The following is a 56,536-nucleotide window of genomic DNA, read 5'->3' as shown; positions in this document are numbered from 1 at the left end:
GAGTACGCCGCGACGCCGCCGTCCAGGTCGGCCAGCAGGGTCTGCAGCGAGTCCCGCGTCGGGTTGCCGGAGCGGGAGTACTCGTAGCCGCCCCGCAGCCCGCCGATGCCGTCCTGCACGTAGGTCGACGTCAGGTACAGGGGCGGGATGACGGCGCCGGTGGGGCCGTCGGGCTCCTGGCCGGCGTGGATGGCGCGGGTGCTGAACTCGGTCATGTCGCGGGTGCCCCTTCCTGGAGGCTCGGTGCGGTCTGGGTGGGGCGGTGCGGGTGGGCAGCGTGGTTGCGGTGCTGCGGCCCTGCGGGCGGCTGTCGTGCGGGCTGCGGTCGTGCTTGCTGCTGTCGTGCGGGCTGCCGTCGTGCTTGCTGCCGTCACGCCGTCGCCGTCTGGGCGGCGTTCGCGGCGGCGGCCGTCACTCGGACAGGTAGGTGAGGAGGTCGTGGCGGGTGAGGACCGTGACCGGCTTGCCGTCGCCGACGACGAGCAGGGCGTCGGCCCCTTCGAGGGCGCGACGGGCTGCGGACACGGACTCGCCGATGCCGATCAGGGGCAGCGGGTCGCCGACGAACGGGGACAGAGCGTCGGCCATGGCCGCGGCTCCGGTGAAGACCTGCTCGAGCAGGGCCTTCTCCTCGATCGCGCCGACGACCTCGCCCATCACGACGGGAGGTTCGGCGCTGAGGACGGGCATCTGCGAGACGCCGTACTTCGTCATGATGTCGATCACGTCGCGGATGGTGTCTGACGGGTGCGCGTGCACGAGATCGGGCAGGCGGCCGTCCTTGCCGGCGATCAGGTCCCCCACGGAGCGCTCGTCGTCGGTCTCCGCGAAACCGTAGGACCGCATCCACCGGTCGTTGAAGATCTTGCCGAGGTAGCCGCGTCCCCCGTCGGGCAGCAGGACCACGACGACGTCGTCCTCGGACAGCGACTCGGCGGCACGGAGGGCGGCGACCACGGCCATGCCACTCGACCCGCCGACGAGCAGTCCCTCTTCACGGGCGAGGCGCCGCGTCATGGCGAACGAGTCGGCGTCCGAGACGGCGATGATCTCGTCCGGCACGCCGGCGTCGTACGCGGGCGGCCAGAAGTCCTCGCCGACGCCCTCGACGAGGTACGGACGGCCGGTGCCGCCGGAGTAGACGGAGCCCTCGGGGTCGGCGCCGACGATCCGGACGCGTCCGTCGGAGGCTTCCTTGAGGAACCGACCGGTGCCGGAGATCGTGCCACCGGTACCGACACCCGCGACGAAGTGGGTGAGCTGCCCTTCGGTGTCGCGCCAGATCTCGGGACCCGTGGTCTCGTAGTGGCTGCGGGGGCCGTTCGGGTTGGCGTACTGGTTCGGCTTGTAGGCGCCGGGGATCTCGCGCACCAGGCGATCGGACACGGAGTAGTAGGACTCCGGGTCCTCGGGAGCGACGGCGGTCGGGGTGACGACGATCTCGGCGCCGTAGGCGGTCAGGACGTTCCGCTTGTCCTCGCCGACCTTGTCGGGGAGCACGAACACGCAGCGGTACCCGCGCTGCTGGGCGACCAGGGCGAGGCCGACACCGGTGTTGCCCGAGGTCGGTTCGACGATCGTGCCGCCGGGGCGCAGGTCACCGGACGCTTCGGCAGCGTCGATGATCCGCGTCGCGATGCGGTCCTTCGCGGAGCCGCCCGGGTTGAAGTACTCGACCTTGACCAGGACGGTCGCCCGGAGCCCGGCGGTGACCCGGTTCAGCTTGACCAGCGGGGTGTCGCCGACGAGGTCGACGACGGAGTTCGCGTAACGCACCCGACGAGTCTAGGCGGGCGGTTCCGCTGTGCGTCCTCCGGCGACGGATGCTCAGCCAGGGCACACCTGGCGCCGCTCCGATCGGGCACCGGTGGTCGGCCGCGGTCTGCCGCCGGTCTGCACGCCAGGTGGGCCGCCGGTCAGCCGCCGCGTCAGCTCCGGGCGGTCACGACCGGGTCGCTCTGCTGCTCGTGCAGCGTCGAGTACGTGCCACCGAGCGCGAGGAGTTCGTCGTGCGTCCCCTGCTCGATGATCTGGCCGTGGTCGAGGACGAAGACGACGTCGGCATCACGGATGGTCGACAGCCGGTGCGCGATCGAGATGGTCGTCCGCCCGCGGGCCGCGGTGTCCAGCGCCGCCTGTACGACACGCTCCGAGATCGAGTCGAGCGCACTCGTCGCCTCGTCGAGCACGAGGACCGGCGGGTCCTTGAGCAGCACCCGGGCGATCGCGATCCGCTGCTTCTCGCCGCCGGAGAGCCGGTACCCCCGCTCCCCGACGATCGTGTCGTAGCCGTCCGGGAACGACGCGATCGTCTCGTGGATGTTCGCCGCCCGCGCCGCACGCTCCAGCTCGGCGTCCGTCGCGTCGGGCTTGGCGTACCGCAGGTTGTCGCCGATCGACGAGTGGAACAGGTAGGTCTCCTGGCTGACGATGCCGATGTGCGCCATGAGGTCCTCGTGCACGATGTCGCGGACGTCCTGCCCGGCGAACCGGACGGAGCCCGCCGTCGCCTCGTACAGCCGCGGGACCAGGTACGAGATCGTGGTCTTGCCCGCGCCCGAGGGTCCGACGAAGGCCGCGAACTGCCCCGGCTGCAACTCGAACGAGACGCCGCGCAGGGTCGGCTTGTCCGGCTCGCCGTCCGGGTAGGCGAACGAGACGTCGTCGAAGGCCACGTGCCCGACCCGACGCTCGTCGACGGGCTTCGCCGTGGGGGCGTCCGTGATCGCGGGCTCGAGGTCGAAGTACTCGAAGATGCGGGCGAACAGCGCGCCGGAGGTCTGCAGGTCGAGGACGACCCGGAGCAGGCCGACCGTCGGGAACAGCAGCCGGGACTGCACGGTCGTGAACGCCACGATCGTGCCGGCGGTGATCGGGATGCCGCCTTCGATGAGGTACGCGGCCACCAGGTAGATCACCGCGGGGATGATGGACAGGAAGATCTGCACGATCGCGAAGAACCACTGACCGGACATCTGCTGGCGGACCTGCAGCCCGATCTGGTTGCGGTTCTCGTCGCCGTAGCGGTGGATCTCGCTGCGCTGCTGGTTGAAGCTCTTCGCGAGCAGGATCCCCGACACGCTCAGGGTCTCCTGCGTGATCGTCGTCATGTCCGACAGCGACTCCTGGGTCTGCGCGGCGATGCGTGCGCGGACCTTGCCCACCTTGCGCTGCGCGATCACGAGCAGCGGGAGGAGCACAACGGCCACGAGGGTCATCTGCCAACTCAGCAGCAACATCGCGACGACGGCCGCGATGACCGTGACGGTGTTGCCGAGCACCGACGAGATCGTGTTGTTCAGCACGCTCGCGACGCCGCCGACGTCGTTCTGCAACCGGCTCTGGATCACGCCGGTCTTGGTCCGGGTGAAGAACGCCAGCTCCATGCGCTGCAGGTGCCCGAACAGCCGCATCCGCATGGCGCCCATGACCCTGTTGCCGACCGTCGCGGTCAGGTAGGTCTGCCAGACGCCGATGCCGGCGCTGAGGATCCACAGCCCGATCATGCCGCCGACCAGTTCGGCGAGGACCGGCACGTCCGGACGTCCGCCGGGCGGGAACAACCCGCGGTCGAAGGCCTGCTGGGTCAGGAGGGGCGGGATCACCGAGACCGCGGCCCCGACGAGGACGAGGACGACGGTCAGGCTGATCGAGCGACGGTGCGGGACGAAGAGCGCCGCGATGCGCCGGAGCAGGTGCGGGATCCGGGGCGCTTCCGCGTTCGCGGCACGCTGCGCGTCCGGGTCCCCACTGGAGATCCGGCTGCGGCCGTGCCCGCCGCCCGGCCCACCACCACGCATCCCGCCGCCACCGGCGACGGCGCCCATCTGACTCATCGACACCCTCTCCACGCCTCGCGGCGTCGTCCTCGCATGAATGTACGCCCGCCCACCGACCCGGCCCGACGCGTTCGCCGACGGCTGTGGACGGAGGTGATCCGGGCCTCCCGCGTGGAGGACCGGACGCGTCCGGTTTGGACCCCGTCCGGGGGCCGTGGGACGATGACCCGTCCCCCGCCAGCGCTCCCGTGAGGTCCCATGTCGTCCGCGCCGTCACTCGCCCGTCAGCTCCTCCGGCGGAAGCCCGTGGAGCAGCTCCGCGCAGAGGCGGCGGAGGGGGTCGACGGACAGCCGCTCCGCCGGACCCTGGGGGTGTGGCACCTGACCATGATCAGCGTCGGCGCGACCCTCGGCACCGGCATCCTGGTCGTCCTCGGCACCGCCGTGCCACTCGCCGGGCCCGCCGTCTGGATCTCCTTCGTCCTCGCCGGCGTCGCTGCGCTGCTCTCGGCACTGTCCTACGCGGAGATGGCCGGTGCCGTCCCCACCTCCGGGTCGAGCTACTCCTACACGTACGCGACGATGGGCGAGGGCATCGCCTGGGTCTGCGGGTGGTGCCTGGTCCTCGAGTACGCGGTGTCCGTCGCCGCCGTCGCCGTCGGTGCCAGCGAGTACGTCGACGAGACCCTGCGCGTCTTCGGACTGCACCTGCCGACCGCGCTGTCCGCGCCTCCGGGTGACGGCGGGGTGGTCAACCTGCCGGCGGCCGCGCTCGTCCTCGTCGCGATGCTGATCCTGCTGCCCGGGGCGAAGGAGAGCGCCTGGGTGAACACGCTGATGGTGCTCGTGAAGATCGCGCTGCTGGTGTTCTTCGTCATCGTGGCGTTCTCGGCGTTCCGGGTCGGGAACTTCGAACCGCTCGCCCCGATGGGCGCGGCGGGCGTCAGCGCGGCGGCCTCTCGGCTGTTCTTCTCGTACATCGGGTTCGACGCCGCATCAACCGCCGGCGAAGAGGCGAAGGACCCCCGCCGCGACCTGCCGCGCGCCATCATCGGGTCGATCGCGCTCATCACCGCGCTGTACATCCTGGTGGCCGTCGCGGCGATCGGCGCGCGGTCGTGGACGTCGTTCTCGGCCGACGAGGCCTCACTCGTCCGCATCGTCGTCGACGTCACCGGGCTGCCCGTCGTCGCGCTCGTGTTCTCGGTCGGTGCCGTCATCGCGATCGCCAGTGTCGTCCTCACCGTGCTCTACGGCCAGACCCGCATCCTGCTCACCATGGCGCGTGACGGTCTCGTGCCGAAGGTGTTCGGCCGGGTGTCCCCGCGCACCGGGACCCCGATCGCGAACACGCTCATCGTCGGCATCGTGGTCACGATCGTGTCGGCGCTCCTCCCCCTCGGGGAGCTCGCCGACGCGACCAGCATCGGCACCCTCATCGCGTTCGCCCTCGTGAACGTCTCGGTGATCGTGCTCCGTCGGACCCAGCCGGACCTGGAACGGTCGTACCGCGTGCCGTTCTTCCCCGTGGTGCCGGTGCTCGGAGTCCTGTTCTGCCTGTTCCTGGCGGTGACACTGGGCTCGGGGACGTGGATCGCGTTCGGCATCTGGATGGTCGCCGGCGCCGTGCTCTACGTGGCCTACGGCCGCCGCCACAGCACGCTCGCGTAGCGGCCCTGGCCCGCGGCCGCCCTGGCCCGAGTTTCGCGCCCAGCGACACCACTCGCGCTCAGGAGCCCGAACGGTGTCGCTGGGCGCGAAACGTACTCGTCCTCCACAGTGGCGCCACCACGGGCCGCCGTCCACAGCGCGAGCATGGCGAGACCGACGGAGCGATCCGGAACCACACGATGGGCCATGGAGCACCACCGGAAGCGACCGCACCTCCTCCGAACCGACATGGCCGATCGCAGTGCCGCGAGAGCAACGCAGCGAGCGCACCGGTCTGGCGACGTCGTCCTGATCCGGCAGGGCGTGTACATGCCCCGCGGAGAGTGGGAGGCGCTCGAGGAGACCGGACGGCACCTCGCCCGGGCTCGTGCGGTGGCTCCCGAGCTGGAGGAGGGAACGGGTTTCTCGCATGTCACGGCTGCCCTCGCTCTTGGCTGGCCGTTGATCGGGCCAGCGCCAGAACGCGTGCACGTCATCGATGACCGCCGCACCACGACCGTGCACCGAGCCGGCCTGGTGCGGCACGCGGGTCCGCTCCCCGCAGTGGACCCCGTGCGACTCGACGGCGTACCGGTGACGGCTCCGGTCCCCACGGCTGTCGCGCTCATCGTCAGTGCGCCGGTGCACGTCGCAGCAGTCGCCGTCGACGCCGCGGTCCGAGCACGGGTCATCGAGCCATCCCGTCTCGCCGAGGAGCTCCCCCTCGGTCCGGCCCGCGGCTCAGCCCGTGCTCAGCTCGTCCTGTCCGCGCTCGACGAGCGACACGAGTCACCCGGGGAGTCGTTCACGGCGATCCGTCTGGTCGAGATCGGAGCGCCGGCGACGATCCCGCAGCACGAGTTCGTCCTGCCTGACGGGCGACGTGATCGCGTCGACTTCTGGCTCCCGAGCCGGGGAGTCGTGGTCGAGTTCGACGGGAAGCAGAAGTACCGCGATCCGACGATGATCGGCACGTCGGACCCGGCGGAGGTGCTCTGGCGCGAGAAAGTCCGGGAAGACCGGATCCGGTCTCGGCCGGAGGTCCGAGCGGTCATCCGCGTGACCTGGTGGCATCTCGTCGAGCCAGACCGCCTGCGAGCACTCTTCCGGGCGCACGGTGTCCGGCTGTGAGCGGTGGGACTTTTCGCGCTCAGCGACACGGTTCGCGGGTCCGGCCGCGAACCGTGTCGCTCAGCGCGAAAAGTCGCCGCCCCCGGCCCGCCCGCGGCCCCCGCACACGACGAAGGCCGCCGCCCCGAGGGGCAGCGGCCTTCGTGACCAGAAGGTCGGACTCAGACGAGCTCGACGGTGGCGCCGACGGCCTCGAGGGCAGCCTTCGCCTTGTCGGCAGCTTCCTTGTTCGCACCTTCGAGGATCTTCGCGTCAGCGGTCTCGACGAGCGCCTTGGCCTCGCCCAGGCCGAGCGACGTGAGGCCACGGACCTCCTTGATGACCTGGATCTTCTTGTCACCGGCCGACTTGAGCACGACGTCGAATTCGGTCTTCTCCTCGACCTCCTCGGCGGGGGCAGCAGCGCCACCGGCCGCGGCGACCGCGACGGGGGCAGCAGCGGTGACCTCGAAGACCTCTTCGAACTTCTTCACGAAGTCCGAGAGCTCGATGAGCGTGAGCTCCTTGAAGGCCTCGATGAGCTCGTCCTGCGAAAGCTTCGCCATGATTTTCTCCTACTACTCAGTACGTGATGTGGTTGTGGAACGCGTGCCTGGTCAGGCCGCGGACTCCTGCTTCTCGCGGAGGGCGTCCACCGTGCGGACGGCCTGCGAGAGGGGTGCGTTGAACAGGTACGCAGCACCGAACAGCGAGGCCTTGAAGGCGCCGGCGAGCTTGCCGAGCAGCACTTCGCGGGACTCGAGGTCGGCGAGCTTGTCCACCTCGGTCGCGGAGAGCGGGTTACCGTCGAAGTAACCACCCTTCACCACGAGCTCGGGGTTCGCCTTGGCGAATGCACGCAGCGACTTCGCGACGGCGACGGTGTCACCGTGGACGAAGGCGAGAGCGGACGGACCGGCGAGCTCGTCGTCGAACGACGTGATGCCTGCCTCGTTGGCCGCGATCTTGGTCAGCGTGTTCTTCACCACGGCGTACGTGGCGTGCTCACGGATCGAGTTGCGGAGCTCCTTGAGCTGCGCGACCGTGAGACCGCGGTACTCGGTGAGCAGAACGGCGTTCGAGCTACGGAAGGACTCCGTGAGCTCGGCGACCGCAGCTTCCTTGTTCGCCATGGTTCTCCTTGGGGTTCTTGCTGGCAGCCCCGGGTCCCATGGCTGTGGTGAACACAACCCGCACACGAAAAAAGCTCCGGCGCAGAGGCTCGGAGCTGCTCCCGCACGATGTGTGGGAGTGGTTCTGAACACCTGCGCGGGCTGCCTCGTGACGAGGACCTTCGGTCACTGTCCATGCGTGAGCACGGCAGCGACGACCAGCGGTCTTTGGCTGAACAGAACGGTACCACAGCCCGGGCGCGTTCCGGAACCTCGGGTCCAGCCTGGAGGCCCGCCCCACCTCCGCCCCGCCGGTCCGGTCAGGAACGCCCCGACACCTCGGCCCACGCGTCCGACGCGCCCGATGCCGCGGAGTCCGACGCGTCCGATGCCGCGGAGTCCGACGCGTCCGATGCCGCGGAGCCGACCGCTGCACCGGCCGTACCCGCATCGGTCACACCTGCGCCAGCAGCAGCACCACCAGCACCAGCCGTCTCCGCGCCGCGCTCCGGCAGGTGCACCGTGAACACCGTGTCCCCCGGCTCGCTCGCCACGCTGACCCGCCCGCCGTGCGCCTGCACGACGGCGTCGACGATCGCGAGTCCGAGTCCCGTCGACCCCGCGGTCCGCGACCGCGAGCTGTCGGCGCGGGCGAACCGCTCGAAGAGCTTCGGCAGGAACTCGGGGTCGATCCCCTGCCCGTCGTCGCGGACGGTGAGGTCGACACCGCCGTCCGACGCCGGCGCGATGCCGACCGTGATCCGCGTGCCGTCGGGCGTGTGGGTCCGGGCGTTGGTGACGAGGTTGACGATCACCTGGTGCAGGCGTGCGGCGTCGCCGACGACCTCGACGGGTTCGGACGGCAGGTCGACCTCGATCGGGTGGTCCGGCGAGGCAGCGTGGGCGTCGTTCACGGCGTCGAGCACGAGACCGGTCAGGTCGACGTCGGCGAACTGGATCTCGCGGCCCTCGTCGAGGCGGGCGAGCAGCAGCAGGTCCTCGACCATCGAGGTCATCCGGACGGACTCCGACTCGACCCGGCTCATCGCGTAGACGACGTCCGGCGGCAGGTCGGCACCCATCCGTCGGGTGAGTTCGGCGTACCCGCGGATCGATGCCAGGGGCGTCCGGAGCTCGTGGGAGGCATCCGCGACGAACTGCCGGACCTTCTGCTCGGACCGCTCCCGGGCCTGCATGGCGTTGCCGATGTGCCCGAGCATCCGGTTGAACGCGGTGCCGACCCGGCCGACCTCGGTCGCGGGGTCGGCGTCGGGGACACGGACGCCGTCGAGGGCGTTGCTGCGGTCGAGCGGCATCCGGGCGACGGTGGAAGCGGTCTCGGCGACGCGGTCGAGTGGCCGGAGCGCTCGTCGGACCGCGGCGGCCGCGACCAGGGAAGCGGCGAGGAGGGCGAGCCCGGTGACCACGAGCACCACCCCGAACAGCTTCCACACACTCTCGTACACCGGGGCGAGGGGCAGGCCGACGACGAGGACCGCGGGCCCGACAGCGGCCGCCGTGACCCGGTAGCGCCCGACGTCGGAACCGAGGGCGATCGTGTGCGGGCGCCCGTCGACACGGAGCCCGCTCAGTGGCCGGACGACCGCGCTCGACAGCTGGTCGACCTTGCCGGAGTTGTCGAGCAGGCTCCCCGCGACCACGTTGCCGTCGACGACGTAGACCGTGAGCGTCCCGGCCGCCTGGCCCGACGGACGACCGAACTCCGACCCCGGCCCGTTCGGCCCCTGCTGCTCGACCGACCGCTGCGCTCGGTTCGTCGCGTACTGCAACTGCTCGTCGATCGCCGAGCGTTGGATGGAGAACAGCGCGACGATGCTGCCGCCCCCGATCACCGCGCTGACGGCGACGACGAGGGCGACGATGCTCAGGACGAGCCGGCGACGGAGGGTCATGAGGGCGCCCGGCGTCAGGCGGTGGGCTTGATGACGTAGCCGACGCCACGCACGGTGTGGATCATCGGCTCCTCGCCGACGTCGATCTTCTTGCGCAGGTACGAGATGTAGATCTCGACGACGGAGGACTTGCCACCGAAGTCGTACGACCACACCCGGTCGAGGATCTGCGCCTTCGACAGGACGCGGCGCGGGTTGCGCATGAGGAAGCGGAGCAGCTCGAACTCGGTGGCGGTCAACTCGACGGCGCGGCCGGCGCGGGTCACCTCGTACGACTCCTCGTCGAGCACCAGGTCCCCGACGACGATGCGGGAGTCCCCGGCCTCGCTGACGGAGATCTGCGAGCGACGGATGAGCCCTCGGAGGCGCGCGACGACCTCTTCGAGGGAGAACGGCTTGGTGACGTAGTCGTCGCCGCCGGCGGTGAGCCCGGTGACGCGGTCCTCGACGGAGTCCTTGGCGGTGAGGAACAGCACCGGGGTGTCGTCGTTGTTCTGCCGGAGTCGGCTGAGGACCTGCAGTCCGTCGAGGTCCGGCATCATCACGTCGAGCACCATCGCGTCGGGGCGGAACTCGCGGGCCTTGGTGAGGGCGTCCTGGCCACCGTTCGCGCTGCGGACGTCCCAGCCCTCGTAGCGGAGCGCCATCGAGAGCAGGTCGGTGAGGCTGGCTTCGTCGTCGACGACCAGGATGCGCAACGGGGAACCGTCGGCACGTGTGAGACGCGGGGGTGCGGAGGGCTGGGAGATGGTCACGTCTTCGAGTATCGAGAGATTCCTATGAGCCGTCTGTGGCCCGTCCCAGTGCGCCCTGTGCATCGAACTCGCAGTGAGAGGGGTCGTGATCAGCCAGGCGCACGGCGCGAGCACGAGCGGCCGGTTCCACGGCCAGACGCCCGGCGGGTACGCGGAGCACCTCCGGCGGACCCACGGTGACGCGTCCTGACCTCCATTGCGTCCTCATAGCGGACCGAAGGGGTGCCCTTGGCGGCGCTTCCTAGGTTCTCCTCGTCGGCCCCCGCCGCGCGATCCGCGCGACCGGTGCTCCCGAGCCGGCCCCCACCGAGGAGAACCATGTTCCTGACCTACCTCAGGCGCGAACTGACGAACCGCAAGAAGCAGACGGTGATCATCGCCGTCGGGATGGCACTGGCCATCGCGCTCGTCGTCATCGTGTCGTCGATCGCGAGCGGCGTGCAGTCCGCCCAGTCCAGCGTCCTGCAGTCCGTGTACGGCGTCGGCACCGACATCACGGTCACGAAGACCGAGACCCCGTCGTCGAGCAGCACCGGGCGTCCGTCGTTCGACTTCGGCGACCAGGGCTCGTCGGACAGCAGCAGCGGGTCGACGGACCTGTCCCAGTCCCGCCTCGCGGTGTCCCGCGGGTCGAGCACCCTGAGCGCGGCGAACGTGGCGACGGTCACCGGCACGGACGGGGTCGAGGCCGCGACCGGGGTCCTGACGCTCGAGAACAGCACGTTCTCGGGGCAGGTCGAGCAGAGCGACGGCAGCAGCAGCAGCAGCAGCAGTGACAGCGCAGCACAGGGCGGGCCGCCGAGCGGCACCGACCAGGGCGGCGGCGGCTTCGGCGGCGGCTCGTTCAGCGTCGACTCGTTCACCGTGACCGGCATCCCGGTGTCCGGCGACACGGTCGGCCCGCTCACCAGCACCGAGACCACGAAGGGCCGGACCTTCACCACGGCGGACGCCGGCAAGGACGTCGCCGTGCTCGACTCCGCGTACGCGAAGAGCGAGTCGAAGGCCGTCGGCGACACCGTCTCGATCGGTGGGAAGACGTTCGACGTCATCGGGATCGTCGCCTCGACCGGGTCCGCGTCCACCACCGGATCGAACACGTACATCCCGCTCGACACCGCGCAGACGCTCGCCGACCTGACCGGGAAGGTGACCTCGATCTACGTGTCCGCGGAGTCGTCCTCGGACGTCGCGACGATCAAGACCACGCTGCAGAAGGCGTTGTCGAGCGCGACCGTCTCCACCGAGTCCGACCTCGCCTCGAGCGTGTCCGGCTCCCTCGCGACGGCCTCGACGCTCGTGTCGAACCTCGGCCGGTGGCTGTCGATCGTCGTCCTGGCGGCGGCGTTCCTCATCGCGATCCTGTTCACCATCTCGGGTGTCACCCGACGGACCCGAGAGTTCGGCACGCTGAAGGCCATCGGCTGGTCGAACGGCCGCATCACCCGGCAGGTCGCGGGCGAGTCACTCGTGCAGGGCCTGATCGGCGGCGTGATCGGCGCCGCGGCCGGACTCGTCGGCATCCTCGTGGTGAACGTGATCGCCCCCACGGTCTCGGCGAGCGCCGCCACCAGCACCCGGACCGGGCCCGGCGCGGGCGGTGCCGTGCCCGGAGCGGCCGCGACGGCAGCGGCCGGCAGCGGCACGACCGGCGGCGCCCCCGCGGGCGGCTTCGGCGGCGGCGGGCAGACGACGGCGACCACGGACGTCGTCCTGCACGCCCCGGTCACCGTCGAGGTGATCCTGCTCGCGATCGGGCTCGCGGTCCTCGGCGGACTGCTCGCCGGCGCGCTCGGCGGGTGGCGGGCCTCCCGTCTCCGCCCCGCGGAAGCGCTGCGGAGCGTGGCGTGATGCGGTCGACGAACCGCGAACACCCGACAGCACCCACCATCCAGACGACCGATCCAGGAGCCATCGTGACCACCACCGAGACCGCAGCCGCCACGGGTGGCGTGCCCATCGCCTCCCGACCCGCGTACCGCTTGTCGGGCGTGACGAAGACGTACCGGCAGAAGAACCGCACCGTCACCGCGCTGGCCGGGGTGGACCTCGAGATCCCGCAGGGGCAGCTCGTCGCCGTCCAGGGGCCGACCGGCGGCGGCAAGTCGACGCTGCTGCAGATGCTCGGTGCGCTCGACCGGCCGAGCAGTGGCTCGGTGCACCTGGGCGACCGGGACGTCGCCTCCCTCGGCGACCGTGCCCTCACCGACGTCCGGGCCACCGAGATCGGCTTCGTGTTCCAGAGCTTCAACCTCATCCCGACCCTGACCGCGCTGGAGAACGTCGAGACCGCGTTCGCGGGCAGCCTGGCCAACCGGTCCCGTGCCGAGGTCCGCGGACGTGCCACGACCGCACTGCGTGAGGTCGGCCTCGAGGAACGTCTCGACCACCTGCCCGCCGAGCTCTCCGGCGGCCAGCAGCAGCGCGTCGCGATCGCCCGCGCGCTGGTGAAGGACCCGACCGTCCTGCTGGCGGACGAGCCGACCGGTGCGCTGGACGAGGGCACCCGTGACGAGATCATGGGCCTCATCGAACGGCAGTGGAAGGACCGCGGGCTGACGGTCGTCATCGTGACACACGACTCGTGGGTGGCGCGGCGGGCGGAGCGCCGGCTCCACATCAAGCAGGGACAGGTGCGCGACGTCTAGTCGGCGGCTGATCCGCCGGGCGGGAGGACCGGTCAGTGGCGGGACACCGGTGTTCGTGCGTCGCACCGCGGATCGCCGCGGCGCGGCGCACCAACACCGGTGTTCCCGAGTCAGCCCGCCGTCGTGACCGGGTAGTCGCAGTACGCGAACCACGACGAGTCCGGCGCCCACGGTGGGACGTTCACGGTCCCCTGCCCGCCGTCGAGGGTGACCAGGGTCTCGGGCACCACCGCGATCCGCGCACCCCGTGCCAGGACCCCGGGCAGCAGCCGGAGCTCCACGCGGTGGTCGGCGGGGTGCCCCTGCACGCCCGGCTCGTACGACAGGTACAGCAGGTGTGTGCCGTCCGGGGAGACGTGCGGGAACCAGTTCACCCGCTCGTCGCCGGTGATCTGCACGGGCTCGGTCGACCCGTCCCGCAGCGCGGCGAGCTGTGCGGTGCCGGGGGTGAACCGCTCGGTGTTGAACAGCAGGACGTCTCCGGCGTACGAGCAACCGTCCGTCGGGTGTTCGTCCCGGGTGAGGAAGGTCGGCTCTCCCGTCACGGGGTCGACGAGCGCGACGTCGGTCGTCCAGACGCCGTCCTCGGACAGGTCGCCGACGATGGCGGCCAGCGTCGACCCGTCCGGGGCGATGCCGTGCAGGTAGTACTTCCGCACCACGGGCAGGGCGCGTGCGGTGTCCGTGATCCGGACGCCCGCTCCCCCGGCGGGCAGCGGCACGCGGTACAGCTCGCCGTCGCGGGCGCTCACGACGACGGACTCCCCCGACGGGTCGAGCACGTGGTCGTTGTTGATCTCGGGCACGCCGTCCATCGGCACCGGCACCAGGGCGGTCTCGTCGAGGACGGTCCCGGCCTCCGGCAGCGGCAGCAGCCAGAGGTCCCCGTCGCCGTTCAGGACGAGCGTGTCGGCGTCCAGGACGTTCGGGGCCTCGACGAGCACCGTGTCCGAGGCGAACACCAGCCGCGCGGTCCGCGTCTCGACGTCGTACACGTGCACGCGGCTGGTCTGGCCGGGCAGCAGCTGCCGCCCACGGGTCTCGGTCATGTGTCCATCCTGTCGTGCGTGGTCGGTCGAGCGGCGGCTGGGGCCGCATGACGGACGGGAGGCGCGGTGCGGGACGGACCCGCGCCGCGCCTCCCGTCAGTGGGGTACGGCTACTTCACCGCACCGGCGGTCAGACCGGCGACGAACTGGCGCTGCACCACGAGGAACGCGATGACGACCGGGATCGACACGACCAGCGACGCGGCCATGATCTGGTTCCAGTACACGTTCGTCTGCGTCGAGTACTGCTGCAGACCGACCGCGAGCGTGGAGCCGAGACCGTTCGTCATGACGGAGGCGAAGAGCACCTCACCCCAGGCCGTCATGAACGAGTAGATGCCGACGGCCACGAGACCCGGGCGGGCCGACGGCAGGATGATGCGGAACAGCGCGCCCATCGGGCCGGACCCGTCGACCATCGCGGCCTCGTCGAGCTCCCGCGGGATCGTCTCGAAGTAGCCCGCGAGCATCCAGATCGAGAACGGCAGCGTGAACGTCAGGTACGTGATGATCAGGCCGAGCCAGCTGCCGACGAGCTGGATGCCGAGTGAGTTGCCGAGGTTCGTGAAGATCAGGAACAGCGGCAGCAGGAACAGCACGCCGGGGAACATCTGGGTCGAGAGCACCGTCGTGGTGAAGGCGCTCTTGCCCTTGAAGTTCCACCGCGACACCGCGTAGGCGGCGAACGTGGCGATGATCAGCGAGAACACCGTCGCGACCGTGCAGACCACGAGCGAGTTGACGAAGTACCGCGCCAGCGGGACGGTCGACCACATGTCGATGAACGGCTGGAAGGTGATGTTCGACGGGATCCACGTGAAGTCGTTCTGCACGTCACCGAGCGGCTTGATCGCCGTGGTGACCATCACGTAGAGCGGCACCACCGTGAAGACGGTGAGCAGGACGAGGACGATGACCTTGAAGGACTTTGCGCCCACTGTTTCACGCACGGACGGACCTCCGGTTGGTGACGGCCAGGTAGATGCCGGTGACGACGAGCAGGAAGAGGAGGAGCAGCACGCTCATCGCGGCCCCGGAGCCGAAGTTCCAGGTGATGAACGACGCGTTGTAGATGTGGAAGCTCAGCAGGTCGGCGGCCGGGGGCTGTGCGGTCGAACCGAACAACACGAACGGTGTGTTGAAGTCGTTGAACGTCCAGAGGAACATCACGAGCACGAGGGTGACGTTCACCGGGCGGACCATCGGCAGGGTGATGGAGCGCCACTGGCGGAAGGGCTTGGCACCGTCGACCGACGCGGCCTCGTACACGTCGGCCGGCACGGACTGCAGACCCGCCATGAGCATGAGGAACGCGAACGGCCAGGTCTTCCAGATGGCGACGACCACGACGGCCACGAAGGCGTTGTTGCCGATCAGCCAGAACGGCGGGTTGGCTCCGAACAGGTGCAACTGGTCCACGAGGATGTGGTTCAGGGCTCCGGAGTCACGCTGGAACATGAACTTCCAGGTGATCACACCGGCGTACATCGGCAGCGCGTAGGGGATCAGGAAGAGCGTGCGGAACAGGCCTCGGCCGAGGAACGGCTTCTGCAGCGCGACGGCGGCGGCCATGCCGAAGCCCCAGGAGAGCCCGACCACGAGGATCGTGAACGCGCAGGTGATGAGGAACGAGTTGAGCAGCCCACGACCGATGGCCTGATCGAAGTCAACCGCGACGGAGTAGTTGCGCAGCCCGGCGAACGGGGCGGCGCCCCAGTTCGCGATGAAGTACTTGGTGAGCTGGACGAAGCTGATCCAGATGCCGACGAGCATCGGCACGATGTGGATGAGCAGTTCGAAGAGGATCGCGGGACCGACGAGCGCGTACGGGAGCCACGGGACGCGGCGCTTCCCACGGGGCGGACCCGACAGGGTCGGCGCCTTCGTGTGCGTCAGGTCGATGGCCTCGGAGTCTGGCAGGACCGTCGTGGACATGGGCAGGCCTTCCGGCTGGGGTGGAGGTGGTTCGAGCGGTGGGGCGGGAGGCCCGGACGGCGCCCTCGCGGACGCGATCCGGGCCTCCCGTCAGATCAACCTGCGGCCTGGGAGACCTGGTCCTGGGCCGTCTGCAGCGCGTCCTTGATGTCCTTGTCGGACACCTTCGAACCCGTTGCGATCTTGGCGAACATGTCGTTCATCGCCTTGCCGACCGTGGACTCGAACTGGTCCTCGGCGGGCACCAGCGGGAGCGGCTTCGCCTTGTTGTTGTAGATGTCGAGGAACGTCTTCGTCTGCTCGTCCGTGACGGAGTCGGCCGCGGCAGCGAGCACCGGCAGCGCCGCGTACGGCTTGTCGAGCGTGGTCTGCGTGTCGGGGCTCGTCATGTACTTGACGAACTTCAGCGCGCCCTCCTTGTTCTTCGTGTTCTTGAAGATCGAGAGGTTGATGCCGGCCGGGAAGCTGGCGATCTGCTCGCCGCCACTCGGTGCCGGCAGCGGCACCACACCGAACTCGTCGGACTTCATGCCGAGCGATTCGATGGTGGTGTTCGCGTTGTTCTGGTTGAGGATCATCGCGGCCTTCTTGTTCGCGAAGTCCGCGACCGACTGGTTCGCGTTGTCGTACTGCGCGTTCGAGGGGTTCGCCGCCTTGGTGTCCTGCATCAGGTCGATGTAGCGCTTGATGCCGTCGACGTTCTCGTCCGACGCGAAGGTCGGCTTGCCGTCCTTGTCGAACCACTCGCCGCCGTTCTGCGCCGAGTTGATGAACGCGAAGTGCGCGTTCTCGGTGTACGAGCCACCGGCGAGGCTGAAGCCGTACTTGCCACCGGTGGTGAGCTTCTTCGCCGCGGCGGTCAGCTCCTCCCAGGTGGTGGGGGCTTCGACGCCGGCGTCGGCGAGCATCTGCTTGTTGTAGAACAGGCCGTAGGCGAGGCCGTAGAGCGGGACGCTCGTGACGGTCTTGCCGGGGGCACCACCGGTGGAGAGCGCGACCTTGCCGAACTTGTCGGCACCGCCGATCGCCTTCATCTCCGAGTCACCGAACTCCTGGAAGGCGCCGGTGGCCTGGAGCGAGGTCGCCCAGGTGTTGCCGATGTTCACCACGTCCGGGCCCTGGCCCGACGTGACGGCGGTCTGGATCTTCGTCTGGAGGTCGTTCCAGCCGATGACCTGGAGGTCGACCTTGATCCCGGTCTCCTTGGTGAACTTCTTCAGGACGGGGGTCAGCACCTCCTTGTCGTTCTGCAGGGAGGTGCCCTGGTTCGACGCCCAGTAGGTGAGCGTCTTCGAGTCGCCGGCGGAACCGGACGACCCGGAGGAGCAGGCTGCGAGGCCGGACACGGTGAGTGCCGCGGCCGCGGTGATGGCCAGTGCGCGGATGGCAGTGCGCATGACTCTCTACTTTCTCGTCGTTGAGATGGTGCAGGAGGGTGGTGCTCGGTGGTGGTGCTGGGTGCTGCTGTGTGGGACGGGGCAGGGTCGGGTCGGACCAGGGTCCGGCCGGCTGGACCTGGTCAGGCCAGGGTCTGCTCCGCGGGGTCCCAACCCTCGGGGAGGGTCGGGGAGGGTGCGACCGTGCTCTCGACGAGCACGGTCTCACCACGTTCGGCGGCCTCGGCGATGGAGACCATCACGTCGAGGACGTGGAAGGCGAGGGCACCGGGGACCCGGTTCTCCTCACCAGCGCGGAGGGAGCGAGCCAGGTCGACCACGCCCGTCCCCCGCGAGTAGGTGGACCCGACAGCGGGGATCGTCTCGGGCTCGTCGGCGCCGAGCGCGTACAGCTCGGTGTCGCCGTCGAAGTTGTTCGGGTCGGGGAACACGACCGTACCGGTCTCGCCCGCGATCTCGACGAAGCCGGTGCGGCCGCGGTCGGACTCGAACGAGAAGACGCTCTGGGCGCTGCCGCCGTTCTCGAACTGGATCAGTGCCGAGTGGTTCGTCGGGACGTCGACCGGGAACTCGGTGCCGGCCTTCGGGCCCGAGCCGATCGTGCGGGTCGCGCGGGACTTCGATGCGGTGGCGGTGACCTTCGCGACGGGTCCGAACGCCTGCACGAGGGTCGTGATGTAGTACGGGCCGATGTCGAACAGCGGGCCGGCGCCGTAGGCGAAGAGGAACTCGGGGCTCGGGTGCCAGGACTCCGGGCCGGGGCTCTGGAACAGGGTGAGCCCGTTCAGCGGCTTCCCGATGCGACCGTCCCGGATGGTCCGGAGCGCGGTCTGCAGTCCGGCACCGAGGAACGTGTCGGGGGCAACGCTGACCGTCTTGCCTGCGGCGAGCGCGGCGTCGCGCAGCTGCGCCGCACTCTGTCGGTCGAGCGCGTAGGGCTTCTCGCCCCACACGTGCTTGCCGGCGGCCAGGGCCTGCAGGGCGACCTCGACGTGCGCGGCCGGGATCGTGAGGTTCACGACGATCTCGATGTCGTCGATCGCCAGCAGCTCGTCGACCGTGCCGGAGCCCGCCACGCCCCACTTCTCGGCCTGCGACGCTGCGCGGGGCAGGTCGATGTCAGCGATGAAGAGGACCTCGACGTCGGGGAAGACGGTCAGGTTGGACAGGTACTGGTCCGAGATGACGCCGGCGCCGATCACGCCGACGCCGACGCGTCCCGCGGCGCTCATGCGTGTGCTCCGGCGAGGAAGGCGTACGAGTCGCGCACAGCCTGCACGACGTCGCCGTCGTGGTCGTCGAGCTCGATGACCTGCTGGGCGTCGGGTGCGGCGGCGACGATGTCGCGCACCGGCATGATCCCCTTGCCGACCGCAACCTGCTGCTTGTCGTCGTGCGAGCCGTCGCCGTCCTTGACGTGCAGGAAGCGGACCTGGTCACCGAGCCGGCCGAGGACGGCCACGGGGTCGTCACCGCCGACCTTCGCCCAGTAGGTGTCGAGCTCGAGGACGACGGCGTCGGAGAGTGCCCCGGCGAAGACCTCGAAGGCGCTCGTGCCGTCGATGCGGTTCGAGAACTCGAACGCGTGGTTGTGGTACCCGAGCGCCAGGCCGTGGTCGGCGGCGCGCGGGGCGAGGTCGTTGAACTGTCGGGCGATGGCCTCGACGTCCTCGCGGGTGGTCCAGCGGGCTTCGTCGACGTGCGGGTCGATCAGGGTGCCGAGCCCGACGGTGACACTCGCGCCGAGGATGCGCTCGAGTTCCTGCTGGTCTGCGTCCAGCAGACGTGCGTGCCCGCTGGGCGCGGTCAGACCGGCCTGCTGCAGAGCGGCCGCGTACTCGTCGGCACGCTCCACGAAGCCGAAGAGTTCGACGTTCGTGAAACCGATGTCGGCGATCGTCGCCAGGGTTCCGGGGAGGTCCGTCGTCAGTGCGTCACGCACCGTGTAGAGCTGGACCGAGAGCGGTTGGGGCACCAGGTGTTCTCCTCATCGAGATGTGGTCTTCGCTGACCGCTCGTCACACTATGGGCCCTTTTGTCGGCGGTCAAGCAAAAGTTCGGAGAAGTTCGACGACCTTCGTTGCGTGGCTCGGAGGATGTGTGGTTCACTCCGAGCATGGTCGACTTGACTCGGACGGCAACGACGCCGCCGGTCGGGGCCAGTGAGCTCTTCCAGATCCTGCGAGACGGCGTCCCGCGGACCCGTGGTGAACTCGCTGCCCTCACCGGGATGGCGCGCTCGACCATCGGCGTGCGCATCGACGCACTCGTCGACGTCGGACTCGTCGGTGCCGTCGACACCGCCGCCTCCACCGGCGGACGTCCCCCCGCACAGATCGCCCTGCGCCCCGCCGCCCGGCTCGTCGTCGCCGCGGACCTCGGCGCCTCGCACGGTCGCGTGGCCGTGACCGACCTCGTCGGCACGCAGCTCGCCAGCCGTGACGCTCGGATCGACATCGCCGCCGGTCCCGTCCCCACCCTCGAGTGGCTGGTCGGCGTCGTGGACGAGCTCCTCGACTCGGTCGGCCGCGTCCGCGACGACGTCATCGCGTTCGGCATCGGCCTGCCCGGCCCCGTCGAGTTCTCCACCGGACGTCCCGCGAACCCGCCGATCATGCCCGGCTGGGACGGCTTCGACGTCCCCGGATGGCTCCGCCAGCACGTCCGTGCCCACGTGCTCGTCGACAACGACGTGAACATCGCCGCGCTCGGGGAACGCGCGCACGGCTGGCCGGACCTCGACCACCTGCTCTTCGTCAAGGTCGCCACCGGCATCGGGTCCGGCATCGTGTCGGAGGGCCGGCTCCAGCGTGGCGCGCAGGGCACCGCAGGTGACATCGGGCACGTCCGTGTCTCCCGTGCGGGCGACGTCCCGTGCCACTGCGGCAACACCGGTTGCCTGGAGGCCGTCGCCTCCGGCCCGGCGATCGCCCGGTCGCTCCGCGCGAAGGGGCACGACGTCCACACCAGCGCGGACGTCGTCGACCTCGTCGCACGGTCCGACCTCGACGCGATCGGGGCGGTCCGCCAGGCGGGCCGCGACATCGGCGAGGTCCTCGCCACCTGCGTCTCGTTGATCAACCCGTCCGTCATCGCCCTCGGCGGCTCGATCACCCAGGCCGGGGAGCACCTGCTCGCCGGCGTCCGGGAGGTCGTCTACTCCCGCTCGATGCCGCTCGCCACCGAACACCTCGTGATCGCACAGTCCCGCGCCGGGTCGATCGCCGCGCTGCAGGGTGCCGCAGCCCTCGCCATCGCGTACGCACTCTCCCCCGCGGGCGTCGACGAGTTGGTCACCCTGGCCGAGGGGCGGCAACTGACCGAGGGCCGGCACCCCGCCGAGGGGCGGCAGCTGGTCTCCTGACCGGCACCGTCCGACCGCGTGCCGGTTTCGCCCCTGCCGGTGGTCGGGTGGACAATCGTGGGGTGACGATCGTGCAGCCCACTCTCTGGGGCGACCTGGATGACGGGTGGGAGGCCCAGCCCGGCTCCGGCACGTCGGCAGGCTCCGACACGTCGGCAGGCTCCGACACGTCGGCAGGCTCCGGCACGTCGTCCGGCGGGCGGTCCGCCGGCACTGCTCGACCCGCCCGCGCGCACGACACCTTCACGGCTCTCCGCGGACACACCGAGCGGATCGTCGCACACTCCTCGGACCGCGTCGCCTGGCTCCGCGCCCGCGCCATGGGCATCACGGCGACCGACGTCGCCCGCCTCGCCTCGCTGCGTGCCGTCGATGCGGTCGTCGCCGACAAGCGGTACGGCTCCCGGTTCGCCGGGAACGTCTACACCGAGCACGGCAAGGAACGCGAACCCGTGATCGCCTCGTGGGTCGCCGCGACGCACGGCATCCAGCCTTCCGCACACCTATTCCACGCGGCGACGAACCGGGCACACCTGGCGACGCCGGACGGCGTCGGCCTGGACCGCGACGGACGCCTGCTCCTCGCCGAGATCAAGACGACCGCGAACGGGTTCACCCGGGTCCCCCGACACTACATGCGGCAGGTCTGGTGGCAGCAGTACGTGCTCGGCGCGGACCGGACGCTGTTCGTGTGGGAGAAGCACGACGACTTCGTGCCGGTCGCCGACGAGCCCGAGTGCCGGTGGATCGACCGCGACGACGACGCGATCCGGGGTCTCATCGCCCTCGCGGACCTGGTGCTCGACCGACTGCGGGACGCTCGCTGACCGGGATCAGCCGCAGTCTGGACAGCGCGACGACGATCAGCCCCATCAGGCCGATGAACACCGCGACGCCCAGGCAGTACAGCGCGACGACGCCGTAGCCGGACTCCGGGTCGAGGAACGGGTACGGCACCCAGCCGTCGGTCGCACCGCGGCTGACGACCACGACCAGCCAGACCGCCGGGTAGACCAGGAAGCACCAGACGTCGCGGAAGGCCAGGCGGCTGCGGTCGGAGAACAGCAGCCAGTCCAGCACGACGTACAGCGGGATCCACCGGTGCAGGACGTCGTTCGACCAGGACGCCCCCACGGCCTGTCCGACCTGGGCGAGCAGGGTGTTGTAGACCAGGCCAGTCGTCGCGATGTACACCGTGGCCGCACCACGGAAGAGGTCCAGGCGGCGGCCTGCCTCGCGGCGGCGGATCACTGCCACCACGGTGAGGACCAAGACGACGGCGACCAGGATGTTCGACTGGTTCGTGAAGTACCCGAAGAAGTTCCAGAACACGAACCCGTTCTGGAGCGCCCGCTGCAGGTCGTCCACGATGGCGGCGACGATGGCGATCACGGCAGCGAGCCGCAGGGGGTTCACGAGGATCCGCACGGGCCCACGGTACTGGTCCGTCGACTCGTCCGGAAACGACGAACGGCCCGCACCGGAGTGCGGGCCGTTCGTGTGGTGCTGTGGTGCTGTTCTGCTGTTCTGCTGCGGGTCAGGACGATCCGCCGCTGACCAGGATCAGAAGACGTTGACGTCCAGCGGGATGCCCGGGCCGAAGGTCGTCGAGACGGCGCCCTTCATGATGTAGCGGCCCTTGGCGGCGCTCGGCTTGAGACGGACGATCTCGTCCAGCGCGGTGGTGATGTTCTCGTCGAGCTGCTCCGGCGTGAACGAGGCCTTGCCGACGACGAAGTGCACGTTGGAGTGCTTGTCGACGCGGAACTCGATCTTGCCGCCCTTGATGTCGTTCACGGCCTGGGCCACGTTCGGCGTCACGGTGCCGGTCTTCGGGTTCGGCATGAGGCCGCGCGGGCCGAGCACCTTGCCGAGACGACCGACCTTGCCCATCAGCTCCGGGGTGGAGACCGCGGAGTCGAACGAGGTGTAGCCCTCGGCGACCTTCGCGATGAGCTCGTCGCCACCGACCTCGTCGGCGCCGGCGGCGATGGCGGCCTCAGCGGCTGCACCCGTCGCGAAGACGATGACGCGGGCGGTCTTGCCGGTGCCGTGCGGGAGGATGACGGTGCCGCGCACCATCTGGTCCGCCTTGCGCGGGTCCACGCCGAGCTTCAGTGCGACCTCGACGGTGGAGTCGGTCTTCGCAGAGCCGGTCTCCTTCGCCAGGGCGACTGCCTCGGTCGGGGTGTAGAACTTGTCGGCCTCGATCTTCGCGGCCGCGGCGCGGTACGCCTTGGACTTCTTCGCCATGGTGGTCTCCTTGCGAGATACGTGGTTGGCGAGCCGGCGCGGCTCTCCCACGGTGAGTACTGGGGTGTGGAGGGTGAGGCTCAGGCCTCGACCGTGATGCCCATCGAACGAGCGGTACCGGCGATGATCTTCGTCGCCTGCTCGATGTCGTTGGCGTTCAGGTCTGCCTGCTTGGTCTCGGCGATCTGACGGATCTGGTCCGCCGTGATGCGTCCGGCCTTCACCGTGTGCGGCGTCGCGGAACCCTTGTTCACACCCGCGGCCTTCTTGATGAGTTCGGCGGCCGGCGGGGTCTTGAGGATGAACGTGAACGAACGGTCCTCGTAGACGGTGATCTCCACCGGGATGACGTTGCCGCGCTGCGACTCGGTCTGGGCGTTGTACGCCTTGCAGAACTCCATGATGTTCACGCCGTGCTGACCGAGCGCCGGACCGATCGGCGGTGCCGGGTTGGCGGCGCCCGCGTTGATCTGCAGCTTGATCAGGCCCGTGACCTTCTTCTTCGGTGCCATGTTTCGCTTTCCTCCTGGGATCGAACGCACGGGGATCCGTGCACTCTCCCGCGTCTCCGGCGGTTCCGGATCGCGGTGACGGACCCGCAGCGCACCAGGCGCGCGGACCCAAACTCGAACAGTCTAGTGGATGGTGTCCAGCTCTAGAGCTTGGTCACCTGGTCGAAGCTGAGCTCGACCGGCGTCTCGCGCTCGAAGAGCGAGACGAGCACGGTGAGCTTGCCGCTCTCCGGCTTGATCTCGGAGATCGACCCCGGCAGACCCGCGAACGAGCCTTCCTTGATGGTGATCGTCTCGCCGACCTCGAAGTCGACCTCAGCCTGGGGCTGCGCCTGTGCGGCACCGCCACCCTTCGCGCCACCCTTGGTCGGGGCGGTCTCGGCGACCTGGACGAGGGACTTCAGCATGCCGAAGGCCTCGTCGAAGCGGAGCGGGGTCGGGTTGTGGGCGTTGCCGACGAAGCCGGTCACACCGGGGGTGTGACGGACGACCGACCACGAGTCCTCGTCGAGGTCCATGCGGACGAGCACGTAGCCGGGGATCCGGACGCGGGTGACCAGCTTGCGCTGCCCGTTCTTGATCTCGACGACGTCCTCCATCGGGACCTCAGCCTGGTAGATGTAGTCCTCCATCGACATCGAGACCATGCGGTTCTCGATGTTCGCCTTCACGCGGCGCTCGAAGCCCGCGTAGGAGTGGATGACGTACCACTTGCCCGGCTTCATCCGCAGTTCGGCCTTGAACGCCTCGTACGGGTCGACCTCGGACTCTTCTTCGTCGTCCTCGGCCGTGATCGTGACCTCGGCGTCAGGGGCGACGTCGACCTCGGACTCCGGGGCGATCGCTCCGAGGGCGTCCGCGGACTCCTCGGCAGCGATGGTCTCGTTCGCCTCGGCGGCGGTCTCGTCCTCGAGTTCGGACTCTTCTTCGTCCTCGACGGCCTCGACGGCGGCTTCGGCCTCGTCAGCGGTGTCGATCTCGAGCGCGTCGTCGACGACCGCGTCGGCCTCGGGGTCACGCGACTCGGCGAGGGCGGCGAGCGTCTCGTCGAGCTCGGCGGCGACCGTGCCGTCGTCCGGCTCGTCACTCAGACCGAGGGACTCGTCGTCCTCGTCCTCGACCGAGATCGCGCGCTCCTCGGCGGAGTCGATCGAACGGAGTTCGCTCGTCTCGACGTCGCCTTCCTGGTTCTCCTCGACCTCGGAAGACTGCTCGGCAGCGGTCGCGAGGTCGATGTCGTCGCGGGAGTAGTCAGACACAGTCGGTTCTTTCCGTTCGATGGTGCGGATCGGGTTGGCGCTCGCGTCCCGGGCGGGGAACGGGTCGCCGTCTCCGGGAGACCGTACCCCGAGGAGGACCGGAGCGGTCGGACCTGCGGACAGGCCGGGCGCGCCAGGAGTGCAACGCGCCGGGGTTCATGCCGGCTGGGTCAGGCCGTGGGGCCGTTGCCGAACACGTAACCGACGCCGAGACCGAACACGAAGTCGAGGACCGACACGAGGATCATCATCACGACGACGAACACGAGCACGACACCCGTGTAGCTGAAGAGTTCCTTGCGGGTCGGTGTGACGACCTTGCGCAGTTCGCCGAAGACCTGGCGGATGAACAGTGCGATCGCGGCGAACGGGCCGCGGCGCTGTGCGCGGTCGACCTTTGCCTGGGCGACGACGTCGTCGGTCGTCTCCACGTCTTTGCTCGCCACTTCAACCCTTCCCGATGTGCAGGGCGGACAGGACTTGAACCTGCAACCTGCGGTTTTGGAGACCGCTGCTCTACCAATTGAGCCACCGCCCTTCGGAACGTCCACCCGTGCGGGATCCGGTCGTTCCAGGGAGAAGAAGTCCGATTTCCACAGACTTCAACCGCCGCAGAACAGTGTACGGGAGTCGCGACGGCGGTGTCCACTTGACGGATGCTCCGGCGCGGCGCGTCGGTAGGCTGAACCCGTGAGCACCGACGCCGCCAGCCCTCAGCCCACCGACAGCCCCGACACCAGCACACGGCCCCGTATCGCCTCCCGGATCGCCGCCATCGCCGAGTCCGCCACCCTCAAGGTCGATGCCAAGGCCAAGGCGCTGAAGGCCTCCGGTCGCCCGGTGATCTCCTTCGCCGCCGGCGAGCCGGACTTCGCCACTCCGGCACACGTCGTCGACGCGGCCGTCGCGGCGGCGCAGGACCCGGCGAACCACCGGTACACGCCGGCCACGGGCCTCCCGGACCTCAAGCGCGCCGTCGCCGACAAGACCGCGCGGGAGTCCGGCATCGCCGTCGACCCGTCGCAGGTCGTCGTGACGAACGGCGGCAAGCAGGCCGTCTACCAGGCGTTCCAGACCGTGGTCGACGCCGGCGACGAGGTCCTGCTGCCGGCGCCGTACTGGACCACCTACCCCGAGGCCGTGCGGCTCGCCGGCGGTGTCCCGGTCGACGTCTTCGCCGGCAGCGACCAGGGCTACCTGGTCACCGTCGAGCAGCTCGAGGCGGCGCGGACCCCGCGCACGAAGGCGCTGCTCTTCTGCTCCCCCTCGAACCCGACCGGCGCCGTCTACTCGGCTGAGCAGACCCGCGCCATCGGCGAGTGGGCGCTGGAGCACGGCATCTGGGTGATCAGCGACGAGATCTACCAGGACCTCGTCTACGACGGCATCACGTTCTCCGGGGTGCTCGAGCAGGTCCCGGCCCTCGCGGACACGACCATCCTGGTCAACGGCGTCGCCAAGACGTACGCCATGACCGGCTGGCGGGTCGGGTGGATGATCGGCCCGTCCGACGCGATCAAGGCCGCGTCGAACCTCCAGTCCCACCTGTCGTCGAACGTCTCGAACATCTCGCAGCGGGCCGCGATCGCGGCGTTGAACGGCCCGCAGGAGCCCGTCATCGCGATGCGCGAGGCCTTCGACCGCCGTCGGAAGGCGATCGTCGCGGGCCTCAACGCGATCCCGGGCTTCGTGACGCCGGAGCCGCAGGGCGCCTTCTACGTCTACCCGGACGTCACCGCGCTCCTCGGTCGCGAGTGGGCCGGCAGCACGCCGACCACGACCCTCGAACTCGCCGACCTGATCCTCGAGCACGCCGAGGTCGCGGTCGTCCCCGGTGAGGCGTTCGGTCCCTCCGGCTACCTGCGGCTGTCGTACGCACTGGGCGACGACGACATCGCCGAGGGCGTCGCGCGGCTGGCTCGCTTCTTCGGCTGACCTCAGCGCGATCACACCCCGCCCGTCGCGCCCCGCTTCGCACATCGCGCCCCGTCGAGACGGGGCGCGATGTCGTTCACGGGGCGCGATGTCGTTCACGGGGCGAGACCACCGAGCACGGGGCGCAGTGGCCGGGCACGACGGGGCGGGATCACCGGGCGCGGTGCGGCGTCGGCGCGCCGGATGTCAGGCGAACAGGTCGCCGACCACGACCGGCTCCGGGACGAGCGTCACCCCGAAGCGGTTCGCCACGGTCAGCTGCACGTACCGCGCGAGCTCGGCGACCTGGGCCGCCGTCGCTCCCCCACGGTTCGTCAGCGCCAGGGTGTGCTTCGAGGAGATCGCCGCTCGGGACCCCGGCACGCCGTACCCACGGTGGATCCCGGCGTGCTCGATGAGCCACGCTGCGCTGAGCTTCACGTCGTCGCCGGCCGGCCAGCGCGGTGCGTCGGCGGGCATCGTCTCGGCGAACCCGGCCGAAACGATCGGGTTGGTGAAGAAGGACCCGGCGCTCCAGGTGTCCGGGTCGGCGTCGTCGAGCACCATGCCCTTCGACCCGCGGAGCCGCAACACCTCGGCGCGGACGTCGGCGGGGGCGACGCGGCTGCCGAGCTCGACGCCCAGGGACCCGGCGAGCTGGGCGTACCGCACGGGCACGCCGTCGTCGGTGGCCGTGCCGAGCCGGAACTCGACCGTCAGGACGACGCCGCGGCGCCCGTGCTTCAGCGTGCTCGTGCGGTAGCCGAGCGCCAGCTCGGACGCGGGGACCCAGGACCGCTCCCCGGTCTCGGCGTCCAGGAAGTCGACCGCGGTGAGCACGTCGGACAGCTCGACCCCGTAGGCGCCGATGTTCTGCACGGGGGCGGCGCCGACCGTGCCCGGGATGCCGCTGAGGGCCTCCAGGCCGGTCCACCCGCGCTCGACGGTCGTCGCGATGAACGCGTCCCACGGCTCCCCCGCCGCGACGCGGACGGTGACCCCGTCGTCGTCGGACTCGGCGCTGACCCCGCGGGTGCGGACCACGACGACGGTGCCGGGGAAGCCCTGGTCGGCGACCAGCAGGTTGCTGCCGCCACCGAGGACCAGCCAGTCGTCCTCGTCCGACCACGCCTCGACGACGTGGGCGACGAGGTCGTCGGTCGTGTCCGCGACCAGGAGGCGGCCGGCCGGGCCGCCGACGCGGAGGGTGGTCAGCTCGGCGAGCGTCGTGTCCGTCACGGTCGGCGGAACGCCACCGTGACCTGAGCCTTGCCGAGCACGGTCTGCCCGGCGGCGGTCACGGTGAGGTCGATGCGCAGCGGTCGGCCCTGCTCGTCGAGTGTGCCGACCTTGGCGACGACACCGACGTCGGCCCCGTCGGTCGGGTCCACGACGACGGGACGGGTGAAGCGGACGCCGTACGAGGCGACCCAGCCGCGGTCGCCGAGCCACTCGGCGACCGGCTGGACAGCCGAGCCCATCGTGAGCATGCCGTGCGCCAGGACACCGGGCAGGCCGACCGACGCGGCGACGTCGTCACGGTAGTGGATCGGGTTGAAGTCGCCGGAGGCGCCGGCGTACCGGACGAGCGAGTCGCGCGTGAGGTGCACCTGTCGCTCCGCGACGACGGTGCCGACCTGCAGGTCGGAGGCGGTGTCGGTCATGCGTCATCTCCTCGGACGACGAGGGTGGACGTGGCGGTGACGACGTGCTCGCCGTCGGCGTCGACGACCGTCGACTCGGCGGTGACCATCGCGTTGCCGCCGAGGGTCTTGACGCTCGTCACGGCCAAGGTGGCGGTCAGCTCGTCACCGGCGACGATCGGGCGTGCGTAGGCGAACCGCTGCTCACCGTGCACGACGCGGGAGAAGTCGATGCCGGCGTCCGGCTCGGCGAGGAGCTGAGCGAGCGTGGCTTCCTGCACGACGACCGCGAAGGTCGCCGGTGCGACGACGTCGGCGTGCCCGGCGGCTCGGGCAGCTGCGGGGTCGGAGTGGATCGGGTTCGTCGCGAACACGGCGCGGGAGAACTCGCGCACCTTCTCGCGACCGACCAGGTACGGCGGGGCCGGCGGGAACGTCCTGCCGACGAGCTCGGGGTTCACTGACACCGCAGCAGTCTACCGAGGCCCTCGCACGCCCGGACATACATGAGTTTGCATCGGTTAAGCTGCCGAGGCGTTGGTCGGGGGACGACCGAGCGGACCCGCGGGGAGTGGCGATGGAGACGACGACCGAGTACACGGTGCTCGAACACCACCGGTGCACCGCGGTGGATCTCATCGACGCCGCCCTGCGCGCGCACGGGCACCACGTCGTCACCGAGAGCGGACGCCTCGTCGTCGTCGCCGGAGACCGGATCGCGACGGCGTTGTTCGGCGCGTTCGTCCGTCCCGCACGGCAGTACCGGCGGTACGAGGTCGCCCTGTCCGCGACGCCGGGCCACGCGGTGCTCACCCTGCGCCACGCGGGCCACGGAGCGGCCGTCGCGGGCGGCATGATCGGCGCGAAGCGGCGTCGGGAGGCCTGGCACCACGTCACGGCCCTCGTCGAGACCACCCTGCACGGCGGTGGGGTCCTGCTGCACCGGACCGACCGCGTCGACGTGTCGGGCACCTCGCTGCGCTGAGGCAGCGGCTGGCGGCGGCGCGCCCCGACGCAGACGCGAAAGCAACAAATGTGCGCGGTGAGACGGCGGAGATCTGTCCGTTTCGCGCCCCGATCCCACCAGACCGTGACGGGGCACCCCCACCGCTGGCCGGTGGCGGCGGGCCCCGACGCGGACGCCAGAGCGACAGATGCGCGGGGTCGGACGGCGCAGGTCTGTCGGTTTCGCGCCCGGTGCCGGTCGCGCCCCGGCACCGGTCCCGGCCGCGCCGCGGTTCGGCCCCGGTCCCGCCAGACAGCGGCCGGACGGGAGGCGCGGGACGGGTCCTCGGGGAGCGGCCGACCGCGCAGGACGGGGCGGGAACGACGAAGGCCCGGCGCTGCTGCGCCGGGCCTTGCCGTCTTCACGTCGTTCCCGCTGGCGACACCTGTTCGACCAGCGCGGTAGCGAGGGCGGGACTTGAACCCGCGACACCACGATTATGAGCCGTGTGCTCTAACCAACTGAGCTACCCCGCCATGGATCCGCAGTGATCACCGCGAAGTGACGACACTGCGAGTCAGAGCCCCGAGTCAGGATTGAACTGACGACCCCTTCCTTACCATGGAAGTGCTCTACCACTGAGCTATCGGGGCGAGTACCGCGAGCGGCACCACACGAGGATAGCAGACCCGCGACGGTGGTCCGGAACCGACCGTGACGCCCGGGCGTGCCGTCCCTGAGGGCTAGTTCGCGTTCGCCCGGAGCCAGGCCAGCGGGTCCACCGGGACACCGTCGATGCGGATCTCGAGGTGCAGGTGCGGCCCGGTCGAGTTGCCCGAGCTGCCGACCAGGCCGACGGTCTGGCCGACCTTCACCTGCTCGCCCTGCACGACCTGGAACGAGTTGTCGAGCATGTGCCCGTAGACGCTGACGAACTGCTTGCCGTCGACGTCGTGCTCGACCCAGACGTCGTTGCCGAAGCCGCCGTCGTTCGCCTGCACCTTGATGACGGTCCCGTCGGCCACGGCTCCGATCGCGGTGCCGGCACCGGGGGCGAAGTCGACGCCCTGGTGGAACGTCGAGCAGAACGAGCACCCGGCGACCTGCCGGCCACCGAAACCCGAGGAGATCGGCACACCGACCGGGAACGGCCACTGGATCGTGCCGTTCGCGTCGTTCGTGAACGTCGAGGAGTCGGTCGCCGTGCCGGCCGCCGGGGTGACGCTCCGCTGCGCTTCGGACACGGTGTACGCGTCACGGTCCACCGGACCTTCGACGGCGTCACCGACGGACAGCGACTGTGCGTCCTGCACTGAGGCGCGGACGGTCGCGGCGCCCGGCTGCGGGACGTAGAGGGCCTGTGCCGGCAGCGAAGTCGAGACCACGAGACCAGCGGTGAAGAGCAACGCGCCGACGACCGTCACGCGGGACGCCGTCCGACGGAAGGACACCCCGGAGGCCCGGGTCGCACGACCGGTAGCGGGAACGGTGCGGGCGATGTGCCGCGTGGCACGGTCCACCCGAGGGCCGTCGGCGATCACCGGGACGGTCGGGGCGGCGGAGCGGGCCGCCTTCGGGGTCGCGCTGCGTGTGGCCTGCTTCGTCACCGGGGCCCGACGGGCAGAGGCGCGACGAGTGGCACGCGGCACCGGAGCGCGCTCGGCGAGCGGCGCGACGACCGGCGAGGACGGCGCCGGCGGCGTCAGCGGTGCGGCGCTCGAGGCGGGGAGGACCGGCGACGAGGGGGCCGGCGGCGTCGCGGGGCCGGAGCTGACGGGCGCCGGACGAGCCGCGTCACGGGAGGTTCCGGCAGCCGAACGGTCGACGTCCGACCGACGGCGGGACGTCTTCGCGGCGGCACGTTCGGCTTCGATCCGAGCTCGTCTCGTCAGGTGCACGGACGGGACCGCCCCGGGGGCGGTGCGGTCGATGGTCGTGGGCGTCTGCGAGGAGTCGAGCATGCGTTCGGTGATGATCCTGAGTTCGAGGCACGGGCGCTCGTCGGTAACGAGCAGGTAACGGGACTCATGAACGCTAGCAAAGGACCCCGGTCCTCGCCAGTCGCCTGCACGCCTGTGCATGCCCCCCAGAGCGGGTGTCGAGCACGGGGACGTCAGCCGGTGCGTCAGCGCGTGGCCGGACTCAGGACCCCAGGACGTCGTCCTCGAGCGTGCGGACCAGGGTGGCGAGGTCCTCGACGATGCTCGGCGCGGCGAAGAGGAAGGACCGCGTGTCGCCGACCTCCCACGTCCGGACGTCCGCTCCGGCAGCGGCGGCCACGATCGAACCGGCTGCCATGTCCCACGGGTTGATGCCCCGCTCGTAGTAGGCGTCGACCGTGCCGACCGCCACGGCGCAGCAGTCCAGCGCGGCTGCTCCGGCGCGGCGGACGTCGCGCACCTCGGTGATGAGTCCGGCGAGGACGGCCGCCTGCTCCCACCGACGCTCGGCCGTGTACCCGAAGCCCGTGGCGACGAGCGTCTCGGCCAGGGACTCCGGCGTGGCGACCGCGATCGGCCGTCCGTCCAGGCTCGCCGCTCCCCCGGCGACCGCGCGGTACACCTGCCCGGTGGCCGGGGCGATGACGACACCGGCGACGGGCTCCCACATCGCCGGGTCGGGCACGCCGCGGACGACGCCGATGCTCACGGCGTAGACGGGGCTGCCGTAGAGGTAGTTGACGGTGCCGTCGATGGGGTCGACCACCCAGGTGAGGCCGGAGGTGCCGGAGGCGGCGCCGGACTCCTCGCCGAAGAAGGCGTCGTCGGGGCGTGCTTCGGCGATGCGTCGGCGGATCAGCGCCTCGACCTCGCGGTCGGCAGCGGTCACGACGTCCGCGATGCTCGACTTGCGGTCCGCGACCTCGACCCCTTCGGCGCGGCGCTGCGCGGCGAGCGCGGCGGCTTCGCGGGCGATCGCCTCCGCCAGGTCGGCGAGGGCATCAGGAGCAGCGGACACGACCGAGGGGTTCGACATACCCCGATCCTGCCCCACCGCAGCTCTGCCGCGGCCCCGGCTCCGCGAGAGCACCGGCAGCAACGCGAATGGCCCCGTCCGGAGACGGGGCCATTCCGACGAGCCGACAGAGGACTGCGGCTGACACGTGGCGAGTGAGGGATTCGAACCCCCGGAGGCATACGCCGGCTGATTTACAGTCAGATCCCTTTGGCCGCTTGGGTAACTCGCCATGTGCGCACCCGGCCCGTGTCGTCACCGACCGAAGGCGCGGTGAAGAGCATAGCCGATGTTCGGAGGTGGTCGCGACCACGGCCGGGCGGAAGACACTCGCACCGGGCCGGGTCGGGCCTCCGGCACGGGGCGGCGTGGCGCCCGATAGGCTGGACGGTATGGCAGACAGCTCCTTCGACGTGGTCAGCAAGGTCGACAAGATGGAGGCGGAGAACGCCCTCAACCAGGCGGCGAAGGAGATCGAGCAGCGGTACGACTTCAAGGGTGTCGGTGCATCCGTCGCGTTCAGCGGCGAGGACGTCCTCATCAAGGCCTCGACCGAGGAGCGCGCCCTGGCCGTCCTCGACGTGCTGCAGACGAAGGCGATCAAGCGCGGCATCAGCCTGAAGAGCCTGGACGCCGGCGAGCCGTTCCCCTCGGGCAAGGAGTTCCGCATCGAGGTGAAGTTCAAGAACGGCATCGAGCAGGACATCGCGAAGAAGATCGGTGCGGTCATCCGTGCCGAGGCGCCGAAGACCGTGAAGAGCCAGGTGCAGGGCGACGAGCTGCGGGTCTCCTCGAAGAGCCGTGACGACCTGCAACAGACCATCCAGCTGCTCAAGGGCCAGGAGTTCGACGTCCCCCTGCAGTTCATCAACTTCCGCTGACCGCGCTCCCCCGCGCAGAGACAGGCCCGACACCGTGGAGCACTGGCTCGTCGTTGCGCTGATCATCGTCCTGGTCCTGTTGGACCTGGCGATCCGCGCCTTCTCACTCGTCATCGTCCCGATCAACCGGAAGCCGCAGACGGCGACGGGCTGGTTGCTGGCGATCTTCCTCATCCCCTACATCGGGTTCGTCGTGTTCCTCCTGCTCGGGTCCTCGAAGCTCCCCCGGGCCCGCCGCGAGAAGCAGACCGAGATCAACCGCTACATCCTCGAGCAGACCGAGGGCATCGAGCGGGTGCGCCGCGACCACCCGTGGCCGACGTGGCTCGAGAGCATCACGAAGTTGAACCGGCAGCTCGGGTCCATGCCGCTGGTCGGCGGCAACCAGGCCGAGCTGTACCCGCACTACGACGACGCGTTCGCGGAGATGACGCACGCCGTCGACGCCGCGCGACGATTCGTGCACGTGGAGTTCTACATCGCGTCCCTCGACGACACCACCCGGCCGTTCTTCGAGTCGCTGGCACGTGCACAGGCACGTGGCGTGACGGTCCGGTTCCTCATGGACCACTGGGCGAGCAAGAGCTACCCGTACTTCAAGGACACCCTGGCGTTCCTCGACGCGGCGGGCATCGAGTGGCACCTGATGCTGCCGCTGCTGCCGCTGGAAGGGAAGTTCCAGCGTCCCGACCTCCGCAACCACCGGAAGATCCTGGTCGTCGACGGGTCTGTGGCGTTCACGGGGTCGCAGAACCTCATCGACCGTTCGTACGACACCAAGGCCAACATCGAGCGCGGGCTGCGGTGGCGCGACCTGTTCGCCCGGTTCGAGGGCCCCGTCGTCGCGGGCATCAACGCCCTGTTCGTCACCGACTGGTACAGCGAGACCGACGAGCTGCTGCTCCGCGAGAGCGACCCCGTGCACCGGGCGGACCGGCAGGACTCCCTGGACTGCCAGGTCGTGCCGTCCGGGCCGGGCTTCGACGGTGAGAACAACCTGCGCCTGTTCAACGCCCTGCTGTACTCGGCGCAGAAGCGGGTGTCGATCACGTCGCCGTACTTCGTCCCGGACGACTCGATGCTCTACGCGATCACGACGACCGCGCAGCGCGGGGTCGAGGTCGAGCTGTTCGTCGGTGAGATCGGCGACCACGCGATGACGTGGCACGCCCAGCGCTCCTACTACGAGGGGCTGCTCCGGGCGGGCGTGCGGATCTGGCTGTACCGTGCGCCGACCGTGCTGCACGCCAAGCACTTCACGATCGACGACGACGTCGCGGTGATCGGGTCGAGCAACATGGACATGCGCTCGTTCACCCTGAACCTCGAGATCTCGGTGATGGTGCGCGGGAAGTCCTTCGTGGACGCGCTGCGGGACGTCCAGGACGACTACCGCGCCGCCAGCCGCGAGCTGACGCTCGACGAGTGGCTCACCCGACCGCGTCGGTCGCGGGTGTTCGACAACGTGGCGCGGTTGACGGCAGCGTTGCAGTAGCGGTCGGCCGGGAGGCCCGCCCCACGCCCGCCCCGTCGCCACCGGTCAGCTGGTGGGCGCGGGCACCGCCGAGGCGATCCTCGCGGTCAGGCGTTCGAGCGGCCCCCGTCCGAGGAACCGTCGCCACACCATCGCGAACAGCACCGCGCCGACCACGAACCCCCACCAGGTCGAGGGTCCCTGCGGCATGTCGGGCCACAGGGCGATGACGACGAGGTGCAGCGCGTAGACGGTCAGCGGCATCGACCCCACCGCCGCCAGGGGGAACGCGATCCGGGTGACGAACGGCCCGTGCCCGTCGACGAGCAGCCGGCACAGGGCGATCACGGCGACGGCGACGGCAGCGGTGCCGGCCACGTCCACGATCGACGACGAATGGTCAAGTGGTGAGAGGAACACCTGCGCGAACGTCTGACCGGCGTCGGAGCCGGACGGCACGAAGGGCACGCCGGGGAAGGCGTACGTCGTGTCGGACGGGATCGGTGCAGTGGCGTTCCCGATGAGGTACGCCGCGGCCGCGACCACGATGCCGGACACGAGGAGCAGGACCTGCCGCATCGAGTCTCCCCCCACCAGCACGGCCCAGGCGCCGCTGGCGTGTCGCCCGGGAGTCGGCGGTGCGGACCCGGGTCGGGACCGCGCGACGGCGAGCCCGACCAGCACGTACGTGGCGAAGGTGACGACGGGGTAGACCAGCCCGAGCTGGACGCCGAACATGCCCGCCTCGGCGTAGAGCGGCAGGATCGCCAGCGCGACCGGTGCGGCTGCGACCGCGCAGGCCACGGCGAGCAGGAGCAGTGCCCACGGCCGCCAGCGGAGCACGGGCAGGGCCAGCAGGAACAGGGCGCCGTAGGTGGGCAGCACCACGTACACCGGCGTCTGCAGTGTCATCAGCAGCAGCCCGACGACGACCACCACGACCGCGCGGAGTGCCAGGCGTGCCCGGACCCGACCGATGTCGGGCGGCCCGGGCGGTCGGTCACGGCCGCTGACGAGTCCGATCGACACCCCGGCGAGCACCGCGAAGAGCGCGGCGGACCGGCCGTTCACCACGGCGCCGAAGCTCGTCGGGTCCGCCCAGTCGACGTTCTCGGCGACGTCACCGACGTGCGCGGCCATCATCCCGAAGAGGGCGAGGGACCGGGCCACGTCGACCCCGACGAGCCGGCCGGACGATGCAACGCCCGGCACCCCGCGTCGGGGTACCGGGCGCAGCGTGGTCATGCTCGGACCTGCGAGGCGTTCAGGCCTGCGAGTCGGCGCGGGAGCGGCGCAGCGAGACGTCGATCATCTCGTCGCGGGGCACGACCTTGACGCGCGCACGGCCCTCGGCCTCGCCGAGTGCGATCTCGTGCTGGTCGAGGGCGTGCCACCCGTCGAGGTCGGTGAATTCGACGCCGCGTTCGCGGAGCAGTGCCGGGATCGCCTCTTCCGAGGGGTCCTCCGGGCTCCACCAGGTGCCCTGGTCGGTGACGACGTGCTGCACGGTCTCCATCGCGTCGGACTTGGTGTGCCCGATCAAGCCGACGGGTCCGCGCTTGATCCACCCGGTGGCGTAGACGCCCGGGATGCGGTTGCCGTCGGTGTCGAGGACCTGACCCTCGTGGTTCGGGATGATCCCGTAGCGCTCGTCGAACGGCACGCCGGGCAGGGGTGACCCGACGTAGCCGACCGCGCGGTAGAGGGCCTGGATCGGGATCTCGCGGATCTCACCCGTGCCCTCGACGCCGCCCTGGCCGTCCGGACGGGTGCGCTCGTACCGGATGGCGCGGAGCGCACCGTCGTCGTCACCGAGCAGTTCGAGCGGCTTGGCGTAGAAGTGCAGGTGCAGGCGACGGCTGGCGGTGCCGACCTCGCGCGTGCGCCACTGCTGCAGCACGCGGTCGATGACGGTGACCTGCTTGTTCGTGGCGATCGCGAGCTTCGAGGCCTCGTCGTGGTCGAAGTCCTCGTCGTACACGACCATGTCGACGTCGCGCAGTTCGCCGAGTTCACGCAGCTCCAGCGGCGTGAACTTCACCTGCGCCGGTCCACGGCGTCCGAAGACGTGGACGTCGGTGACCGGCGAGGCCTTGAGGCCCTCGTACACGTTCGCCGGGATCTCGGTCGGCAGCAGGTCGTCGGCGTGCTTCGCCAGGATGCGGGACACGTCGAGCGCGACGTTGCCGTTGCCGATGACCGCGACGCTCTCGGCCGTGAGCGGCCAGGTGCGGGGGACGTCGGGGTGCCCGTCGAACCAGCTGACGAAGTCGGCGGCGCCGTAGGAGCCGTCGAGGTCGATGCCGGGGATGTCCAGGTCGGCGTCCTTGATCGCGCCGGTCGAGAACACGACCGCGTTGTAGTGACGCTTCAGGTCCTCGAGCGTGATGTCCTCGCCGAAGCGGACGTTGCCGAAGATCCGGATGTCACCGCGGTCCAGGACGTCGCGGAGGGCGTTGATGATCCCCTTGATGCGGGGGTGGTCGGGCGCGACGCCGTAGCGCACCAGACCGTACGGGGCCGGGAGCTGCTCGAACAGGTCGATCGAGACGTCGAAGCCGCGTGCCTCCCGCAGGAGGATGTCCGCGGCGTAGATGCCGGCCGGACCGGCGCCGACGATGGCGAGTCGGAGGGTGGGCACTGATCGGTCTCCAGTTTCGTTCGGGTCAGCGGCTGCGGTCGACGACCGTCTCCGCGAACCGGGTGAGGGCTCGTTTGACGGTGCCGTCCGGCAGGGGCGCCAGGGCGGCGACCGCTTCGTCGGCCCAGTTCGCGGCCAAGGAACGGGTCGCCAGGGTCGCGTCGTGCGCGCGGAGCTCGGCGACGGCGCTCTGGTACGCGTCCGAGTGGACAGCGTCGTCGGGTGCGTCGCGGACGTCCCGCTCGATGCGGGCGAGGAGGGCCGCAGCACCCTCGTCGGTGGCGGCACGACGACGGAGCTGCAGCAGGGGCAACGTGTCCACGCCGGCACGGAGGTCGTTCCCGGCGATCTTGCCGGTCTTGTCCTTCGCCGGTGCCAGGTCGATGACGTCGTCGACGAGCTGGAAGGCGACGCCGACCTTCTCGCCGAAGGTGCCGACGGCCTCGAGCAGGGATCGGTCGGCACCGGAGAACATCACGCCGGCACGGGCGGCGGTGGCGATGAGGGACCCCGTCTTGTCGCTGAGCACCTGGATGTAGTGCTCGACCGGGTCGTCCTCCGGCTGCGGGCCGGTCGTCTCGTGGAGCTGACCCATGCAGAGGCGCTGGAAGGTCTCCGCCTGCATCCGGATGCCCTCCGGCCCCAGGTCCGCGGTGATGAGCGAGGCGCGGGCGAAGAGCAGGTCCCCCGTGAGGATCGCGATGTTGTTGCCGTAGGTGACGTGGGCGGCCGGGACACCGCGGCGCACCGGTGCCTCGTCCATCACGTCGTCGTGGTAAAGCGAGGCCAGGTGCGTCATCTCGACGCTGACCGCGGCCTTCACCACGTGGTCGGTCACACCGTCGCCGAGTTGCGCGATGAGCAGCGTCAGGGTCGGACGGATGCGCTTGCCGCCCGCGGCGAGCAGGTACCGGCTGGTGGTGTCGGCCAGGGTGTCGGCGGAGCGCATGGCGTCCTCGAGCCCCTGCTCGACGTGTTCGAGCCCGTCGTCGACCGCGGCGATGAAACGACGGTCGGCCGGGGTGGCGAACAGACGCTCGCCGATGCCCAGGGACGCTCGGAGACTCGGTGCGCGTCGGGCGACCGGGACACTCGGGTTCAACTGCTGCTCCGTACTCGCGGGGTGGCGGTGGGGACCTGGGCCGCGGGCCTAGGCCTCGGGCTCCACGCGGGGCTGCTCACCCGTGGGCTGGTGCTCGCGACGTGCCTTCGCACGGCGGGCGGCGGACTCGCGCACGCTGCCCTCGACTGGCTTGCGGCCACGGTGCAGGGCGACGATGCCGGCGGTCAGGTTGCGGTGCGCGACCATCGTGAAGCCGACACCGCGGAGCCACTGGCTGAGGACCTGCTGGTCCGGCCAGGCCTCGATCGACTCGGCGAGGTAGCGGTAGGCGGCCGGGTTGCTGCTCGAGAGCCTGGCGATGCCCGGCAGGACGCGCTTGAGGTACGTGTTGTAGCCGAAGCGCAGTGCGGCGAACGGCGGCGTGGAGAACTCGCAGATGACGAGACGGCCGCCGGGCTTGAGGACCCGCAGCATCTCGGTCAGGGCCTGCATCGGGTCGTTCACGTTGCGCAGCCCGAACGAGATCGTGACCGCGTCGAACGACTCGTCCGAGAAGGGCAGGTGCTCGGCGTCGCCCTCGACGAAGGTGATCTCGGGGTGGCGTTCGCGGCCGACCGCGATCATGCCGGACGACAGGTCGAGGGCGGTGACCTCCGCGCCCTTCTTCGCCAGGGCCGCGGAACTGGTCCCGGTGCCGGCGGCGAGGTCGAGCACACGCTCGCCCGGCTGGGGGTCGACGGCCTTGACCGTCGCGACGCGCCACAGCGGTGCGTTGCCCGCCGACAGGATGTCGTTGGTCAGGTCGTACTTCGCTGCGACGTCGTCGAACATGGCCGCCACTTCGTCCGGCCGCTTGTGCATGTCCGCTCTGCTCACCCGGTCATCCTAGAGGCCGCGGCCCGACGCTTCCCGGTAGGCGTGCAGGAGCGGGACAGCCCGGGCGCGCCCTGACGCGTAGCATCGGTCCGTGACCCGTCCCACCACAGCGGTCCAGCCGCTCACGGTCTCGACCCGCATCCTCGACGACCCGGGAGCCGTGCTCCGCCACACCCTCGCCGGAGCGCCGTTGGCCTTCGTGCGGGGCGGTGACGGGATCGTCGGGATCGGCGAGGCCATGCGCTTCGAGTTCTCCGGCCCGACCCGGATGCGCGACGCCTCCGCCCGGTGGCGGCAGATCGTCGCCGCCGCGGTGGTCGACGACCCGGTGCGGCTCCGCGGCAGCGGACTGGTGGCGTTCGGGACGTTCGCGTTCGCTGATGACTCGAGCGCGACGAGTGTCCTCATCGTGCCGCGGGTCGTGGTCGGCCGGCGGCGGGGTCGGGCGTGGATCACCGCGGTCGACACCACCGACGCCCCGGCTCCCCTGCCGTTCACGAGCACCTCGGTCCCGGTCCCCCGCGTCGGCCCGCACGTCTCCGTCGCACTCCGGCCCGGCGCGGTCGACGAGGACGCCTACGCCGCCTCGGTCGCCGCCGCGGTCACCGCGATCACGGCCGGGCGCGCGCAGAAGGTGGTCCTGGCCCGCGACCTGGTCGGCAGCCTGCCGCCCGGCGCCGACCGCCGTGCCGTGCTGCTCGACCTGGCCGCCGCCTACCCGACTTGCGTGACCTTCGCCGTCGACGGGCTCATCGGGGCCACTCCCGAGACGCTCGCCCGGACCGAGGGGCGCACCCTCACCGCCCGGGTCCTGGCCGGCAGCGCTGCACGGGGTGTGGACGCCGAGAGCGACCGGGTCGCCGCCGAGACCCTCGCCGCGAGCACGAAGGACCTCGAGGAGCACGCGTTCGCGATCTCGAGCCTGGTCGCCTCGCTGCGGCCGATCGCAGCCGACCTCCGGGTGGACCCCGAGCCGTTCCGCCTGCAGCTGCCGAACGTGTGGCACCTCGCCAGCGACGTCGAGGCCGTCCTGCCCGCCGGTGTGACCGCACTCGACGTCGCCGACGTGCTGCACCCGACCGCGGCCGTCGCCGGGACCCCCACCGACGTCGCGGTGCGGCTCGTCGCCGAGCTGGAGGGTGTGGACCGCGGACGCTACGCCGGTCCCGTCGGCTGGCTCGGCGCCTCCGGGGACGGTGAGTGGATGCTCGCACTCCGCAGCGCACAGATCGAGGACGACGGCACCGTCCGCGCGTGGGCCGGGGCCGGGATCGTCGCGGGCTCCGAGCCGGCTCGGGAGGTCGCGGAGACGCGGCTGAAGTTCCGACCGATCGTCGACGCCCTGGCCTGACAGCGGCACCGGCACCGGCACCGGCCGGAGCCCTCGCCGGTCAGTCGGCCAGCGGCACCTCGATGACCACGCGCTCGGCGGGGTCGGTGAGGACCCGTTCCAGGTCGCCCCAGGTCTCGGCGCGGCGGTACTCCCAGCCGAGGCCCGTCACGACGCGTTCGACGTCGACGTGCTGCGGCGTCGTCATCATCCGCCGCATGTCCTCGGGTGCGGTCGTCGCCGCCACCTCGAGTCCGCGGAAGATCGCACCACCGCCGTCGTTGCCGACGACGACCTGCAGCCGCGGGCGCGCCTCCTCGGTCCCGGTGACGAGTCCGCCGAGGTCGTGCAGGAACGTGAGGTCCCCCACCACGACCCGGGTGGTGCCGACGGCGCCGGACTCGGCCTCGAGCGCCGTCGCGATGCCGAGTGCCGTCGAGATCGTGCCGTCGATGCCCGCCAGCCCGCGGTTGGCGTGCACGCGGATCTTCTTGCCCGCGACGGTCGTGTCTGCGACCCGGATGATCTGCGAGGCACCGAACACCAGACGGTCGTGCGGCCAGGTGGCGCCCCACACCGCCTCGGCGAGCATCGCACGGTCGACGGGCCGACGGCGGAGCGCGACCTCGTCCTTCAGGAACCGGTTCCGCTCGGCGCGGTCCTCGGACCGCTTCGCGTCGAGGTCCGGTCCGGCGTCGCCCTCGCCGAGCAGCGAGCGGCTCGCCGCGACCCAGCGGCCGACCCACGCACGGTGCGCCGGCCCGGTCCGCCCGGTGACGCGGACGTCCGAGACGACCTGCGTGGCGGCGTCCGGCCGGGAGGCCCGTGCCGGGTCGTACACGTCGGCTCCGGCACCGCGGACCACGACCGTCTCGACGTCGGCGCGCTGCAGGAGCGCCGGGACCTCCCGACTGAGGGTCGGGTGGCCGAGGACGACCGCACGCCGCACCCGGCCGCCGAAGGCGTCGTCCCGGAGCAACTCGCGGTAGGCGGCTGCCAGGTTCCGGCCGAACCGGGCGCCGCTCGACACCTCGGCCAGGAGCGGCGCACCGAGTTCCCACGCGATCCGCTCGGCGTCTGCGCCGGCGTCGTGTCCGGCGATCACCACGGTCGCGGGGTCGTCGTCGGGGGCGAGCTCCGCGACCGGCAGCGGGGTGGTCGTCCGCCGGGTCGCGTACGCGCGGTCCACCTGGTCGTCGGGCACGCCGTCGACCCGGTCGAGACCGGCGCTGAGCGGTTCGCGGAAGGCGAGGTCGAGCTGCACCGGACCGGGTTGCCCGGTGTGCCCCGCAGCGGCAGCGACGGCTTCGCGCACCAGACCGCGGACGGTGGCGCGGACGTCGTCGTCGACACCGTGCGCGCTCGGTGCCTGGACGTCGCGGACGAACGACACGGCCGGCCCGAAGACCCCGGGCTGCACGGTGGTCTGGTTGCTGCCGATGCCGCGCAGTTCGGCCGGGCGGTCGGCGGAGACGACGATCATCGGCACACCCGAGTGGTGCGCCTCGAGCACGGCGGGGTGGAGGTTCACGACCGCTGTCCCCGAGGTCGTGACGACCGCGGCGGGCCGCCCGGACTCGACGGCCAGGCCGAGTGCGAAGAACCCGGCGGTCCGCTCGTCGAGGCGGACGTGCACCGTGATGCCACCGGCGCGTTCGAGGGCGGCCGCAGCGAGGGCCAGGGCCTGCGACCGCGACCCCGGACTGACCACGACGTCGGTCACACCGGCGCGGGCCAGTTCCTGCAGGAAGGCGAGGGCGAAGTCCGTCGCGGGACTGCCGGAACTGCCGGAGCCCGGCCGCCCATCAGCGACTGCGCCGTCAGCGGCCGCGCCGTCAGCGATCGCGCCGTCAGCGATCGGGGCGGCCGTCGTCGTCGCCGTCGTGGAACTGTTCTTCGAGGGATCGGAGGGTCGCGTCGTCCTGGTCCTTGTCATCGCTCTTCCGCCCGGGAGGCTTCGTGCCACCGAGGAAGTCGGGGTCGTCTTCGGGACCACGGTACCCGGCACCACCGCCGCCGTTGCCTCGCTGAGCCACGGCCGGGGTCCGGCCGAGCAGGAACCACAGCACGCCGCCGAGGACGGGCAGCACGACGACCAACAGGACCCAGATGCCCTTGCGCAGGGACCGGACGCGGGTCCGCGGCATGGTGGCGCAGTCGATCAGGGCGAACACCGTGAACGCCACGGCGGCGACGACGATGACGAGCCACAACCTGACCATCTTCGAAGTCTAGGTCGGGAGGCTGTGACCGTCCTGGCCTTCGTCCGGCCGCCGTGGAGACCGGCGTCCGTACACTTGCAGGGTGAAAGCGTGGCTCGTCTACTCCGTGGCTCGGCTCGGCATCTTCGTCGTGGCACTCGTCGTGCTGCTCGTGATCGGGCTGCCCTGGTACTGGGCGGCGATCGGGGGGGCGCTCATCGGCCTGCTCGTCTCGTACATCGCGCTCCCGGGGTTGCGCGGGGACGTGACGACCACCATCGCCGAGCGCCGTGCCCGTCCCGAGCGCGATGCGGACAGCGACTTCGAGGACGACTTCGTCGACACCGCCGACGCGACCGACACCGACGTCACGCTCCGGAAGCACCCCGACGAGGCCTGACCGACAGCGCCCGGCCGACGGTGGCCGGCCGACAGCGCTCGCGCGCAGCTACGGCTGGACGGCGAGCGTGATGCCGAGCACCACGCCGTACGCCAGCGCCGAGAACGACGACAGCTGCAGGGCCGTGATGAGTTCGCGCGGCTTCCGCGACGTCACCCCGATCACCAGCGCCGGTAACGCGAGCAGCAGCGAGAAGTACGTGAAGCCGGACCGGAAGTACAGCAGCACGAACCAGACCAGCACGACGTAGGGCAGCAGCAGGAAGAGCGCGAAGAGCACCCGCGCCACCGGCCCGCCGACCACGACGGCGAGCGTGCGCTTGCCGGCCGCGGTGTCCTCGTCGATGTCGCGGATGTTGTTCACCATGAGCACCGCGCACGCGAACAGGCCGGCAGCCACGGCCGCTGCCCAGCCGCTGAGGGTCGCCTGCCCGATCAACACGTACTGGGTGCCGAGGACCGCGACGAGTCCGAAGAACACGAAGACGAAGACCTCGCCCAGGGCGTTGTACCCGTAGGGCTTCTTGCCGCCGGTGTAGAACCAGGCGGCGACGATCGCGGCCGCGCCCACGAGCAGGAGCCACCAGAGCTGGGTGAGCGCCACGATGACGATGCCGGCGACCGCGGCGAGCCCGAAGAACGCCAGCGCGACGGCGAGCACGGTGTGGGGCTTCGCCAGGCCCGCTCCGGTCAGCCGGGCGGGGCCGACGCGGAACTCGTCCGTGCCGCGCACCCCGTCGGAGTAGTCGTTGCTGTAGTTCACGCCGATCTGCAGGAACAGCGCGACGGCGAGCGCGAGCAGGGCGATCGCCAGGTGTGCGTCCGTACCGAGGAAGGCGCCGAAGTCACCGGTCGCCTTGCTGTCGACGTAGGCCACTGCGGTGCCGAGCACCACGGGCACGACGCCGAGGGTCAGGGTCCGCAGACGCGCCCCGCCGATCCAGTCGCGCGCCGTCGCCCGCCGGGCAGTGCGCTGCGGGGCAGCGGCCTTCGCCGGGTTGCCGGACCGGCCCTTCGGACGTGTCGTGTTCTTCGCTCGTGCCACGACCGCCAATCGTACCGGCGTGTGACGTGCCGCCCGCGCGGGCCGGCCGCCGGGTGGGTGTCAGGGCCGGGAGTCCCGTTTCACCCCTGCGGGTCGGCCAGCGTCCGCACCGCGCGCCGGTCGGGTTTGCCGGACGCCAGCATCGGCATCCGGTCCACGACGATCACCTCGCCCGGTCGGGCCGCCCGTCCGAGGGCGTCCCCGACGCGGGAGCGGACGAGCTGGAGGTCGACGGGCTGCTCGGTCACGACGACCGGCACCTCGCCCCACTCCCCCGACGTCCGCCGGGTGACGACGGCACCGTGCTGTCCGGGGAGCTCCCGCACGATGCGCTCGACCGCGCCGAGCGGCACCTTCTCACCCCCGGAGATGACGACGTCGTCGAGACGACCGGTGACCCGTATCCGACCGTCGACGATCGTCGCGGCGTCACCGGTGCGGTACCAGCGGTGCCCGTCGCGTTCGGTGAAGGTCGCTGCCGTCCGCGCCGGGTCGTCGAGGTACCCCTCGGCGAGCATCGGCCCGGTCAGCTGCAGTTCCCCGTCGACGAGCTCGGCGTGGACCGTGCCCAGCGGCGCGCCGTCGTACACGCAGCCGCCGCTGGTCTCGCTCGCGCCGTAGGTCGTCACCACGCGGATGCCGGCGGCACGGGCACGCTCCCGCAGGGCCGTCGGCGTCGCCTGACCGCCCACCAGGACCGCGTCGAACCGGCCGAGCGCCGCCGTCGCCCGCGGGTCGTCGAGGACCCGGGCGAGCTGCACCGGCACCAGCGACGTGTACCGCCGAGGTGCCGCGGGTCCGACGACGAGCCGGTCGGCCGCGTCGGCGAACACCCCCGCGTCGAAGTGCCCGGACGGCAGCACGACGGGGGTCGTCCCCGCGGCGATCGACCGCGTCAGGACGTTGAGCCCGGCGATGTAGTGCGTCGGCAGCGCGAGGACCCAGACGCCCGGGCCGCCGAGGGCGGCGTCCGCGGCAGCAGCGCCCGCGAGCAGCGCGTCCGAGGAGAGGGCGACGCGCTTGCCGGTCCCGGTGGAGCCGCTCGTCTCGACGACCAGGGCGACCCGCTGCGGGACGGCGGCCGGTGGCGGTGTCGGCGGCGCCGGAGCCCCCTCGGCGACCGGGAGCAGTGCGGGGCCGCCGGCGAGTGCCGCCTCCAGTCCGCGCAGCACCGCCGTCGGGTCGGACGCACCCAGCGCGACGAGCGGACGGGCCATCAGTAGTGCCAGGGGAACGCGGTCCAGTCGGGCGAGCGCTTCTCGAGGAACGAGTCGCGGCCCTCGACGGCCTCGTCGGTGCCGTAGGCGAGGCGCGTGGCCTCACCGGCGAACACCTGCTGACCGACCATGCCGTCGTCGACGGCGTTGAAGGCGTACTTGAGCATCCGGATCGCCGTCGGGGACTTGCCGAGGATCGTCTCGCCCCAGCGGATCGCCTCGCGCTCCAGGTCCTCGTGCGGCACCACCCGGTTGACGGCACCCATCTCGTAGGCGCGCTGGGCGGAGTACTCCTCGGCGAGGAAGAAGACCTCGCGCGCGAGCTTCTGGCCGATCTGCTTCGCGTAGTAGGCGCTGCCGTAGCCGCCGTCGAACGACCCGACGTCGGCGTCCGTCTGCTTGAACCTGCCGTGCTCGGCGCTGGCGATCGTCAGGTCGCAGATCGCGTGGAGGGAGTGACCACCGCCCGCGGCCCAGCCGGGCACGACCGCGATGACGACCTTCGGCATCATCCGGATCAGCCGCTGGACCTCGAGGATGTGCAGCCGTCCCATCGAGGCCTGCGCGGCAGCGGGATCGACGCCCTCGGGCGGAGCACCCTCGTCGCCGACGTACTGGTAGCCGCTCCGGCCCCGGATCCGCTGGTCGCCGCCGGAGCAGAACGCCCAACCGCCGTCCTTCGGGCTGGGGCCGTTGCCGGTCAGCAGCACGACCCCGACGCGCGGGTCCTGGCGGGCGTCGTCGAGGGCGCGGTACAGCTCGTCGACGGTCCGCGGACGGAAGGCGTTGCGCACCTCGGGGCGGTCGAAGGCGACGCGCACCATGCCGCCGGAGACGTGCTTGTGGTACGTGATGTCGGTGAACCGCTCGGCGATCGGAGCGGTGGTCCAGACGTCGGGGTCGAACAGGTCGGAGACGGCAGAGGGCATGCTCCGAACCTACCGCTGGGCTCCTGCCCGGGCCGTCGCGTGCGGGCTGTCTAGTCGCCGCCCATCCCGGAGAGCATCTCGGGAGCGACGATGACGAGCAGGACGATGAGGATCACCGGGTTGGCGAAGAACGCCAGGACCACGCCGATGACGCCGTACCAGCGGCCGAACGAGCCGACCGCGGCGATGAAGCCCAGGACCGCGGCGACCAGGGTGAGGAACACCACGACGAAGCAGATGCCGAACGCGAAGGTCGTGTCACCGCCCACGAACACCGCGAAGGCGCTCGCGTCCACCGCGGCGCCGACCACCGCGAGGCCGAGGGCGATCTTGCCGGTGATCGGGTTCTTCCGACCCCGAGCTGCGGGCTGCCGGGTGACGTCGACGGTGCCCTGACGCATCAGCCGCGCGAACTCGTCCGTCGCCACCGAGCCTCCTCGTCCGTCCCGACCGGCGATCCTGATCGGCGCCGGCACCGCCGACCGGTGGTCGACCGCAGCGATGCTAGTGCGCTGCCCTGGCGGTCCCCTCGGAGGAACCGTGAGGCGCCCTGGACGCTCCTGCGAAGATGGCCGGGTGCCCGATGTGACCCCGCCGCACCCGTCCGTCCCCGCCGACGTGCCCGAGCTCCGCGACCTGCTCGCCACAGCCCGGGTCGTCGCCCTGCCGATGCGGGTCCGGTTCCGCGGCATCACCGTCCGCGAGGCGCTCGTGTTCCGCGGACCCGCGGGCTGGACCGAGTTCTCCCCCTTCGTCGAGTACGACGACACCGAGTCGGCCGCCTGGCTCCGCGCCGCGGTCGACTTCGGCTGGACCCGGCACGAACCCGGCGCCGACAGCGTCCCCGTCAACGCCACGGTGCCCGCGATCGCCGCAGCGGACGTCGCGGACCTGCTCCGTCGCTACCCCGGCTGCACCACCGCGAAGGTGAAGGTCGCCGAACCCGGCACGACCATCGAGGACGACGTCGCCCGGGTCGCCGCGGTCCGCCGCGTGATGGGCGATGACGCCGACGTCCGGGTCGACGCGAACGGCCTGTGGTCGCTCGACCAGGCGACCACCGCCCTCGAGCAGCTGGCACCGTTCCGACTGCAGTACGCCGAGCAGCCCGTCGCCACCGTCGCGGACCTCGCCGCGCTGCGCACCCGGGTCGCCGGTCTCGGAGTCCGGATCGCCGCGGACGAGAGCGTCCGGAAGGCGTCCGACCCGCTCGCCGTCGCCCGTGCCGGCGCCGCGGACGTACTGATCGTCAAGGCGCAGCCCCTCGGCGGGATCACCGCGGCCCAGGCCGTGATGGCCGAGGCCGGACTGCCCTGCGTGGTCTCCAGCGCGATCGACACCTCGATCGGCCTGGGCATGGGGGCGTTCCTGGCGTCGCGGGCGATGGCACCCGGCTACGCGGCCGGACTGGGCACCGCGGCGATGTTCACCGGAGACCTCACCGCCGAGCCGCTGCTGCCGGTCGGGGGCCGCATCGCCGTGCACCGGATCGAGCCGGACCCCGACCTCCTCGACCGGTGGGCGGCCTCCCCCGAGCGGACCGGGTGGTGGCTGGCGCGGCTCCGGCGGGTGCACGCGCTGCTCGTGGGTCGGCCGTAGGTCCGCGGCACAGACGGACGGGAGGCCCGACACCAGCTGGTGTCGAGCCTCCCGTCCGTCTGCGGCCCGTCTGCCGAGCCGGGCCGTCCGGTCACAGACCGGAGTAGCTGTGCAGCCCCTTGAAGAAGACGTTGACCACCGAGAAGTTGAACATCACAGCGGCGAAGCCGATGAGCGCGAGCCACGACGACCGGGCGCCACGCCAGCCGCGGGTCGCCCGGGCGTGGATGTAGCCGGCGTAGAGGACCCAGATGATGAACGTCCAGACCTCCTTCGTGTCCCACCCCCAGTAGCGACCCCAGGCCCGCTCGGCCCAGATGGCACCGGCGATGAGCGTGAAGGTCCAGAGCACGAAGCCGACGAGGATCACCCGGTAGCTGAGCACCTCGAGCCGGTCGGCGTCGGGCAGCGTCTCCATGAAGCGGAGACCGCGCGAGACCGGACGGCCCTGGCGGTACGTCTGGACCAGCTGGGACACCGCGAGGCCCGCGCCGAGGGCGAAGAACCCGGTGCCGGCGATGGCGACGAAGACGTGGATGACGAGCCAGTAGGACTCGAGCGCGGGCACCAGCGGGCGCACCGGAACGTAGTAGTTCACGGTCGCGATGCCGAGCAGGATGATCACCAGACCGGTGATGAACACCCCGAGGAACTTGAGGTCCTGCCAGAACTGCACGAGCAGGAACACGGCGATGATCAGGCCCGTGCCCGTCAGCGAGAACTCGAACATGTTGCCCCACGGCACACGGTCGGCCGCGATGCCACGGAGCACGATCGCGCCGATGTGCACGACGAGGGCCAGGATCGTCATGGCCATGCCGACACGCTCGAACTTCGAGCCACGCTGGCCACGGCCCCCGCCGACGTCGTCACGCCTCTGCTGGACACGTTCGAGGACGACGGTGCCGCCCTGGACGGTCGCGACCGTGGTGGCCGTCGCGTCGTCGCGGTCCGAGGACGAACCGCCGCGCGTGGTCTCGAGCCCGACGTCGCCGGCACGCCTCGCCATGTCGAGCGCAAAGGAGATGAACGCGATGACGTAGACCGCCATCGCGGAGTACGTCAGCACGACCGAGTAGGTCGCAAGGGTCGTCGTGTTCACTTGCTGATCCTAACGCCGAGGTCCGACATGTGCTTCTGGGCGATGTCCGCGACCGCGCGTTCGAGGTTGGGGTCCTCGCCGCGGGCGAGCCCGGCGTACTCGAGGTCGAACCCGCCGTCCTCGGCCCCGGTCCGGCGCACCGCCTTGACCCACACGCGACGGCGCGGGACGAACAGCGAGGTGAGCAGGCCGAGGACCGACAGGATCGCGAAGAACGCGACCCAGAGCTGCGACGGGTCGTGGTGTACGTCGAGGGACACGTACCGCTTGACCCCGTCGAACGTGATCGAACCGGCGCCGTCCGGCAGTTGCTTCGTCTGCCCGGGCTTCATCGCGATGCTCGCCGTGTCGGACTGCCGGCCCGCGATCTGCTGCAGGCCCTTCGTCGAGAGCTGGTAGACGCTCTGCGGCACGCCGTCGTCGAGGCCGAGGTCGCCGGTGTACACCTGCAACGACAGCATCGGGTTCTTGACGTCCGGGTAGTTCGAGGTGAAGGCGCCGGCGTTGGTGCCGCTGGTCTGCTGCACGGCGGTCGGGTAGAAGAACCCGATCATGCCGAGCTGGTCCGGCGACGCGTCCGGCACCTTGATGACACCGGTGGAGGTGTAGTTCCCGTCCTCGGGCAGGAACGGCACGACGTCCTGGAACGCCACGTTGCCCTTGCCGTCGCGGACGGTGACCTGCATCGCGTACCCGTTGCCGAGCAGGTAGACGTTCGTCCCGCCGATCGCCAGCGGCTCGTTCACGCCGAGGCGGCTCGTCTTCGCGGTGCCGTCCTTCGTGCGCGCCGTGACGGTCGCCGAGTAGTCGGTCGCCTGGCCGAGGGCGTCGAGGTTCGTCTCCTCGTACTTCGTCGTGAACCGGTCGAGGGTCAGGTTGTAGCCCTTGAGGTCCGACTGCGAGAACCACCGTCCGGGGTTGAACGAGTCGTACGAGCCGAGGACGTTGGTGAACGTCTGTCCCTCGACCAGGAGCCGCTGCCCGGTGTAGCTGAACCCGCCGCCCAGGCCGACCGCGAGCAGCACGCCGACGAGCGCCGCGTGGAACACCAGGTTGCCGGTCTCGCGGAGGTACCCGCGTTCGGCGCTGACCGAGTCACCGAACCGCTCGACGCGGTAACCCGACTTCCGCAGCTGCGTCATGGCCGTCGTGACCGCGTGGTCGACGGACGGGAGGCCCGTGGTCGCGCCCGCAGCGCCGCCGACGGTCTCGGGACTGATCGTCACGGACCGGTAGCCGGCCAGGCGGCCGAGTCGCGCCGGGGTCCTCGGCGGCCGGGTGCGGAGCGCCTGCCAGTGGTGCCGGGTGCGCGGCACGATGCAGCCGATGAGCGAGATGAAGAGGAGCAGGTAGATCGCCGAGAACCACACCGAGGTGTAGGTGTCGAAGACCTGCAGTTTCTCGAGCACCGGGGACAGCTGCGGGTGGCTGTTCTTGTACTGCACGACGCCGTTGGGGTCCGCCTGGGTCTGCGGCACGAGGGAACCCGGGATCGCCGCGAGGGCGAGGAGCATGAGCAGGAAGAGCGCCGTCCGCATGCTCGTCAGCTGCCGCCAGGCGAACCGGAGGGAACCGACCAGACCGAGCTTCGGCTGCGTGATGCCGTCGGCGTCGCCGGCCACGACGGGCGTGCCGTCGACGTGGTCGGACGGGCGCTGCGGGTCGGACGACCTGTCGGCACCGGTGGTGCCGGCGTCCGTCCGGCCGTCTTCGCCGAGGTCAGACCGCGGGGACATAGCTCTGGATCACCGCCCCGACGCTCGACATGACGGCCGACCAGATGCCGGTGACCATGAGCAGACCGATGACGATCAGGATCGCTCCTCCGATGATGTTGACGGTGCGCATGTGCCGCTTGACGACACCGATCGCGCCCGAGGCCCAGCCGGCACCGAGGGCGACGAGCAGGAACGGGACGCCGAGTCCGATGCAGTACGCGATGCCGAGCACGACGCCCTGCCAGGCGCTGCCGGACTGGAAGCTGATGAGGTTGATGGCCGCCAGGGTCGGGCCGATGCAGGGCGTCCACCCGAGTGCGAAGACGATGCCGAGCAGCGGTGCGCCGAGCAGGCCGGTGCGGGGGGTGAAGTTCGTCTTGACGGTGCGCTGCAGGAACGTGAACCGGCCGATGAACACCAGGCCCATCGCGATCACGACGATGCCCATGAGCTGGACGATGAGGTCACGCCAGCGCACCAGCCAGAAGCCGACGGCGCCGGCGGCCGCGGACCCGAGGACGAAGACGACCGTGAACCCGAGCACGAAGAGGAGCACGCCGAGCAGCACCCGTCCCCGGGAGTGGCGGGTGCCGTCCGCGATGCCGCTGACGTAGCCGAGGTAGCCCGGCACGAGCGGCAGGACGCACGGCGACAGGAAGGACACCAGCCCGGCGAGCGCCGCCACCGGCAGGCCGATGAGGAGTTGCCCGCTGAAGATGGCGTCGGCGAAGGGGTTCCCGCTGGACACGGGTCAGGACGCCTTGCCGGTGAGCTCGTCGTCCACCAGGGTCTTCAGGATGCTCGGCCCGTCGACGGCTCCGAGCACGCGGGCCGCGACCCGTCCCTGCTTGTCGAGGACGATCGTGGTCGGCACGGCGTTCGGGGCGATCTCACCGGAGAGCGCGAGCTGCATGGTGCCGGTGCGGGCGTCGAGCACGGTCGGGTAGTGGACGCCGAACTTCCGCTCGAACGCCTTCGCGGTGCCGGCCTCGTCGCGGACGTTGACGCCGATGAAGTGGACGTCGTCGTCGGCGAACTCGTCCTGGACCGCGTTGAGGTGCCCGGCTTCGGCGCGGCAGGGCGGGCAGCCGGCGTACCAGAAGTTGATGACCACGACGTCGCCGCGCATGGCCTTCGCCGAGAGTTCGTCACCGTCCATCGACTTCGCGGTGAAGTCGATCGGGTCGGTCCGCTTGTCGACCGCGACCTCGGTGACCGCTCCGGTGCCGGAGATGTAGTTCTGGGTGCTGCCCTTGCCGTACTGCTGGGCGAGTGAACCGTCGGCCGAGGTGCACCCGACCAGCACGAGTGCGGCGGCGAGGGCGATCGCGGCGGCCCCGGTGGTCCGGAGACGTGCGGTGCGGACACGGCTCGATCGGGTTGTGCGGGTCACACTGCTCCTTCGTCGACGGCTGACCCGCGGAGGTCGGCCGCCGGGTCCGCGTACCCGACCTCGGTGAAACGACCGGCGGCGGTGTCGGGTACCCGCTGGAGGCTCGTGATGCTGGACAGGTCGCAGCGGCGCTTGCGCGGGTCGTGCCAGAGCGGTTCCCCCGCCAGGCGTCGGTGCACCATCCAGATCGGCAGTTGGTGGCTGACGAGGACGACGTCCCCGCTGTCGACGCTCTCCCACGCGGTGGCGACGGCGGCGAGCATGCGGTTCGCGATCGACTCGTACGCCTCCCCCCAGCTCGGTCGCCAGGGGTTCGCGATCCACGGCCACTCCGCCGGGCGGCGGACGGAGCGCTTGGTGAACCCGGGGGGCTGACCCTCGTACCGGTTCGTCGGCTCGATCAGGCGTTCGTCGAGACGGACGTCCAGGCCGTACGCGGCTGCCCATGGAGCGGCGGACTCCTGCGTGCGCTGCAGCGGCGAGGCGACGATCGCGCGGACGTCGACCCCGGCGTCCTTCCAGGCGGCGGCGGACGCCCCGGCCATCCGGGTGCCGAGCTCGCTCAGACCGAAGCCCGGGAGCCGCCCGTAGAGCACACGGTCGGGGTTGTGGACCTCGCCGTGGCGCACGAGGTGGATCGTGTTCGCGGGCATGGGTTCCAGTGTAGGTCGGTCCGGCTCACCCACCCGCCGCACAGCAGATCCACGGCTGCACGACCGTTCAGCGGGCCGTCACCCGAGGTGGCCGGAGAGCCGTCCGTGCAGGGCGATCGACGCGGTGTCCAGGTTGACGACCTCGACGCTCGAACCGTGCTTGGCGAACCGCTGCTCGACCCCGTCGAGGGCGGCCACGGTGCTGGCGTCGAAGACGTGCGCGTCGGTCATGTCGATGACCACGTGTTCGGGGTCCTCGGCGTACGAGAACCGGGTGACCAGGTCGTTCGACGACGCGAAGAACAGGGCACCGCGGACCCGGTAGCGGACCGTGTTCTCGTCGACGGGCTCGCGGACGACCTCGACCACGTGCGCGACCCGGCGGGCGAAGACGAGCGCGGCGACGACGACACCGGCCAGGACCCCGGTCGCCAGGTTGTTCGTCGCCAGGACCACCAGCACGGTGATGACCATCACGGCGGTCTCCCCCAGGGGCATCCGGCGGAGCGTGCGGGGCCGGATGCTGTGCCAGTCGAAGGTCGCGACGCAGACCATGAGCATGACGGCGGTCAGCGCGGCCATCGGGATCTCGGCGACCACGTCGTGCAGCACGATCGTGAGCACCAGGATCGCGGCCCCCGCGGTGAAGGTCGACACGCGCGTCCGGGCACCGGCGGTCTTCACGTTGACGACGGTCTGGCCGATCATCGCGCACCCGCCGGTGCCGCCGAAGAAGGCCGAGGCGATGTTCGCGATGCCCTGGCCCCACGACTCCCGCCAGGCGCTCGACCGGGTCTCGGTGACGGCGTCGACCAGCTGGGCGGTGAGCAGGGTCTCGATGAGCCCGACGATCGCGACACCGAACGCGTACGGCGCGATGAGCCGCAGGGTGTCGAGCGTGAACGGCACCGTCACACCGTTGAACCCGGGCAGCGCGGTCGGCAGCGCGCCCTCGTCACCGACGGTCGGGACCGCGACACCGAACAGGATCGTGATGCCGGTGATCACGACCACGGCGATGAGCGGTGCCGGGACAGCCCTGGTGAGGAACGGGACACCGATGATGAGCCCGATGCCGAGCGCGGTCAGCGGCCAGACGACGAACGGGACGTCGTCACCGAACAGGTTGGGCAGCTGCGCGGTGAAGATCAGGATCGCGAGCGCGTTCACGAAGGCGACGTTCACGCTCCGCGGGATGAAGCGCATCAGCCGGGCGACCCCGAGGAACCCGAGCACGAGCTGGAAGACGCCGCCGAGCACGATCGTCGGGACCAGGTAGGCGACGCCGTGGTCGCGCACGAGCGGGGCGATGACGAGCGCGACGGACCCCGCGGCGGCGGAGATCATCGCCGGACGCCCACCCACGATCGAGATGACGATCGCGAAGACCACGCTCGAGAAGAGCCCGACGGCCGGATCGACACCCGCGACGACCGAGAACGAGATCGCCTCGGGGATGAGGGCGAGCGCGGTGACGATCCCGGCCAGGACCTCGCGGGTCAGGAGGCGCGGCGAACGCAGGGCGGACAGGACGCTCGTCGCGCCGGGGACGGTGCTGGTCATCGACATCGGCGGCGACTCTACCGCCACGTGAGGGTTGCCGCGACCCGGGCACGCTCTCCACCGGCTCTGCCACGATGTCGACATGACCGCCCCCGACGCCCCCGCCACCATGCACATCGGCGAACTCGCCGAACGCACCGGGATGTCGCTCCGGTCGATCCGGCACTACGACGAGGTCGGGCTCCTGGTGCCGAGCGGTCGGACGTCCGGCGGGTTCCGGGTGTACACCGCCGGGGACCTCGAGCGCCTGCTCGTCATCCGCCGCATGAAGCCCCTCGGGTTCACGCTCGACGAGATGGCCGGACTGCTCAGGGTGGTCGACGGACTGGCCACGGCGGACCCCACCGAGGCACCGGCACTGGCAGCACGGCTCGACGAGTTCCTGGCCGACGCCCGAGCCCGGCACGCCAGGTTGCTGGAGCGGGCCGCGATGGCCGAGGAGTTCATCGGCACCCTCGGACGACTGCGCTCCTCGGTCTGAACCGCGCTCCTCGGTCTGAACTGCGCTCCTCGGTCTGATCCGTCCCGTCGGCTACTGCTGCCGGTGCGAGGTGGCCAGGCCGCAGCACCCGGGACCCTCCGTCATGGGTCCCTCCCCGTGTCGTTCCGCGACCTGGCCACGACGACGACGGTAGGAGCCTGGCGGAGCCGGGACGCGCCTCCCGTCCGTCCTTGTGGATGAGTGCTGCGACCCGTCCCGCTGTGCAGGAGAGGGCACCGACGAACCGCAGCACTCCCCGTCACCGCACGGGCGCGCCCGGCCGGTAGACTCGACGACCGTGATCGAACGCACCCGCATCGCCGACCTCGCAAGCCTCCCCGACGGCCCCGTCTCCGTGGCCGGATGGGTCGAGACCGTCCGCGATCAGAAGAAGGTGCAGTTCGTCGTCCTCCGCGACGAGAGCAGCGCCGTCCAGCTGGTCAACCCCGCCACCCGTGAAGCCGTCGAGGGGGACGACACCTCCGCCGCGGCCCTCGCCACGACCGAGTCCGTCTCGGGCCTGGCGCACGGGTCGTTCATCCACGTGACGGGCACCCTCAAGCACGACGAGCGCGTCAAGCTCGGCGGGCTCGAGGTCAAGGTCGGCACCCTGACCGTGGTGAGCGCCGCGATCCCGGAGACGCCTATCGCCGACGACTCCTCGCTCGACAAGCGCCTCGACTGGCGCTTCCTCGACCTGCGCAACCGCAAGCAGAACCTGATCTTCCGCATCCAGACCACGCTGGAGCACGCGTTCCGCACGTACTGGGTCGAGCGCGACTACATCGAGATCCACACGCCGAAGCTGATGGCGTCGGCGTCGGAGTCCCGCGCCGAGCTCTTCCAGCTCGAGTACTTCGAGACCACCGCGTACCTGGCGCAGTCGCCGCAGAACTTCAAGCAGATGGCGCAGCCCGCCGGCTTCGGTGCCGTGTTCGAGATCGCGGACGCCTTCCGCGCGGACCCGTCCTTCACCTCCCGGCACGCGACCGAGTTCACCAGCGTCGACGCCGAGTTCTCGTGGATCGAGTCCCACGAGGACGTCATGGCGATGCACGAAGAGGTCCTGGTGGCCGGCATCACCGCCGTCAAGGAGAAGTACGGCGACGCCATCCAGGAGGTCTTCGGCTTCGAGCTGCAGGTCCCGTCCACGCCGTTCCCCCGCGTGACCCTGGCCGAGGCCCGGAAGATCGTCGCCGACAGCGGCTACGAGGTCGTCCGCGCCGACGGCGACCTGGACCCCGAGGGCGAGCGTCGCGTGTCGGCCTGGGCGAAGGAGCACCACGGCTCGGAGTTCGTCTTCGTCACCGACTACGACGCCTCGATCCGCCCGTACTACCACATGCGTCACGCCGACGACCCGACGCTCACGAACAGCTACGACCTGCTGTTCAACGGCGCCGAGATCTCGACGGGCGCCCAGCGTGAGCACCGGGTCGACGTCCTCACCGCCCAGGCGGAGGAGAAGGGCCTGGACCCCGCCGAGCTCGGCTGGTACCTCGACTTCTTCCGCTACGGCGTCCCGCCGCACGGTGGCTTCGGCATGGGTCTGGCCCGTGTGCTGATGCTCATGCTCGGCGAGCCGTCCATCCGCGAGGTCACCTACCTGTTCCGCGGCCCGACCCGTCTCACGCCCTAGGCACTCCGGCGGCGCGAACCGCCTTCGCACAACAGGAACCGGCTCGAACCACGGACATCCGTGGTTCGAGCCGGTTTCCGTTGTGCGGTGCCACGGCGCACCGCGCGGGGGCGTCGGCGCGGTGCGCCGTGGCACCGC

The 56,536-nt window shown here is 70.7% G+C and carries 54 protein-coding genes and 4 tRNA genes (1 of these 58 cut by a window edge); 15 read left to right on the top strand and 43 right to left on the bottom strand.

Annotated features, from left to right (window positions below):
- From DEJ31_RS10115 to DEJ31_RS10105, 3 genes are all read right to left on the bottom strand, one after another.
- On the bottom strand, positions 1-215 hold the 5' end (the start) of the coding sequence (locus DEJ31_RS10115) for a cystathionine gamma-synthase (RefSeq protein WP_111121784.1). It extends 931 nt beyond the left edge of the window; 215 of the gene's 1,146 nt are visible here — the first part of the coding sequence; the start codon lies at positions 213-215; the stop codon falls past the left edge of the window.
- A 196-nt stretch (positions 216-411) separates the two neighbouring features.
- Positions 412-1,776, bottom strand: a complete 1,365-nt coding sequence (locus DEJ31_RS10110) for a cystathionine beta-synthase (protein WP_110902655.1) — start codon at positions 1,774-1,776, stop codon at positions 412-414.
- A gap of 152 nt (positions 1,777-1,928) precedes the next feature.
- Positions 1,929-3,827 (bottom strand): ABC transporter ATP-binding protein, encoded by a 1,899-nt coding sequence (locus DEJ31_RS10105; RefSeq protein ID WP_110902654.1) that lies wholly within the window; start codon positions 3,825-3,827, stop codon positions 1,929-1,931.
- Positions 3,828-4,037: 210 nt separating this feature from the next.
- On the opposite strand from DEJ31_RS10105, the gene DEJ31_RS10100 reads away from it, so the two are divergent.
- Positions 4,038-5,450, top strand: coding sequence for an APC family permease (locus tag DEJ31_RS10100; RefSeq protein WP_110902653.1), 1,413 nt, complete (start codon positions 4,038-4,040; stop codon positions 5,448-5,450).
- A 465-nt stretch (positions 5,451-5,915) separates the two neighbouring features.
- A complete protein-coding gene (locus tag DEJ31_RS10095) occupies positions 5,916-6,560 on the top strand; it encodes a hypothetical protein (protein ID WP_146243134.1) in 645 nt (214 codons plus the stop codon).
- A 161-nt stretch (positions 6,561-6,721) separates the two neighbouring features.
- Here the strand turns inward: DEJ31_RS10095 and rplL are convergent, their stop codons facing one another.
- The 4 genes from rplL to DEJ31_RS10075 all read right to left on the bottom strand — a co-directional run bounded on the left by rplL (position 6,722) and on the right by DEJ31_RS10075 (position 10,319).
- Positions 6,722-7,105, bottom strand: a complete 384-nt coding sequence (gene rplL, locus DEJ31_RS10090; protein WP_110902651.1) for a 50S ribosomal protein L7/L12 — start codon at positions 7,103-7,105, stop codon at positions 6,722-6,724.
- Positions 7,106-7,156: 51 nt separating this feature from the next.
- The gene (rplJ, locus tag DEJ31_RS10085; RefSeq protein ID WP_110902650.1) at positions 7,157-7,672 is read right to left on the bottom strand and encodes a 50S ribosomal protein L10; all 516 of its coding nucleotides are present in this window, start codon (positions 7,670-7,672) and stop codon (positions 7,157-7,159) included.
- 299 nt (positions 7,673-7,971) lie between these two features.
- Positions 7,972-9,564 (bottom strand): cell wall metabolism sensor histidine kinase WalK, encoded by a 1,593-nt coding sequence (locus DEJ31_RS10080; protein ID WP_111121783.1) that lies wholly within the window; start codon positions 9,562-9,564, stop codon positions 7,972-7,974.
- Positions 9,565-9,578: 14 nt separating this feature from the next.
- On the bottom strand, positions 9,579-10,319 hold the full coding sequence (locus DEJ31_RS10075; RefSeq protein ID WP_181421472.1) for a response regulator transcription factor: 741 nt from the start codon (positions 10,317-10,319) through the stop codon (positions 9,579-9,581).
- A 318-nt stretch (positions 10,320-10,637) separates the two neighbouring features.
- Here DEJ31_RS10075 and DEJ31_RS10070 point away from each other — a divergent pair, with 318 nt between their 5' ends.
- The gene (locus DEJ31_RS10070) at positions 10,638-12,170 is read left to right on the top strand and encodes an ABC transporter permease (RefSeq protein ID WP_111121782.1); all 1,533 of its coding nucleotides are present in this window, start codon (positions 10,638-10,640) and stop codon (positions 12,168-12,170) included.
- A gap of 65 nt (positions 12,171-12,235) precedes the next feature.
- Entirely contained in the window at positions 12,236-12,967 is a 732-nt protein-coding gene (locus DEJ31_RS10065; RefSeq protein ID WP_258366257.1) for an ABC transporter ATP-binding protein, read from the top strand.
- A 110-nt stretch (positions 12,968-13,077) separates the two neighbouring features.
- On the opposite strand, the gene DEJ31_RS10060 is transcribed toward DEJ31_RS10065, so the two are convergent.
- The 6 genes from DEJ31_RS10060 to DEJ31_RS10035 all read right to left on the bottom strand — a co-directional run bounded on the left by DEJ31_RS10060 (position 13,078) and on the right by DEJ31_RS10035 (position 19,323).
- Positions 13,078-14,016: a hypothetical protein gene (locus tag DEJ31_RS10060; protein WP_110902646.1), complete on the bottom strand. Its 939-nt coding sequence runs from the start codon at positions 14,014-14,016 to the stop codon at positions 13,078-13,080.
- Between the two features lie 110 nt (positions 14,017-14,126).
- A complete protein-coding gene (locus DEJ31_RS10055) occupies positions 14,127-14,966 on the bottom strand; it encodes a carbohydrate ABC transporter permease (RefSeq protein ID WP_110902645.1) in 840 nt (279 codons plus the stop codon).
- On the bottom strand, positions 14,959-15,951 hold the full coding sequence (locus tag DEJ31_RS10050) for a carbohydrate ABC transporter permease (RefSeq protein WP_181421471.1): 993 nt from the start codon (positions 15,949-15,951) through the stop codon (positions 14,959-14,961). The genes DEJ31_RS10055 and DEJ31_RS10050 overlap by 8 nt, the downstream gene beginning before the upstream one ends.
- Positions 15,952-16,046: 95 nt before the next feature.
- The gene (locus DEJ31_RS10045; RefSeq protein ID WP_111044379.1) at positions 16,047-17,348 is read right to left on the bottom strand and encodes an ABC transporter substrate-binding protein; all 1,302 of its coding nucleotides are present in this window, start codon (positions 17,346-17,348) and stop codon (positions 16,047-16,049) included.
- Between the two features lie 122 nt (positions 17,349-17,470).
- Entirely contained in the window at positions 17,471-18,580 is a 1,110-nt protein-coding gene (locus DEJ31_RS10040) for a Gfo/Idh/MocA family protein (protein ID WP_111121780.1), read from the bottom strand.
- Positions 18,577-19,323 carry a sugar phosphate isomerase/epimerase gene (locus DEJ31_RS10035; RefSeq protein WP_111121779.1) on the bottom strand — a complete coding sequence of 249 codons (747 nt, stop codon included), beginning with the start codon at positions 19,321-19,323 and terminating at the stop codon, positions 18,577-18,579. The genes DEJ31_RS10040 and DEJ31_RS10035 overlap by 4 nt, the downstream gene beginning before the upstream one ends.
- Positions 19,324-19,464: 141 nt before the next feature.
- Between DEJ31_RS10035 and DEJ31_RS10030 the strand changes: the two genes are divergently transcribed.
- A complete protein-coding gene (locus tag DEJ31_RS10030; protein WP_111121778.1) occupies positions 19,465-20,712 on the top strand; it encodes an ROK family transcriptional regulator in 1,248 nt (415 codons plus the stop codon).
- Between the two features lie 272 nt (positions 20,713-20,984).
- Positions 20,985-21,539: a YqaJ viral recombinase family protein gene (locus tag DEJ31_RS10025; protein ID WP_110902760.1), complete on the top strand. Its 555-nt coding sequence runs from the start codon at positions 20,985-20,987 to the stop codon at positions 21,537-21,539.
- On the opposite strand, the gene DEJ31_RS10020 is transcribed toward DEJ31_RS10025, so the two are convergent.
- The 6 genes from DEJ31_RS10020 to DEJ31_RS09995 form a co-directional block, all read right to left on the bottom strand.
- Entirely contained in the window at positions 21,490-22,140 is a 651-nt protein-coding gene (locus DEJ31_RS10020; RefSeq protein ID WP_110902640.1) for a Pr6Pr family membrane protein, read from the bottom strand. The genes DEJ31_RS10025 and DEJ31_RS10020 overlap by 50 nt on opposite strands.
- Positions 22,141-22,275: 135 nt before the next feature.
- On the bottom strand, positions 22,276-22,965 hold the full coding sequence (rplA, locus tag DEJ31_RS10015; protein ID WP_110902639.1) for a 50S ribosomal protein L1: 690 nt from the start codon (positions 22,963-22,965) through the stop codon (positions 22,276-22,278).
- Positions 22,966-23,045: 80 nt separating this feature from the next.
- Positions 23,046-23,477 (bottom strand): 50S ribosomal protein L11, encoded by a 432-nt coding sequence (rplK, locus tag DEJ31_RS10010; protein WP_110824626.1) that lies wholly within the window; start codon positions 23,475-23,477, stop codon positions 23,046-23,048.
- 143 nt (positions 23,478-23,620) lie between these two features.
- On the bottom strand, positions 23,621-24,736 hold the full coding sequence (gene nusG / locus DEJ31_RS10005) for a transcription termination/antitermination protein NusG (protein WP_110902638.1): 1,116 nt from the start codon (positions 24,734-24,736) through the stop codon (positions 23,621-23,623).
- Between the two features lie 170 nt (positions 24,737-24,906).
- Positions 24,907-25,182 (bottom strand): preprotein translocase subunit SecE, encoded by a 276-nt coding sequence (secE, locus tag DEJ31_RS10000; protein WP_111044383.1) that lies wholly within the window; start codon positions 25,180-25,182, stop codon positions 24,907-24,909.
- 19 nt (positions 25,183-25,201) lie between these two features.
- Positions 25,202-25,274, bottom strand: a tRNA-Trp gene (locus tag DEJ31_RS09995).
- Between the two features lie 152 nt (positions 25,275-25,426).
- On the opposite strand from DEJ31_RS09995, the gene DEJ31_RS09990 reads away from it, so the two are divergent.
- Positions 25,427-26,671 carry a pyridoxal phosphate-dependent aminotransferase gene (locus DEJ31_RS09990; protein WP_110902636.1) on the top strand — a complete coding sequence of 415 codons (1,245 nt, stop codon included), beginning with the start codon at positions 25,427-25,429 and terminating at the stop codon, positions 26,669-26,671.
- Between the two features lie 186 nt (positions 26,672-26,857).
- Here the strand turns inward: DEJ31_RS09990 and DEJ31_RS09985 are convergent, their stop codons facing one another.
- The 3 genes from DEJ31_RS09985 to DEJ31_RS09975 are packed head-to-tail and all read right to left on the bottom strand — an operon-like array spanning position 26,858 to position 28,760.
- Positions 26,858-27,889 carry a UDP-N-acetylmuramate dehydrogenase gene (locus DEJ31_RS09985; protein ID WP_110902635.1) on the bottom strand — a complete coding sequence of 344 codons (1,032 nt, stop codon included), beginning with the start codon at positions 27,887-27,889 and terminating at the stop codon, positions 26,858-26,860.
- Positions 27,886-28,314, bottom strand: coding sequence for a MaoC/PaaZ C-terminal domain-containing protein (locus DEJ31_RS09980; protein WP_110902634.1), 429 nt, complete (start codon positions 28,312-28,314; stop codon positions 27,886-27,888). The genes DEJ31_RS09985 and DEJ31_RS09980 overlap by 4 nt, the downstream gene beginning before the upstream one ends.
- Positions 28,311-28,760, bottom strand: coding sequence for a MaoC family dehydratase N-terminal domain-containing protein (locus tag DEJ31_RS09975; protein WP_110902633.1), 450 nt, complete (start codon positions 28,758-28,760; stop codon positions 28,311-28,313). Before DEJ31_RS09975 ends, DEJ31_RS09980 begins: the two co-directional genes overlap by 4 nt.
- Positions 28,761-28,870: 110 nt before the next feature.
- Here DEJ31_RS09975 and DEJ31_RS09970 point away from each other — a divergent pair, with 110 nt between their 5' ends.
- On the top strand, positions 28,871-29,278 hold the full coding sequence (locus tag DEJ31_RS09970) for a hypothetical protein (RefSeq protein WP_111121777.1): 408 nt from the start codon (positions 28,871-28,873) through the stop codon (positions 29,276-29,278).
- Positions 29,279-29,701: 423 nt separating this feature from the next.
- Here the strand turns inward: DEJ31_RS09970 and DEJ31_RS09965 are convergent.
- The 5 genes from DEJ31_RS09965 to DEJ31_RS09945 all read right to left on the bottom strand — a co-directional run bounded on the left by DEJ31_RS09965 (position 29,702) and on the right by DEJ31_RS09945 (position 32,426).
- Positions 29,702-29,775 (bottom strand) — tRNA-Met (locus tag DEJ31_RS09965).
- Between the two features lie 45 nt (positions 29,776-29,820).
- Positions 29,821-29,892 (bottom strand) — tRNA-Thr (locus DEJ31_RS09960).
- Positions 29,893-29,982: 90 nt separating this feature from the next.
- Positions 29,983-31,200 (bottom strand): M23 family metallopeptidase, encoded by a 1,218-nt coding sequence (locus DEJ31_RS09955; protein WP_111044386.1) that lies wholly within the window; start codon positions 31,198-31,200, stop codon positions 29,983-29,985.
- A gap of 181 nt (positions 31,201-31,381) precedes the next feature.
- Positions 31,382-32,215 carry an inositol monophosphatase family protein gene (locus tag DEJ31_RS09950; protein WP_110902630.1) on the bottom strand — a complete coding sequence of 278 codons (834 nt, stop codon included), beginning with the start codon at positions 32,213-32,215 and terminating at the stop codon, positions 31,382-31,384.
- A gap of 128 nt (positions 32,216-32,343) precedes the next feature.
- Positions 32,344-32,426 (bottom strand) — tRNA-Tyr (locus DEJ31_RS09945).
- Between the two features lie 160 nt (positions 32,427-32,586).
- Between DEJ31_RS09945 and DEJ31_RS09940 the strand changes: the two genes are divergently transcribed.
- Both DEJ31_RS09940 and cls read left to right on the top strand, forming a co-directional pair.
- The gene (locus DEJ31_RS09940; RefSeq protein WP_110902629.1) at positions 32,587-33,075 is read left to right on the top strand and encodes a YajQ family cyclic di-GMP-binding protein; all 489 of its coding nucleotides are present in this window, start codon (positions 32,587-32,589) and stop codon (positions 33,073-33,075) included.
- Positions 33,076-33,109: 34 nt separating this feature from the next.
- Positions 33,110-34,570, top strand: coding sequence for a cardiolipin synthase (cls, locus tag DEJ31_RS09935; protein ID WP_110902628.1), 1,461 nt, complete (start codon positions 33,110-33,112; stop codon positions 34,568-34,570).
- Between the two features lie 45 nt (positions 34,571-34,615).
- Here the strand turns inward: cls and DEJ31_RS09930 are convergent, their stop codons facing one another.
- Genes DEJ31_RS09930 through DEJ31_RS09915 form a run of 4 tightly spaced genes read right to left on the bottom strand, consistent with a single transcriptional unit; the run spans position 34,616 to position 39,129 of the window.
- A complete protein-coding gene (locus DEJ31_RS09930; protein WP_111121776.1) occupies positions 34,616-35,794 on the bottom strand; it encodes a heparan-alpha-glucosaminide N-acetyltransferase domain-containing protein in 1,179 nt (392 codons plus the stop codon).
- A 19-nt stretch (positions 35,795-35,813) separates the two neighbouring features.
- Positions 35,814-37,190: an FAD-dependent oxidoreductase gene (locus DEJ31_RS09925; protein WP_110902626.1), complete on the bottom strand. Its 1,377-nt coding sequence runs from the start codon at positions 37,188-37,190 to the stop codon at positions 35,814-35,816.
- A gap of 25 nt (positions 37,191-37,215) precedes the next feature.
- A complete protein-coding gene (locus DEJ31_RS09920) occupies positions 37,216-38,292 on the bottom strand; it encodes a polyprenyl synthetase family protein (RefSeq protein WP_111044389.1) in 1,077 nt (358 codons plus the stop codon).
- 48 nt (positions 38,293-38,340) lie between these two features.
- The gene (locus tag DEJ31_RS09915) at positions 38,341-39,129 is read right to left on the bottom strand and encodes a demethylmenaquinone methyltransferase (protein WP_110902624.1); all 789 of its coding nucleotides are present in this window, start codon (positions 39,127-39,129) and stop codon (positions 38,341-38,343) included.
- Between the two features lie 91 nt (positions 39,130-39,220).
- On the opposite strand from DEJ31_RS09915, the gene DEJ31_RS09910 reads away from it, so the two are divergent.
- Entirely contained in the window at positions 39,221-40,480 is a 1,260-nt protein-coding gene (locus tag DEJ31_RS09910) for an isochorismate synthase MenF (RefSeq protein ID WP_110902623.1), read from the top strand.
- Between the two features lie 40 nt (positions 40,481-40,520).
- Here DEJ31_RS09910 and menD read toward each other — a convergent pair whose 3' ends face one another.
- Together menD and DEJ31_RS09900 are read right to left on the bottom strand one after the other, a co-directional pair.
- A complete protein-coding gene (menD, locus tag DEJ31_RS09905; RefSeq protein ID WP_111121775.1) occupies positions 40,521-42,395 on the bottom strand; it encodes a 2-succinyl-5-enolpyruvyl-6-hydroxy-3-cyclohexene-1-carboxylic-acid synthase in 1,875 nt (624 codons plus the stop codon).
- Positions 42,310-42,681 carry a PLDc N-terminal domain-containing protein gene (locus tag DEJ31_RS09900; protein ID WP_110902621.1) on the bottom strand — a complete coding sequence of 124 codons (372 nt, stop codon included), beginning with the start codon at positions 42,679-42,681 and terminating at the stop codon, positions 42,310-42,312. Before DEJ31_RS09900 ends, menD begins: the two co-directional genes overlap by 86 nt.
- A gap of 82 nt (positions 42,682-42,763) precedes the next feature.
- Here DEJ31_RS09900 and DEJ31_RS09895 point away from each other — a divergent pair, with 82 nt between their 5' ends.
- Positions 42,764-43,060 (top strand): DUF4229 domain-containing protein, encoded by a 297-nt coding sequence (locus tag DEJ31_RS09895; protein WP_111121774.1) that lies wholly within the window; start codon positions 42,764-42,766, stop codon positions 43,058-43,060.
- 48 nt (positions 43,061-43,108) lie between these two features.
- Here DEJ31_RS09895 and DEJ31_RS09890 read toward each other — a convergent pair whose 3' ends face one another.
- The 4 genes from DEJ31_RS09890 to DEJ31_RS09875 all read right to left on the bottom strand — a co-directional run bounded on the left by DEJ31_RS09890 (position 43,109) and on the right by DEJ31_RS09875 (position 46,678).
- Positions 43,109-44,113: a 1,4-dihydroxy-2-naphthoate polyprenyltransferase gene (locus DEJ31_RS09890; protein WP_110902619.1), complete on the bottom strand. Its 1,005-nt coding sequence runs from the start codon at positions 44,111-44,113 to the stop codon at positions 43,109-43,111.
- A 71-nt stretch (positions 44,114-44,184) separates the two neighbouring features.
- Positions 44,185-45,321: an AMP-binding protein gene (locus DEJ31_RS09885; RefSeq protein WP_110902618.1), complete on the bottom strand. Its 1,137-nt coding sequence runs from the start codon at positions 45,319-45,321 to the stop codon at positions 44,185-44,187.
- Positions 45,321-46,250, bottom strand: a complete 930-nt coding sequence (locus DEJ31_RS09880) for a 1,4-dihydroxy-2-naphthoyl-CoA synthase (protein WP_110902617.1) — start codon at positions 46,248-46,250, stop codon at positions 45,321-45,323. The genes DEJ31_RS09885 and DEJ31_RS09880 overlap by 1 nt, the downstream gene beginning before the upstream one ends.
- Before the next feature lie 50 nt (positions 46,251-46,300).
- Positions 46,301-46,678, bottom strand: coding sequence for a hypothetical protein (locus DEJ31_RS09875; RefSeq protein ID WP_110902616.1), 378 nt, complete (start codon positions 46,676-46,678; stop codon positions 46,301-46,303).
- Between the two features lie 148 nt (positions 46,679-46,826).
- On the opposite strand from DEJ31_RS09875, the gene DEJ31_RS09870 reads away from it, so the two are divergent.
- Entirely contained in the window at positions 46,827-47,849 is a 1,023-nt protein-coding gene (locus DEJ31_RS09870; RefSeq protein ID WP_258366255.1) for an o-succinylbenzoate synthase, read from the top strand.
- Between the two features lie 91 nt (positions 47,850-47,940).
- Here the strand turns inward: DEJ31_RS09870 and ccsB are convergent, their stop codons facing one another.
- The 6 genes from ccsB to DEJ31_RS09840 all read right to left on the bottom strand — a co-directional run bounded on the left by ccsB (position 47,941) and on the right by DEJ31_RS09840 (position 54,278).
- A complete protein-coding gene (gene ccsB, locus DEJ31_RS09865; protein WP_375537619.1) occupies positions 47,941-48,951 on the bottom strand; it encodes a c-type cytochrome biogenesis protein CcsB in 1,011 nt (336 codons plus the stop codon).
- Positions 48,948-50,687, bottom strand: coding sequence for a cytochrome c biogenesis protein ResB (locus tag DEJ31_RS09860; protein WP_111044396.1), 1,740 nt, complete (start codon positions 50,685-50,687; stop codon positions 48,948-48,950). Before DEJ31_RS09860 ends, ccsB begins: the two co-directional genes overlap by 4 nt.
- Positions 50,671-51,417: a cytochrome c biogenesis CcdA family protein gene (locus tag DEJ31_RS09855; protein WP_110902613.1), complete on the bottom strand. Its 747-nt coding sequence runs from the start codon at positions 51,415-51,417 to the stop codon at positions 50,671-50,673. The genes DEJ31_RS09860 and DEJ31_RS09855 overlap by 17 nt, the downstream gene beginning before the upstream one ends.
- Before the next feature lie 3 nt (positions 51,418-51,420).
- Positions 51,421-52,062, bottom strand: a complete 642-nt coding sequence (locus DEJ31_RS09850) for a TlpA disulfide reductase family protein (protein WP_111121773.1) — start codon at positions 52,060-52,062, stop codon at positions 51,421-51,423.
- A complete protein-coding gene (locus DEJ31_RS09845) occupies positions 52,059-52,715 on the bottom strand; it encodes a histidine phosphatase family protein (RefSeq protein ID WP_110902611.1) in 657 nt (218 codons plus the stop codon). Before DEJ31_RS09845 ends, DEJ31_RS09850 begins: the two co-directional genes overlap by 4 nt.
- Positions 52,716-52,793: 78 nt before the next feature.
- Positions 52,794-54,278, bottom strand: a complete 1,485-nt coding sequence (locus DEJ31_RS09840) for a SulP family inorganic anion transporter (RefSeq protein WP_375334552.1) — start codon at positions 54,276-54,278, stop codon at positions 52,794-52,796.
- An 82-nt stretch (positions 54,279-54,360) separates the two neighbouring features.
- On the opposite strand from DEJ31_RS09840, the gene DEJ31_RS09835 reads away from it, so the two are divergent.
- Positions 54,361-54,759 (top strand): MerR family transcriptional regulator, encoded by a 399-nt coding sequence (locus DEJ31_RS09835; RefSeq protein WP_110902609.1) that lies wholly within the window; start codon positions 54,361-54,363, stop codon positions 54,757-54,759.
- Positions 54,760-55,057: 298 nt separating this feature from the next.
- On the top strand, positions 55,058-56,398 hold the full coding sequence (aspS, locus tag DEJ31_RS09830; RefSeq protein ID WP_111121772.1) for an aspartate--tRNA(Asn) ligase: 1,341 nt from the start codon (positions 55,058-55,060) through the stop codon (positions 56,396-56,398).
- The last annotated feature ends 138 nt before the right edge of the window (positions 56,399-56,536 follow it).

Source organism: Curtobacterium sp. MCPF17_031 (genome assembly GCF_003234035.1).
Lineage (GTDB): Bacteria > Actinomycetota > Actinomycetes > Actinomycetales > Microbacteriaceae > Curtobacterium.
This window is presented reverse-complemented; position numbering and strand designations above follow the sequence as displayed.

Coding starts and splice junctions, on each gene's coding strand:
- menD (WP_111121775.1), bottom strand. CDS start 42,395: ATGACAAGGACCAGGACGACGCGACCCTCCGATCCCTCGAAGAACAGT.
- DEJ31_RS10070 (WP_111121782.1), top strand. CDS start 10,638: ATGTTCCTGACCTACCTCAGGCGCGAACTGACGAACCGCAAGAAGCAG.
- DEJ31_RS09880 (WP_110902617.1), bottom strand. CDS start 46,250: ATGCCCTCTGCCGTCTCCGACCTGTTCGACCCCGACGTCTGGACCACC.
- DEJ31_RS09885 (WP_110902618.1), bottom strand. CDS start 45,321: ATGGCCCGTCCGCTCGTCGCGCTGGGTGCGTCCGACCCGACGGCGGTG.
- rplL (WP_110902651.1), bottom strand. CDS start 7,105: ATGGCGAAGCTTTCGCAGGACGAGCTCATCGAGGCCTTCAAGGAGCTC.
- DEJ31_RS10060 (WP_110902646.1), bottom strand. CDS start 14,016: ATGACCGAGACCCGTGGGCGGCAGCTGCTGCCCGGCCAGACCAGCCGC.
- DEJ31_RS10030 (WP_111121778.1), top strand. CDS start 19,465: ATGGTCGACTTGACTCGGACGGCAACGACGCCGCCGGTCGGGGCCAGT.
- DEJ31_RS09955 (WP_111044386.1), bottom strand. CDS start 31,200: ATGCTCGACTCCTCGCAGACGCCCACGACCATCGACCGCACCGCCCCC.
- DEJ31_RS10040 (WP_111121780.1), bottom strand. CDS start 18,580: ATGAGCGCCGCGGGACGCGTCGGCGTCGGCGTGATCGGCGCCGGCGTC.
- DEJ31_RS10045 (WP_111044379.1), bottom strand. CDS start 17,348: ATGCGCACTGCCATCCGCGCACTGGCCATCACCGCGGCCGCGGCACTC.
- DEJ31_RS10105 (WP_110902654.1), bottom strand. CDS start 3,827: ATGGGCGCCGTCGCCGGTGGCGGCGGGATGCGTGGTGGTGGGCCGGGC.
- DEJ31_RS09970 (WP_111121777.1), top strand. CDS start 28,871: ATGGAGACGACGACCGAGTACACGGTGCTCGAACACCACCGGTGCACC.
- DEJ31_RS10080 (WP_111121783.1), bottom strand. CDS start 9,564: ATGACCCTCCGTCGCCGGCTCGTCCTGAGCATCGTCGCCCTCGTCGTC.
- rplA (WP_110902639.1), bottom strand. CDS start 22,965: ATGGCGAAGAAGTCCAAGGCGTACCGCGCCGCGGCCGCGAAGATCGAG.
- DEJ31_RS09930 (WP_111121776.1), bottom strand. CDS start 35,794: ATGACCACGCTGCGCCCGGTACCCCGACGCGGGGTGCCGGGCGTTGCA.
- DEJ31_RS09940 (WP_110902629.1), top strand. CDS start 32,587: ATGGCAGACAGCTCCTTCGACGTGGTCAGCAAGGTCGACAAGATGGAG.
- DEJ31_RS09835 (WP_110902609.1), top strand. CDS start 54,361: ATGACCGCCCCCGACGCCCCCGCCACCATGCACATCGGCGAACTCGCC.
- DEJ31_RS09860 (WP_111044396.1), bottom strand. CDS start 50,687: ATGTCCCCGCGGTCTGACCTCGGCGAAGACGGCCGGACGGACGCCGGC.
- DEJ31_RS09900 (WP_110902621.1), bottom strand. CDS start 42,681: ATGGTCAGGTTGTGGCTCGTCATCGTCGTCGCCGCCGTGGCGTTCACG.
- rplJ (WP_110902650.1), bottom strand. CDS start 7,672: ATGGCGAACAAGGAAGCTGCGGTCGCCGAGCTCACGGAGTCCTTCCGT.
- DEJ31_RS10050 (WP_181421471.1), bottom strand. CDS start 15,951: ATGTCCACGACGGTCCTGCCAGACTCCGAGGCCATCGACCTGACGCAC.
- rplK (WP_110824626.1), bottom strand. CDS start 23,477: ATGGCACCGAAGAAGAAGGTCACGGGCCTGATCAAGCTGCAGATCAAC.
- DEJ31_RS09950 (WP_110902630.1), bottom strand. CDS start 32,215: ATGTCGAACCCCTCGGTCGTGTCCGCTGCTCCTGATGCCCTCGCCGAC.
- DEJ31_RS10100 (WP_110902653.1), top strand. CDS start 4,038: ATGTCGTCCGCGCCGTCACTCGCCCGTCAGCTCCTCCGGCGGAAGCCC.
- DEJ31_RS09980 (WP_110902634.1), bottom strand. CDS start 28,314: ATGACCGACACCGCCTCCGACCTGCAGGTCGGCACCGTCGTCGCGGAG.
- DEJ31_RS09840 (WP_375334552.1), bottom strand. CDS start 54,278: ATGACCAGCACCGTCCCCGGCGCGACGAGCGTCCTGTCCGCCCTGCGT.
- DEJ31_RS09845 (WP_110902611.1), bottom strand. CDS start 52,715: ATGCCCGCGAACACGATCCACCTCGTGCGCCACGGCGAGGTCCACAAC.